At 38.7% G+C, this 57,671-nt stretch carries 54 protein-coding genes and 1 riboswitch (1 of these 55 running past the window's edge); of the genes, 27 read left to right on the top strand and 27 right to left on the bottom strand.

Going from position 1 to position 57,671, the window contains the following annotated elements:
• Nucleotides 1-633 carry the 5' portion of a carbohydrate porin gene (locus AC5YD2_RS00270; RefSeq protein WP_496124391.1) on the bottom strand. The gene continues 630 nt to the left of window position 1, outside the view, so only the first 633 of its 1,263 coding nucleotides appear in the window; it begins with the start codon at nt 631-633; the stop codon falls past the left edge of the window.
• Between the two features lie 425 nt (nt 634-1,058).
• Between AC5YD2_RS00270 and mutM the strand changes: the two genes are divergently transcribed.
• Together mutM and AC5YD2_RS00260 are read left to right on the top strand one after the other, a co-directional pair.
• Complete coding sequence (mutM, locus tag AC5YD2_RS00265) at nt 1,059-1,913, top strand: bifunctional DNA-formamidopyrimidine glycosylase/DNA-(apurinic or apyrimidinic site) lyase (protein ID WP_496124390.1); 855 nt, start codon at nt 1,059-1,061, stop codon at nt 1,911-1,913.
• Nucleotides 1,910-2,191 carry a peptidylprolyl isomerase gene (locus AC5YD2_RS00260; RefSeq protein ID WP_496124389.1) on the top strand — a complete coding sequence of 94 codons (282 nt, stop codon included), beginning with the start codon at nt 1,910-1,912 and terminating at the stop codon, nt 2,189-2,191. The genes mutM and AC5YD2_RS00260 overlap by 4 nt, the downstream gene beginning before the upstream one ends.
• A gap of 112 nt (nt 2,192-2,303) precedes the next feature.
• On the opposite strand, the gene mscL is transcribed toward AC5YD2_RS00260, so the two are convergent.
• Nucleotides 2,304-2,729: a large conductance mechanosensitive channel protein MscL gene (gene mscL, locus AC5YD2_RS00255; protein ID WP_496124388.1), complete on the bottom strand. Its 426-nt coding sequence runs from the start codon at nt 2,727-2,729 to the stop codon at nt 2,304-2,306.
• A 415-nt stretch (nt 2,730-3,144) separates the two neighbouring features.
• On the bottom strand, nt 3,145-4,983 hold the full coding sequence (gene typA, locus AC5YD2_RS00250; RefSeq protein WP_496124387.1) for a translational GTPase TypA: 1,839 nt from the start codon (nt 4,981-4,983) through the stop codon (nt 3,145-3,147).
• 173 nt (nt 4,984-5,156) lie between these two features.
• Between typA and AC5YD2_RS00245 the strand changes: the two genes are divergently transcribed.
• The 4 genes from AC5YD2_RS00245 (at nt 5,157) to AC5YD2_RS00230 (ending at nt 10,584) form a co-directional block, all read left to right on the top strand.
• Complete coding sequence (locus AC5YD2_RS00245) at nt 5,157-6,527, top strand: uracil-xanthine permease family protein (RefSeq protein WP_496124386.1); 1,371 nt, start codon at nt 5,157-5,159, stop codon at nt 6,525-6,527.
• 63 nt (nt 6,528-6,590) lie between these two features.
• Nucleotides 6,591-7,616 carry a methyltransferase gene (locus AC5YD2_RS00240; protein WP_496124385.1) on the top strand — a complete coding sequence of 342 codons (1,026 nt, stop codon included), beginning with the start codon at nt 6,591-6,593 and terminating at the stop codon, nt 7,614-7,616.
• A gap of 9 nt (nt 7,617-7,625) precedes the next feature.
• On the top strand, nt 7,626-9,092 hold the full coding sequence (locus tag AC5YD2_RS00235; RefSeq protein ID WP_496124384.1) for an amino acid permease: 1,467 nt from the start codon (nt 7,626-7,628) through the stop codon (nt 9,090-9,092).
• Between the two features lie 265 nt (nt 9,093-9,357).
• Nucleotides 9,358-10,584 (top strand): RtcB family protein, encoded by a 1,227-nt coding sequence (locus tag AC5YD2_RS00230; RefSeq protein WP_496124599.1) that lies wholly within the window; start codon nt 9,358-9,360, stop codon nt 10,582-10,584.
• Nucleotides 10,585-10,654: 70 nt separating this feature from the next.
• Here AC5YD2_RS00230 and AC5YD2_RS00225 read toward each other — a convergent pair whose 3' ends face one another.
• Nucleotides 10,655-11,116 carry an OmpA family protein gene (locus AC5YD2_RS00225; protein WP_496124383.1) on the bottom strand — a complete coding sequence of 154 codons (462 nt, stop codon included), beginning with the start codon at nt 11,114-11,116 and terminating at the stop codon, nt 10,655-10,657.
• Between the two features lie 167 nt (nt 11,117-11,283).
• The gene (gene omp38 / locus AC5YD2_RS00220) at nt 11,284-12,318 is read right to left on the bottom strand and encodes an outer membrane protein Omp38 (protein WP_496124382.1); all 1,035 of its coding nucleotides are present in this window, start codon (nt 12,316-12,318) and stop codon (nt 11,284-11,286) included.
• Nucleotides 12,319-12,691: 373 nt separating this feature from the next.
• Here omp38 and AC5YD2_RS00215 point away from each other — a divergent pair, with 373 nt between their 5' ends.
• Both AC5YD2_RS00215 and AC5YD2_RS00210 read left to right on the top strand, forming a co-directional pair.
• Nucleotides 12,692-13,222, top strand: coding sequence for a GspH/FimT family pseudopilin (locus AC5YD2_RS00215; RefSeq protein ID WP_496124381.1), 531 nt, complete (start codon nt 12,692-12,694; stop codon nt 13,220-13,222).
• Nucleotides 13,223-13,347: 125 nt separating this feature from the next.
• Complete coding sequence (locus AC5YD2_RS00210) at nt 13,348-14,523, top strand: thiolase family protein (RefSeq protein WP_496124380.1); 1,176 nt, start codon at nt 13,348-13,350, stop codon at nt 14,521-14,523.
• Between the two features lie 513 nt (nt 14,524-15,036).
• Here AC5YD2_RS00210 and AC5YD2_RS00205 read toward each other — a convergent pair.
• From AC5YD2_RS00205 to AC5YD2_RS00165, 9 genes are all read right to left on the bottom strand, one after another.
• Entirely contained in the window at nt 15,037-15,390 is a 354-nt protein-coding gene (locus tag AC5YD2_RS00205) for a DMT family transporter (protein WP_496124379.1), read from the bottom strand.
• Between the two features lie 163 nt (nt 15,391-15,553).
• Nucleotides 15,554-16,540: a diaminopimelate dehydrogenase gene (locus tag AC5YD2_RS00200; protein ID WP_496124378.1), complete on the bottom strand. Its 987-nt coding sequence runs from the start codon at nt 16,538-16,540 to the stop codon at nt 15,554-15,556.
• Between the two features lie 194 nt (nt 16,541-16,734).
• A complete protein-coding gene (locus AC5YD2_RS00195) occupies nt 16,735-17,220 on the bottom strand; it encodes a DUF934 domain-containing protein (protein WP_496124377.1) in 486 nt (161 codons plus the stop codon).
• Nucleotides 17,213-18,856, bottom strand: a complete 1,644-nt coding sequence (locus AC5YD2_RS00190; RefSeq protein ID WP_496124376.1) for a nitrite/sulfite reductase — start codon at nt 18,854-18,856, stop codon at nt 17,213-17,215. The genes AC5YD2_RS00195 and AC5YD2_RS00190 overlap by 8 nt, the downstream gene beginning before the upstream one ends.
• A 191-nt stretch (nt 18,857-19,047) precedes the next feature.
• The gene (locus AC5YD2_RS00185) at nt 19,048-19,602 is read right to left on the bottom strand and encodes a GNAT family N-acetyltransferase (protein ID WP_496124375.1); all 555 of its coding nucleotides are present in this window, start codon (nt 19,600-19,602) and stop codon (nt 19,048-19,050) included.
• Between the two features lie 55 nt (nt 19,603-19,657).
• Complete coding sequence (locus AC5YD2_RS00180) at nt 19,658-20,167, bottom strand: DUF1543 domain-containing protein (protein WP_496124374.1); 510 nt, start codon at nt 20,165-20,167, stop codon at nt 19,658-19,660.
• A gap of 28 nt (nt 20,168-20,195) precedes the next feature.
• On the bottom strand, nt 20,196-20,921 hold the full coding sequence (locus AC5YD2_RS00175; RefSeq protein ID WP_496124373.1) for a CPBP family intramembrane glutamic endopeptidase: 726 nt from the start codon (nt 20,919-20,921) through the stop codon (nt 20,196-20,198).
• Between the two features lie 147 nt (nt 20,922-21,068).
• Complete coding sequence (gene trpB, locus AC5YD2_RS00170) at nt 21,069-22,310, bottom strand: tryptophan synthase subunit beta (protein ID WP_496124372.1); 1,242 nt, start codon at nt 22,308-22,310, stop codon at nt 21,069-21,071.
• Complete coding sequence (locus tag AC5YD2_RS00165; RefSeq protein WP_496124371.1) at nt 22,285-22,935, bottom strand: phosphoribosylanthranilate isomerase; 651 nt, start codon at nt 22,933-22,935, stop codon at nt 22,285-22,287. Before AC5YD2_RS00165 ends, trpB begins: the two co-directional genes overlap by 26 nt.
• A 154-nt stretch (nt 22,936-23,089) precedes the next feature.
• A riboswitch (cobalamin riboswitch) is annotated at nt 23,090-23,326 on the top strand.
• A 37-nt stretch (nt 23,327-23,363) separates the two neighbouring features.
• On the opposite strand from AC5YD2_RS00165, the gene AC5YD2_RS00160 reads away from it, so the two are divergent.
• The 8 genes from AC5YD2_RS00160 (at nt 23,364) to AC5YD2_RS00125 (ending at nt 31,309) form a co-directional block, all read left to right on the top strand.
• Nucleotides 23,364-25,211 (top strand): TonB-dependent receptor plug domain-containing protein, encoded by a 1,848-nt coding sequence (locus AC5YD2_RS00160; RefSeq protein WP_496124370.1) that lies wholly within the window; start codon nt 23,364-23,366, stop codon nt 25,209-25,211.
• A gap of 68 nt (nt 25,212-25,279) precedes the next feature.
• Nucleotides 25,280-25,858, top strand: coding sequence for a cob(I)yrinic acid a,c-diamide adenosyltransferase (locus tag AC5YD2_RS00155; protein ID WP_496124369.1), 579 nt, complete (start codon nt 25,280-25,282; stop codon nt 25,856-25,858).
• 135 nt (nt 25,859-25,993) lie between these two features.
• Complete coding sequence (locus AC5YD2_RS00150) at nt 25,994-26,707, top strand: glycerophosphodiester phosphodiesterase (RefSeq protein WP_496124368.1); 714 nt, start codon at nt 25,994-25,996, stop codon at nt 26,705-26,707.
• A 297-nt stretch (nt 26,708-27,004) separates the two neighbouring features.
• Nucleotides 27,005-28,171, top strand: a complete 1,167-nt coding sequence (locus AC5YD2_RS00145) for an acyl-CoA desaturase (protein ID WP_496124367.1) — start codon at nt 27,005-27,007, stop codon at nt 28,169-28,171.
• Between the two features lie 96 nt (nt 28,172-28,267).
• A complete protein-coding gene (locus AC5YD2_RS00140; protein WP_496124366.1) occupies nt 28,268-28,597 on the top strand; it encodes a DHCW motif cupin fold protein in 330 nt (109 codons plus the stop codon).
• Nucleotides 28,598-28,670: 73 nt separating this feature from the next.
• Nucleotides 28,671-30,116, top strand: a complete 1,446-nt coding sequence (locus AC5YD2_RS00135) for a protein adenylyltransferase SelO (protein WP_496124365.1) — start codon at nt 28,671-28,673, stop codon at nt 30,114-30,116.
• Between the two features lie 206 nt (nt 30,117-30,322).
• Entirely contained in the window at nt 30,323-30,922 is a 600-nt protein-coding gene (locus AC5YD2_RS00130; RefSeq protein ID WP_496124364.1) for a L,D-transpeptidase family protein, read from the top strand.
• A 12-nt stretch (nt 30,923-30,934) separates the two neighbouring features.
• Nucleotides 30,935-31,309 (top strand): MmcQ/YjbR family DNA-binding protein, encoded by a 375-nt coding sequence (locus AC5YD2_RS00125; protein WP_496124363.1) that lies wholly within the window; start codon nt 30,935-30,937, stop codon nt 31,307-31,309.
• Nucleotides 31,310-31,378: 69 nt separating this feature from the next.
• Here the strand turns inward: AC5YD2_RS00125 and AC5YD2_RS00120 are convergent, their stop codons facing one another.
• Entirely contained in the window at nt 31,379-31,909 is a 531-nt protein-coding gene (locus tag AC5YD2_RS00120; protein WP_496124362.1) for an HPP family protein, read from the bottom strand.
• A gap of 88 nt (nt 31,910-31,997) precedes the next feature.
• Here AC5YD2_RS00120 and AC5YD2_RS00115 point away from each other — a divergent pair, with 88 nt between their 5' ends.
• A complete protein-coding gene (locus AC5YD2_RS00115) occupies nt 31,998-32,537 on the top strand; it encodes a TetR/AcrR family transcriptional regulator (RefSeq protein ID WP_496124361.1) in 540 nt (179 codons plus the stop codon).
• A gap of 136 nt (nt 32,538-32,673) precedes the next feature.
• Here the strand turns inward: AC5YD2_RS00115 and AC5YD2_RS00110 are convergent, their stop codons facing one another.
• The 3 genes from AC5YD2_RS00110 to baeS all read right to left on the bottom strand — a co-directional run bounded on the left by AC5YD2_RS00110 (nt 32,674) and on the right by baeS (nt 35,869).
• Nucleotides 32,674-33,333 carry a VOC family protein gene (locus AC5YD2_RS00110; protein WP_496124360.1) on the bottom strand — a complete coding sequence of 220 codons (660 nt, stop codon included), beginning with the start codon at nt 33,331-33,333 and terminating at the stop codon, nt 32,674-32,676.
• A gap of 176 nt (nt 33,334-33,509) precedes the next feature.
• A complete protein-coding gene (locus tag AC5YD2_RS00105) occupies nt 33,510-34,196 on the bottom strand; it encodes a response regulator (RefSeq protein ID WP_496124359.1) in 687 nt (228 codons plus the stop codon).
• 11 nt (nt 34,197-34,207) lie between these two features.
• Nucleotides 34,208-35,869, bottom strand: coding sequence for a sensor histidine kinase efflux regulator BaeS (baeS, locus tag AC5YD2_RS00100; RefSeq protein ID WP_496124358.1), 1,662 nt, complete (start codon nt 35,867-35,869; stop codon nt 34,208-34,210).
• A 135-nt stretch (nt 35,870-36,004) separates the two neighbouring features.
• Between baeS and AC5YD2_RS00095 the strand changes: the two genes are divergently transcribed.
• From AC5YD2_RS00095 to AC5YD2_RS00085, 3 genes are all read left to right on the top strand, one after another.
• Nucleotides 36,005-36,637 (top strand): hypothetical protein, encoded by a 633-nt coding sequence (locus tag AC5YD2_RS00095; RefSeq protein ID WP_496124357.1) that lies wholly within the window; start codon nt 36,005-36,007, stop codon nt 36,635-36,637.
• 287 nt (nt 36,638-36,924) lie between these two features.
• Nucleotides 36,925-38,727: an acyl-CoA dehydrogenase C-terminal domain-containing protein gene (locus tag AC5YD2_RS00090; protein ID WP_496124356.1), complete on the top strand. Its 1,803-nt coding sequence runs from the start codon at nt 36,925-36,927 to the stop codon at nt 38,725-38,727.
• Between the two features lie 226 nt (nt 38,728-38,953).
• Nucleotides 38,954-40,735 (top strand): acyl-CoA dehydrogenase C-terminal domain-containing protein, encoded by a 1,782-nt coding sequence (locus tag AC5YD2_RS00085; RefSeq protein WP_496124355.1) that lies wholly within the window; start codon nt 38,954-38,956, stop codon nt 40,733-40,735.
• A gap of 91 nt (nt 40,736-40,826) precedes the next feature.
• On the opposite strand, the gene AC5YD2_RS00080 is transcribed toward AC5YD2_RS00085, so the two are convergent.
• Nucleotides 40,827-41,015 carry a hypothetical protein gene (locus AC5YD2_RS00080; protein ID WP_496124354.1) on the bottom strand — a complete coding sequence of 63 codons (189 nt, stop codon included), beginning with the start codon at nt 41,013-41,015 and terminating at the stop codon, nt 40,827-40,829.
• A gap of 168 nt (nt 41,016-41,183) precedes the next feature.
• On the opposite strand from AC5YD2_RS00080, the gene AC5YD2_RS00075 reads away from it, so the two are divergent.
• Nucleotides 41,184-41,678 carry a phosphate-starvation-inducible protein PsiE gene (locus AC5YD2_RS00075; RefSeq protein WP_496124353.1) on the top strand — a complete coding sequence of 165 codons (495 nt, stop codon included), beginning with the start codon at nt 41,184-41,186 and terminating at the stop codon, nt 41,676-41,678.
• Nucleotides 41,679-41,847: 169 nt separating this feature from the next.
• On the opposite strand, the gene AC5YD2_RS00070 is transcribed toward AC5YD2_RS00075, so the two are convergent.
• Entirely contained in the window at nt 41,848-42,462 is a 615-nt protein-coding gene (locus AC5YD2_RS00070; protein WP_496124352.1) for an RcnB family protein, read from the bottom strand.
• A 265-nt stretch (nt 42,463-42,727) separates the two neighbouring features.
• On the opposite strand from AC5YD2_RS00070, the gene AC5YD2_RS00065 reads away from it, so the two are divergent.
• A complete protein-coding gene (locus tag AC5YD2_RS00065; RefSeq protein WP_496124351.1) occupies nt 42,728-43,180 on the top strand; it encodes a hypothetical protein in 453 nt (150 codons plus the stop codon).
• A 63-nt stretch (nt 43,181-43,243) separates the two neighbouring features.
• On the opposite strand, the gene AC5YD2_RS00060 is transcribed toward AC5YD2_RS00065, so the two are convergent.
• The 3 genes from AC5YD2_RS00060 to AC5YD2_RS00050 all read right to left on the bottom strand — a co-directional run bounded on the left by AC5YD2_RS00060 (nt 43,244) and on the right by AC5YD2_RS00050 (nt 48,212).
• Nucleotides 43,244-44,707, bottom strand: a complete 1,464-nt coding sequence (locus AC5YD2_RS00060; RefSeq protein ID WP_496124350.1) for a phospholipase D family protein — start codon at nt 44,705-44,707, stop codon at nt 43,244-43,246.
• A gap of 102 nt (nt 44,708-44,809) precedes the next feature.
• Entirely contained in the window at nt 44,810-46,942 is a 2,133-nt protein-coding gene (gene znuD, locus AC5YD2_RS00055) for a zinc piracy TonB-dependent receptor ZnuD (RefSeq protein WP_496124349.1), read from the bottom strand.
• Nucleotides 46,943-47,165: 223 nt separating this feature from the next.
• A complete protein-coding gene (locus AC5YD2_RS00050) occupies nt 47,166-48,212 on the bottom strand; it encodes an O-antigen ligase family protein (protein WP_496124348.1) in 1,047 nt (348 codons plus the stop codon).
• Between the two features lie 345 nt (nt 48,213-48,557).
• Between AC5YD2_RS00050 and AC5YD2_RS00045 the strand changes: the two genes are divergently transcribed.
• From AC5YD2_RS00045 to AC5YD2_RS00030, 4 genes are all read left to right on the top strand, one after another.
• Nucleotides 48,558-49,322 carry a DUF4184 family protein gene (locus AC5YD2_RS00045; protein ID WP_496124347.1) on the top strand — a complete coding sequence of 255 codons (765 nt, stop codon included), beginning with the start codon at nt 48,558-48,560 and terminating at the stop codon, nt 49,320-49,322.
• A 179-nt stretch (nt 49,323-49,501) separates the two neighbouring features.
• Nucleotides 49,502-51,289 carry an aspartate--tRNA ligase gene (gene aspS, locus AC5YD2_RS00040; RefSeq protein ID WP_496124346.1) on the top strand — a complete coding sequence of 596 codons (1,788 nt, stop codon included), beginning with the start codon at nt 49,502-49,504 and terminating at the stop codon, nt 51,287-51,289.
• A gap of 124 nt (nt 51,290-51,413) precedes the next feature.
• Entirely contained in the window at nt 51,414-51,632 is a 219-nt protein-coding gene (locus tag AC5YD2_RS00035) for a hypothetical protein (protein ID WP_496124345.1), read from the top strand.
• A 40-nt stretch (nt 51,633-51,672) separates the two neighbouring features.
• The gene (locus tag AC5YD2_RS00030; RefSeq protein ID WP_496124598.1) at nt 51,673-52,536 is read left to right on the top strand and encodes a lysophospholipid acyltransferase family protein; all 864 of its coding nucleotides are present in this window, start codon (nt 51,673-51,675) and stop codon (nt 52,534-52,536) included.
• A 226-nt stretch (nt 52,537-52,762) separates the two neighbouring features.
• Here AC5YD2_RS00030 and AC5YD2_RS00025 read toward each other — a convergent pair whose 3' ends face one another.
• The 4 genes from AC5YD2_RS00025 to AC5YD2_RS00010 all read right to left on the bottom strand — a co-directional run bounded on the left by AC5YD2_RS00025 (nt 52,763) and on the right by AC5YD2_RS00010 (nt 57,021).
• A complete protein-coding gene (locus AC5YD2_RS00025) occupies nt 52,763-53,527 on the bottom strand; it encodes a glycosyltransferase family 25 protein (protein ID WP_496124344.1) in 765 nt (254 codons plus the stop codon).
• Nucleotides 53,528-53,546: 19 nt separating this feature from the next.
• Nucleotides 53,547-54,524, bottom strand: coding sequence for a glycosyltransferase (locus tag AC5YD2_RS00020; protein WP_496124343.1), 978 nt, complete (start codon nt 54,522-54,524; stop codon nt 53,547-53,549).
• Nucleotides 54,525-54,633: 109 nt separating this feature from the next.
• Nucleotides 54,634-56,247, bottom strand: coding sequence for a glycosyltransferase family 2 protein (locus AC5YD2_RS00015; protein ID WP_496124342.1), 1,614 nt, complete (start codon nt 56,245-56,247; stop codon nt 54,634-54,636).
• A gap of 3 nt (nt 56,248-56,250) precedes the next feature.
• Nucleotides 56,251-57,021 (bottom strand): glycosyltransferase, encoded by a 771-nt coding sequence (locus AC5YD2_RS00010; protein WP_496124341.1) that lies wholly within the window; start codon nt 57,019-57,021, stop codon nt 56,251-56,253.
• Nucleotides 57,022-57,270: 249 nt separating this feature from the next.
• Between AC5YD2_RS00010 and AC5YD2_RS00005 the strand changes: the two genes are divergently transcribed.
• Nucleotides 57,271-57,546 carry a helix-turn-helix domain-containing protein gene (locus AC5YD2_RS00005; RefSeq protein WP_496124340.1) on the top strand — a complete coding sequence of 92 codons (276 nt, stop codon included), beginning with the start codon at nt 57,271-57,273 and terminating at the stop codon, nt 57,544-57,546.
• Nucleotides 57,547-57,671 lie beyond the last annotated feature (125 nt).

Here is a 57,671-nt window from a genome sequence, read left to right as displayed (position 1 = left end):
TGCAAGTTCTGGGTTGAGTTGCTGTTTCACACGTGCTCCCCACTGAGCCACAGGGGTGTTCATCCAAATGTTGCCTTGCCACTTACCCATCTGAGCAGCACAGAATGCAGTACTTGCAAAATCACAAGCCATCACATTAAAGTCCATACCAAGACCCAAGCGTCCCGCTTTAATGCTTAAACCCTGATCTTTAAAATTCTTTTCAATCGAAAGCTCAGTTAAACGGCTGTCTTGGTTACCACGCCCGAAAGTGCCTTGAGCATTTGCCATCTGCGGAGCAAGCGGATCTTGAAGATCACGAACTGAAGTACTCTGACCTTGACGTGCTGTCATCACAGCTCGCACAGTCACTCCATCCCAACCTGCAAGTTTTTCTAAATCAAGTTGTGTGCCTAACCAAAACTGTGCAGAGGTATTTGGACTCTCGCCTGAATCACGACCACCATCCGCAAGATAGGCTGTATCGGTCAAAGCATTGGCTTCAAACTTAATCCCTTGTTGTGCGAGTTCAGTACGCTTTCCATCCCAATCGCCAAATAGATATTGTCCTTTAGGATCGAATGCTTGTTCTGCATGTACTTGCGTCATTGCAACCATCATCAATGGTAAAATAGCGAGATTTAATTTTTTCATTACAATAACCTAAAACAACAACTGGAAAGAGAGAGCGACTTTTGAGTCAGTGCATTGGAGTTAAGCACAATGACTTATCCCAATATTCAGGAGAAAGTTAACGATTTTTTAATGAATCGTCTCAGTAAAATTTTTATTATTAATAAAACTTTTTTTTATGAATTGATTTTTAAGTATAATTTTTTATTTAAATTAAAATATTTTATAATATTAAACAGAGACTTGAGTAAAAAAATAATTCATAGCATCTATACTTCACATTCGAAATATTGAGCTATATCGACCAAAGTTTACAGTTAGATGCATCATTTCATTATCAATTCCAGCCTTTCATAAAGCACTACAATTCTGAACAAATGTTCAAGACTTGTATTCTTCTTTAAACAACCCAATATTAAACCCATTCTATTTTCACATTGATTCACATGCCCGAATTACCCGAAGTCGAAACCACCAAAACCAGTTTGACGCCGTTAATTGATCAAACAGTTCAATCCGTACAGGTTTATCAATCCAGTTTACGATGGCCAATTCCTGACGATATTCAAAAACTTCAAGGTCAAAAGTTGCTGAACTTAACACGTCGTTCAAAGTATATTTTGGCTCAGTTTGAACACGACACCATGCTATGGCACTTGGGAATGTCAGGCAGTTTCAGACTATGTGATTCTCACGATGAATTACGCAAGCATGATCATTTGGTCATTCAGTTTGATGATATTCAGCTTCGCTATCATGATCCTCGTCGTTTTGGCTGTATTCTTTGGCTTGATGAATACTCTCAGACCAAACTCATCGACACGCTTGGCCCTGAACCCCTCAGTGATGCATTTAATGCAGACTATCTCGCTTCAAAATTTAAGAACAAAAATGTGGGTGCCAAAGTGGCGATTATGGACAATCATATTGTTGTCGGTGTGGGGAATATCTATGCCACTGAAAGCCTATTCAATTTAGGTATTCATCCCGCACAACCTGCTTCGAGTTTGAGTCGAGATCAAATTGAAAAATTGGTCATTGAAGTAAAACGGATTCTCAAACAGGCGATAGACTTAGGTGGTTCGACACTACGTGACTATACCAATGCGATGGGTGAAAATGGTTATTTCCAACAAACCTTATTGGCATATGGTCGTTCAGGTGAAATGTGTGTCAACTGCGAAACCACTTTAGAAAACCTAAAACTGGGTCAACGCGCTTCTGTATTCTGTCCACAGTGCCAACCACTCAAAAAGGTTAAAATAGCTGTGAAGAAATCTCCCAAAGGAAGCAAAGCATGAAATCTGCCATCGTTCGACATATTTTGGTTAAAGACAAAGAGTTATGCGAACAACTGAAGAAAAAAATCAAAGCAGGTTCAGACTTTGCAAAGATAGCAAAACAACATTCGACCTGTCCTTCTAGTAAAAAAGGGGGGGAATTGGGCGAGATTAAAAAAGGACAACTCGTCACACCGATTGATAAAGCCGTTTTCACCCTACCTGAGCGTGAACTACATGGCCCAATCAAAAGTCAGTTTGGTTGGCACCTTTTAGAAATTAAATTTCGAATGGATTAATCCTCTACATTTGAAGTCATTTACAATCTCAAATCCTAAACATCTGTTTTGTTAGGTTAGATTTAAGACATAAAAAACGGCGCTAGATGCGCCGTTTTATGGATTAAATCAATTAACCTTTACGTTTTAATTCATCACGAATTTCACGTAATAATGCAATATCCTCAGGGGTTGCTGCTGGTGCTGCTTCTTCAGTTTTACGAACGCGGTTCAACACTTTAACCAATAAGAACACCACCCATGCCAGAATCAGAAAGTTTAAGAAGACGGTTAAGAAACTACCATAGGTTAAAACATTCACACCAGCTTTGGTTAGCTCATCTAGAGACGTTAAATTATTTGGATTATCTCCCAACACAAAGAACTTTTGAGTGAAATCAACACCACCGCCTGTGATCACAGTGATTAAAGGCATAATAATGTCTTTAACCAATGAATCAATGATTTTACCAAAAGCACCACCAATGATGACACCAATAGCTAAATCCATCATATTGCCTTTCACAGCAAATTCTTTAAATTCTTGAACAATGCTCATTAAATACTCCAAATATGTGATTATTTTATTATAGGACGTAGTTTAGATTAATCTACTTTCTACATTTCCGACTAATTTACTCGTTTTTTTTAAAAAACCAATATCCATTTATCAAAATACACAATTAAATGTGCTTTATGTATGCATTTCAATGCATCAAACTACAATTTGACCTCTCTAAATGATCATAACAGCCCAACATTGAATATTTTGCTCTCTAGACACCCAGTTTTTATTGAGCTCTTAAATTCAAATCGTCCAATAGTTTTGTTTGACTGCAAATTTCAATACCTTTCAATTCGTCTGATCTCGTACAAGTTGATCGTAAAAACTCCTAGCCAAAAATTGCAGTCAAAAAAAAACCGCTAACATTCGTTAGCGGTTTTTAAGCAAATGATTCACCTATACAGGGAAATTATTTACCAGAACGGTTACGTTTACGTTCGTTTTCAGTCAAGTAACGCTTACGGATACGGATTGACTTCGGTGTTACTTCAACGAGTTCATCATCTTCAATGAATTCTAGTGCTTGTTCAAGCGTGTATTCGATTGCAGGAACAAGTGTTAGTGCTTCATCAGTACCAGATGCACGTACGTTGGTTAACTGTTTTGCCTTAGTTGGGTTAACAGTCATATCGTCAGAACGTGAGTTAATACCAATGATCATACCTTCGTAAACTTCTAACTGAGGTTTAGCGAATAGACGACCACGGTCTTGCAGTGTAAACAATGCATAGCCCAAGCAAGTCCCTTGAACCATAGAAATCAATACACCGTTTTGACGTTTCGCAACAGTACCTTGTTTCATTGGACCGTAATGCGAGAAGCTAGACGTCATGATCCCTGTACCAGAAGTCATGGTCAAGAATTCAGAACGGAAACCAATTAAGCCACGTGAAGGAACAGTTGCTTCAATACGGATACGGCCTTTACCGTCAACTTCCATATTGGTCATTTCGCCTTTACGGTGACCCATTTGTTCCATAACAGAACCTTGGTGTTGTTCTTCAACGTCAAAGGTTACGTTTTCATATGGTTCTTGTTTAACACCGTCAACTTCTTTCAAGATTACTTGTGGACGAGATACGCCCATTTCGAAACCTTCACGACGCATGTTTTCAATCAGAACTGAAAGGTGAAGTTCACCACGACCAGATACTTTGAAACGGTCTGGAGAATCTGTGTCTTCAACACGTAATGCTACGTTATGGATCAATTCGCGATCTAGACGCTCACGGATATTACGTGAAGTCACGAATTTACCTTCTTTACCCGCAAACGGTGAGTTGTTTACTTGGAAAGTCATGGTTACTGTAGGTTCATCTACAGAAAGCGGTGGAAGTGCTTCAACATTTTTAGGATCACAAATCGTGTCAGAAATGTTAAGCGCATCGATACCTGTAATACATACGATATCACCTGCATTTGCTTCTTCAATATCAACGCGATCTAGACCATGGTAACCCATGATTTTTAAGATACGACCGTTACGTGTTTTACCTTCTTTGTCGATCACAGTCACTTGTGTGTTCAATTTTACTGAACCACGTTGGATACGACCAATACCGATAACACCAACGAAGCTGTTATAGTCAAGTGAAGACACTTGCATTTGGAACGGGCCGTCAACGTCAACTTTTGGTGGCTCAACGATATCAACGATTGTTTGGAACAATGGCGTCATATCTTCAGCTAATTCTTCTGGAGAAGGACCAGCAACACCACGAAGACCAGATGCATAAACGATTGGGAAGTCTAACTGTTCGTCAGAACCACCTAAGTTATCAAACAAATCGAAAACTTGGTCAATGACCCAATCTGGACGCGCGCTTGGCTTGTCTACTTTGTTAATAATAACGATTGGTTTCAAACCACGTGCGAACGCTTTTTGCGTTACGAAACGAGTTTGTGGCATAGGACCTTCTTGAGAATCGACAAGAAGAAGTACGCAGTCAACCATCGACATTACACGTTCAACTTCACCACCGAAGTCAGCATGTCCTGGGGTGTCCACAATGTTAATGCGGTATTCAGTATTCGTACGTGCATCAGTCCACTTAATTGCAGTGTTTTTTGCAAGAATGGTAATACCACGTTCGCTTTCAATAGCGCCCGAATCCATCACACGCTCGATCTCACCCGCGCGATCGCCGAGAGCACCTGATTGCTGCAAAAGTTTGTCTACAAGAGTTGTTTTACCATGATCGACGTGCGCAATAATGGCGATGTTACGGAGAGTTTTAATATCTGACATGTATATTCAATGCGTATTTAATTTGAGGGCAAATTATACAGAAAAAACTCAGCTTTTAGTAGTGACAGTTTATTGACAATGTCGATTTTTTTTGACAAATCTATGACATTTGGTTTTATAAAGCCGTTTATCTCGATTAGAATAGCGCCATCCTGCCAATCCACTGATGATTCATGTCTGATTTAAACACGTCTCCAGAGCAAAAAGATCAGTTAGATCTGGTCTATGGTCTAAATGATCGCCCGAAACCTTTTGTTGCATTTTTAGCCGCATTTCAACACTTACTTGCCATTATCGTCCCTATTGTTACCCCTGGCCTACTGATTTGTTTGGCACTCGGTGTATCAAAAGAAGACACCAACATGATTCTTTCAATGTCATTGGTGATCTCAGGGATTGCAACCTTTCTACAATGTAAACGTGTCGGTCCTTTTGGTGCAGGCCTACTCATTGTACAAGGAACGAGTTTCAACTTTATTGGCCCAATTATTGGTATTGGTTCAGCCATGGTTGCAGCAGGCACGCCTGTTGAATCTGTGATGGCTGCCATTTTTGGTGTGGTGATTGCAGGCTCATTTATTGAAATGGGTGTATCGCAAATTCTTCCTTGGATCAAAAAACTCATTACCCCATTGGTTACAGGTATTGTCGTTTTACTGATTGGATTAACTTTAATTAAAGTCGGTTTAACCAGTATGGGTGGCGGTTATGGTGCGATGAAGGATGGTACGTTTGCGAATGCAGACAACCTCATCATGTCATGTACGGTATTGGCTTTAATTATTATTTTAAATCGCTTCAAAATCGTGTGGATTAAGAGTTCAGCGATTCTGATTGCATTAATAGTCGGTTATGCACTCGCTGGTGTTATGGGATACTTAGATTTCTCGAGCTTAAAAGATGCACCCTTGATTCAAATCCCAAGTCCGATGCACTTTGGTTTAGATTTCTCTTGGAGCTTATTTATTCCAATGGCATTTATCTACCTGGTGACTTCGCTCGAAGCCATCGGTGATGTCACTGCAACCTCTAAACTCTCCAATGAACCTGTTGACGGTCCAAAGTGGATGCAACGAATCAAAGGTGGTGTGTTGGTAAACGGTGCGAACTCATTGCTCGCAGGGCTTTTTAATACGTTTCCAAGTTCTGTATTTGCACAAAACAACGGGGTGATTCAACTTACAGGGATCGCAAGTCGTTATGTAGGTATTTGGGTTGCAGCTCTTTTAGTGATTTTAGGTCTACTTCCTGCGGTCGCTGCTGTCATTCAAGCTGTACCACAAGCTGTACTTGGCGGTGCTGTGATGGTGATGTTTGGCGCAGTCGCTGCATCAGGAATTAACATCCTCTCTGGCGTTAATCTTGACCGCCGTGCTTTGCTCATTATTGCTATTTCTCTAGGTTTAGGCTTAGGTGTTGCTCAAGTTCCTGATATTTTGGCACATATGCCTGAATTGTTCCGCAACATCTTTAGTTCTGGTGTTGCGACAGGTGGTATTGCAGCATTGTTACTCAATATTATTCTTCCAGAGACGAAGAAATAATTTCATTTCAGTTTTAACATTGCCCAGCATTGTCTGGGCAATTTTGTTATATAGAGAGACAAAATGGATCCAAGAAGTGAAGTTGTCATTCGACAACACGAATATCTTTCTGGTCGAGTATTATTGGTGAATGCACCTACAGATGATTTAGTTTCGAATTTAGACAAAGACATCGAACCGATCTTCTGGACGTGGAATTTCAACGAATACCAGTTTTTTCAAAATCAACAAGCCAATGTTCATTTTGGTGTCGACGTACCTGAGCAAGGATTTGATCAAGCAATCATTTTTGTCCCCAAGTCTAAAGAATTATTGAATTATGTTTTACACAATGTCATCAGTCGCTTAGCTGCGGGTGCATTTATATTTTTAGTTGGTGAGAAAAAAGGTGGAGTTGAGCGTGCAGCCAAACAACTACAACCTTATGGTCCTGCACTAAAATTAGACAGCGCACGCCATTGTCAAATGTGGCAGATGACCATTGAAAAAACTGTGACTGCTAAAACGCTTGAAGAATGGGCAATGCAATACACCGTCACTACGCCAAATGGTGAACTGACCATTTGTGCCCTGCCTGGCGTGTTTAGCCAGAAGAGTCTAGATGTGGGTACAGCCGTTCTACTTCCTTATTTATCTCAAGTCACTGCGGGTAAAATTGCTGATTTTGGTTGTGGTGCAGGTGTGATTAGTGCTTATCTTGCCAAGATTAATCCGGAAAATCGTATTTTTGCGATGGATGTCGATGCATTTGCACTCGCTTCAACGCGTATGACATTTGATAAAAATAACCTTTTACCAGAACGACTTGAGATTAAAGCAGTGACTGGTATTGAAGACGCACCTCTATTTTTACACGCAATCGTCAGCAATCCCCCATTCCATCAAGGGATCAAGACAGATTACAATACCAGTGAAAATTTATGTAAAACCGCGCGCCGCCATTTAAAATCAGGTGGTGAACTCTGGTTAGTTGCAAATCGCTTTTTAAATTATCCGATTTTGATCGAACAAAATTTTGGTCAATGTACAATTAAAGCTGATCAACAAGGCTTTAAAGTGTTATTCGCGAACACGCAAAAAAAATCATAAGGAACTTCAATGAGCGAAAACGTTCAAACACAGCAGCTTAAGCGAAAGCTTGGTGCACGCCATCTGAATATGATCGCCATTGGTGGTTCGATCGGTACAGGTTTATTCCTTGCATCTGGTGCAACCATTGCCAATGCAGGGCCAGGTGGTGCTTTACTGGCTTATGCTCTTATCGGTGTCATGATTTATTTCTTGATGACCAGCCTAGGTGAATTAGCAACGCATAATCCAACTTCAGGTGCATTCTTTACCTACGGTACAAAATACGTATCAAATGGTTTTGGTTTTGCGCTTGGTTGGAACTATTGGTATAACTGGGCAATTACCGTTGCATTTGAATTGGTTGCTGTACAGTTCATCATGAAATTTTGGTTTCCTGACATTCCTGGCTTTTATTGGAGTGCAATATTTCTGGCAGTCGTTTTTGGGATTAATGCTTTAACTGTAAAAGGTTTTGGTGAGAGCGAATTTTTCTTCTCGCTGATTAAAGTCCTTGCCATCATCTTATTCATTATCATCGGCATAATCATGATTGTTAAAATTATGATGACCCCAGAAGTGGCCACTTTTGCAAACTGGACCAAGGGTGAAGCACCTTTTGTTGGTGGACTATCAGCGCTCATTGGTGTTGCGATGATTGCAGGATTCTCGTTCCAAGGAACCGAGATGGTGGGTGTCGCGGCTGGTGAATCTAAAGATCCGAAGAAAACCATTCCAATTGCCATCAAGCAAATCTTTTGGCGCATCCTATTGTTCTATATCGTATGTATCTTTATTATCGGCACATTGATTGCTTATGACGATCCACGCCTTTTGCAAGCAGCATCTGATGAAAATATTGCCCTATCACCGTTTACCCTTCTCTATGAACAAGCTGGCTTTGCATTTGCTGCAAGTGTAATGAACGCTGTAATCTTGACTGCGATATTATCTGCTGGTAACTCAGGCATGTACTCATCGACACGTATGTTATTTGACATGGCTCGAAATGGTAGTGCACCTAAAGTATTCTCTAAGTTAGATACACGCGGTGTTCCAATGAATGCCTTGTATGCAACAACGGCAATTGCAGCACTGTGCTTCTTGACGACGTTCATCGGTGAGGAGCAAGTCTTTAACTGGCTTCTTAATATGTCTGGTATGTGTGGCTTTATTGTGTGGCTTGGTATTGCAATATCGCACTATCGCTTCCGTAAAGGTTACTTAGCTCAAGGCTACAAACTTGAAGATCTTGCTTATCGTGCTAAATTCTTCCCATTTGCCCCATGGTTTGCATTTATTCTCTGTGCCATTGTGGTATTAGGTCAGAACTATCAAGCTGTATTAAAAGGTGAATGGTTAGCTGTGCTTTCAACCTATATTGGTATTTTCTTATTCTTTGCAATCTGGATCGGTTACAAATTAAAAAGAAAATCTAAACTGGTCAAATACGACGAAATGGATGTCCTACCCTTAAGTATCGGAAAAGATGATTAACTCATAAAAAACAGCCTTCGGGCTGTTTCTTATTTGACTTTTTATTTTTTGCCGATAATATAGCCAATCACGAAGCAACTCGCTTAGTGAATTTTAAAATATAGAGAGGAGAACGTCATGTACATACTGGAAAATAATTCTTAAAACGATCAGCCGACGTCTACTCACGGACACTGCCTGATCAAAGGTGTCCGAATGCAAAAATACAACCTAGCGCATTCGCTAGGTTTTTTGTATCTAAAATTTATACATGGACATGTAATTCATTACTAATCAAGAGAAATCTTATGGGCATAAAAAAATTTTGAACGCTAAAGCAGAATATGGCGTTCCAGTAAAAATATATACCGATGACATTGACCAAGAAAGTTTAAATCAACTGAATAAAATGTCTCAACTTGAATTTATCCATTCACATATCGCAGTCATGCCAGATGTACATGTCGGAAAAGGTGCAACAGTAGGCAGTGTCATTCCGACCAAAAATGCAATCATTCCTGCAGCAGTTGGAGTTGATATCGGATGTGGCATGAATGCTTTACGCTTAAGCTTAAAAGCCTCGCAACTGCCTGATCAACTCAGTGCATTGAGGAATGCAATTGAGCGTAAAGTCCCCGTCGGTTTTGAAATGCATAAGCAAGTCAAGGCCAAAGCATCCACCTTATCACCTTTAGAGAAGCGATTAAAAACCATTACAGATAAACATCCTGGTCTAAAACGCATGCTACGGAGTTTCGATACCACATGGCATAAACAATTAGGCACACTCGGCGGTGGCAATCATTTTATTGAACTATGTTTGGATGAAAATCAAGATGTTTGGATTATGCTCCATTCAGGCAGTCGTGGTTTAGGCAATGTCATTGGAACCTACTTTATCGAACGTGCCAAAAAAGAAGCTCAACATCGCTTTGGACATGTTCCTGATAAGGACCTAAGCTATTTTGCTGAAGGCTCCTCTAGCTTTGATGACTATGTGGAAGCCGTCGAATGGGCACAAGAATACGCATATGAAAATAGACGAGAAATAATGCGCTTAATTTTAGAAGCAATTCGCCCCTTATTACCTAGCTTCCAAATGACCAAAGAAGCGATCAATTGTCATCATAATTATGTGCAAAAAGAGTTTCACTATGGTGAATACGTTTTTGTCATACGTAAAGGTGCGATTCGTGCAGGGCTTGATGAATATGGCATTATACCTGGCTCAATGGGCGCAGCCTCATTTATTGTCAAAGGGAAAGGCAATCCCGAATCCTTCTGCTCATGTTCGCATGGTGCAGGGCGTAAAATGAGTCGGAGTAAAGCAAAACTACTCTTTAATCAACAAGACTTAATTACTCAAACGGAAGGCGTCGAATGTCGTAAGGATAAAGGTGTTGTGGATGAAATTCCGAGTGCTTATAAAGACATCCATGAAGTGATAGCATGTCAAAATGATTTAATCGAAGTTGTTCACACCTTAAAACAAGTATTGTGTATCAAGGGTTAACACTGCAAAAAACACAGGATAAAAAACCATAACTTAAAGTTATGGTTTTTTATAAATTACTTTTAATTATTTATTGAATTTTTAAAGTCGCACTCACTCGGCGGTTATTTGCACGGCCTTCAGGAGTTGCATTTGTATCAATTGGCTTAGAAGAACCAACACCAAATGCTTTCACCTGATTAGGGTTAACACCATGATTCATGATCAATGTATTACGGATTGAATTGGCACGCTCTAATGAAACACGACGATTCGTCGAAACTTTACCACTGCTATCCGTATGACCTTCCAATTCAAGTACAAAATTTTGATTCTGTGCCAAACTTTTTGCTGCCGTGATCAAATAAATTTGATATTTGGATTCAATTTCACTTGAGTTGGTATCAAAATAAATAGATACGCCATTCTTCAGTTCATTGAGTATTTTTTGTGAAGCGACTTCTTGAGTTTGAATAGTATCATTAACTTTCGTCGTTGAACAACCAACCAATAAACCACTACTAACTATTGCTATTAAAATTAATTTTTGCATTTTTATCATAGGATAGACCCTTATTGTTTAAATTTTTTAAATTCAATTTTAATGGTTTAAATTAGAATAACTCATTTTATATAAATATCCCAGTAGCTAAACCCTCTACTTTTATTAAAAAAAAACGACTCCGAAGAGTCGTTTTTTATCAAGAAAAAGATCTCAAATTATTGAGCTGTTACAGTACGGCTACCAGAAATAGTCGCGAATACACGACGGTTCATAGCACGACCTTCTTTAGTTTTGTTGTCAGCAATCGGTTGATCCCAAGCAAAACCTTGAGTAGACAAACGAGCAGCATCAACGTTGTATTCGCTTACAAGTGCAGACTTAACAGAGTTAGCACGAGCTAAAGATAAACGTTCGTTCAACGCACGTGGACCAGTGTTATCTGTATGACCTTCAATACGAGCAGTCGCATTCGGGTATTCAGATAATTTTTCAGCTACTTTAGCGATTTCTGGTTTGTATTGATCTTTGATGTTTGATTTGTTTGTATCAAAGAACACACGTAATTCCATGTTCAAGTCTTCAACAAGTTGTTTAACAGGTTGTTGAACAGGAGCTGGAGCTGGTTCTACTGGAGCAACTTCTACTACATTAGCAGCAGGTTTCAAGTGACCACCAAGAACTACGTTAAGACCAGCTAAAGCTGTGTAGTTCCAGAAATCTTCATCGATGTTGTAAGTAGCACGAGCTTCAGTACGTAGAGACAAAGCATCGTTTAAGCGCCAAAAAGCACCTACACCTGCATTACCTAAAGTACCTTCGTCATCTTTAAGATCACCGAAAGAGCCATCATATTCGTATTTATAGTGACCAGCACCTAATAATACATATGGCTTAACTTTGCTGTCATAGTTTTTAGTGATCAAATCAGAAGTAGCGTAGAAGTTACCATTGATTTGAGTTTGCTTGTATTCACCAAAGTTAGCAGTATCAGTCTCAATATCACCTTTAACTTGGTTATATTCAGCTTCGAAACCTAACCATGGAGTTAATTCGATACCAAGCGCAGCACCAACGAATAAATCGTCTTGAAGTTCAGCAGCCTCGCCATAAAGATGATCTTCATAGCTATTATTATGCGCAGTGTCTTGGAACGTGTAACCAACCATTAACGGTGTAACAGTTACGCCAGCGTTTGCAGCAGCTAAAGGTGCAGCAACAAGCATAGCAAGTGCGATACGACTCAATTTCATGGATATCCTCCAGAGATAACAATTGTTTTTCAAGCTCAGCCTAAAATTGTATGGCTTCCTGAGATAGGCTTTTTTATACCCCAGTATTTTTTTTAAGCTACTCACGTTGAATCATACAAACACTTGAAGACAATTCCAAGTGCTTGATTACTTTAATCAAGTAAATTATTGACAAAATTACTTACAATTTCCGTTGTAATTCGGTAATTTTTTACTCAATTTGACCTTGAGAATAACTTATCTTTCCATTCTCAGTATTTTAACAGCATTAAGAAATGATAGTAATCATTTTTTATAATGTTGGCTTTAAACCTTTTAAATTTATCAAAAATTTTAAAAATCAGACAATTAATAAACAGAAGAAGTATAACCAATGTATCTAATTTGTAAAGAAAATGCTTTCACACTGATTGAACTTGTTGTAACTATTGCTGTTTTAGCCATTATTATCAGTATTGCCCTACCCTCATACCATACATTTATGGAGCGTCAAGAGCACAATCAGTTAATCTCTTTGATTCGTAACGTTACACAATTATCCAAAAATCTAGCGGTAATACAGCATCAGCGAATTGTCATTTGTTCTTCAGAGAACTTGAACAGTTGTGCTGATAACCAATGGGATAAAGGAATCCTTATTTTTACAGATCAAAACAATAATAAGATATTCGATACAAATGAAATGATTCATCAAAAGCTTAAAACCAACTTCAAGTATGGCAATCTTAAATGGGTTGGCGGTGCTGTAAATGTAAAGACTATAACATTTATGGGAGATACTGGACTACCTCGTGGATCTCAAGGCAGTTTTCATTATTGCAGTTTAAAAACAACTCAAAACAATACTCGCTATGTGGTCAACCAAATGGGACATGTGAGAACTGAGCCCAGTAATAGATGTTGATTAACGTACAATACTGATTAGTCAAAAATACCTAGTGATGCTTCACTCTTCCTAAATTTTCAATATACTGCTTAGGTTATAAAGTTTTGAATACAACATGCAAATACAATAATGGAAGTACAACAATGACTGAAATCGTAATCGTAAATGGCGCTCGTACAGCAATGGGTGGCTTTCAGGGTAGCTTATCTGGACTTACAGCACCTGAGCTTGGTGCAGTAACCATTAAAGAGGCTGTTGCTCGCGCTGGTTTACAACCCACAGACATCGAAGAAGTGATTATGGGCTGTGTACTTCCAGCAGGTTTAAAACAAGGTCCAGCTCGTCAAGCCATGCGTCAAGCAGGCTTACCTGATACTACCGGTGCGGTGACCATTAACAAATTATGTGGTTCGGGCATGAAAGCTGTCATGCAAGCTGCCGATATGATCAAAGCAGGTTCGGCAAACTTTGTCGTTGCTGGTGGCATGGAATCCATGACCAATGCACCTTATGTGTTACCTAAGGCACGTGGTGGTTTCCGCATGGGACATGGTGAGATTAAAGATCATATGTTCCTAGACGGTTTAGAAGATGCTGAAACAGGTCGCCTAATGGGTTCATTTGCACAAGATATGGCGAATACCAAAGGCTACACACGCGAACAGATGGATGCTTTTGCAATCCGTTCTTTAGAGCGTGCTAAAACGGCAATTAATGAAGGTTATTTTGCTGATGAAATCGTTGCTGTGACCGTTTCATCTCGTAATGGTGATGTTGTTGTAGATAAAGATGAACAACCTTTTAATGCCAATATCGATAAAATTCCAAGCTTGCGCCCTGCTTTCGCTAAGGACGGTACCATTACCGCTGCTAATGCGAGTTCAATTTCTGATGGTGCATCTGCTCTAGTTTTAACATCAGCAGAACAAGCGAAAACTAAAGGTTTAGCTCCTCTTGCTAAGATTGTTGCTTACGCATCAAACTCACAACATCCATCTGAATTTACCATTGCACCTGTCGGTGCAATTCAAAAAGTCTTAGATAAGTCTGGTTGGAAAGTCGAAGATGTCGATCTTTGGGAAATCAATGAAGCTTTTGCCATGGTAACCATGTGTCCGATGGATGAATTTGGTCTAGATGCTGAAAAAGTCAATATCAATGGCGGTGCTTGTGCTTTGGGTCACCCAGTGGGCTCAACAGGTTCGCGTATTATTTTAACCTTGATTCATGCCTTGAAACGTACTGGCGGTACAAAAGGGATTGCCGCGCTGTGTATCGGTGGTGGTGAAGCAACTGCTGTGGCGATTGAAATTATATAATTTGAAGCCTGTTTAGAAAATTAAGTTATAAAGTCATGCCCTATGAAAAGCCTTCCGGTCTTGGAAGGCTTTTTTTAATTCTAACTTCTTAAAAAACCACATTCAATTTATTCAGCTATCTTTTCATTAAAATTTGGAGACACAATTGTTAAATTAGCCCAGCTATAGTAATAAAATAGCTCAATCATTATTTTAATCTTTAAGGCAAAGGAAGTTACATTTAAAGTTCATCAAAAAGTTTTGATAAAGCATTGGGCATCTAGCCTTTTTATGCCGATATCTCACTACAGGTAGATATCCTAGATTCAAGCAAACAATTATTATATTTCTATTAAATTCAACCAAAATGAGCAATCAGCAGCTTATAGAATATTTACCGTCTTGTCTCAAAATAGACCAATTGAAATGCGTTTTAAAAACCTTTTGGAATGTAATCAATGGTTTTTTTAGAGATCAATTTGGCATTCAATGGATGCTCGATTGTCAGCTTGAATAAGTCGAAATTGATTTAATCTAAACATCGATATTTGAAAATTGAGCAATAATAATCAGCCCGATGGTGATAAATCCAATACCAATCCACCCTGCAATATCAATATTTTGTCCAAGAAAAGCTTTCGCTAAAAATGCTGTCGCAATCACACCAATCCCAGACCATAAAACATAAAGAATACCGGCCTGCATAAACTTTAAGGCATAGGCTGCACAGGCAAAAGAAACAATATAAAGGATCAACGCAATGCCTTGATCAGCCTTGTTCACTAGACCATTACCCTTCGCCGAATAAAAGGTAGAAAGCACATCGGTTGCTATTGCGATCATTAACCAAATGATTCCTGGATTTATTTTTTCCATTAAAAAAGACATGGTTATTTTCATTGTGACAATCATGGGTGAAGTTTAGCCTGAGTTGCTTTGATTCACTAGCGATCAGTTCCTTCAGATCAATGAATAAGACATACAAAAAGGCGAATGGATGATTCGCCTTTTTTAATAACTTATAATGTTTAATGTTCAAATCACTAGAGGCTTAGAGAAGCTCTTTACGAAGTTGTTCTGGTGATTTCATGGACAATAAACCTGGTGCAACATCAAATGCTGTCTTAGCACCGTATTGACCCATTTGGTTCATACGATGACAAGCACGTGCATAAGCCACTAGAACACTTGCGGTAAATTCAGGGTTGCTATCAAGCTTCAATGAAAACTCAACAACTTGATTGTGCTCAGCACTGCTATTACCACTACGAATCACGAAACCGCCATGAGGCATGCTGTTGTGTTCTTTAGCAAGCGTTTCTTCATCAATAAAGTTCACGGTTGTATTGTAGTCAGCAAAGTAGTCAGGCATGGTGACGATGGCTTGTTCAACGGCTTTCGCATCAGCACCCTCTGCAAGTACGACATAACATTCACGTGTATGCTTATCTTTTGTGCTTAATTGTGGGCGAGAACCGCTACGTACTTTTTCAATTGCATCAGTTGATGGAATGGTATATTGAACGCCTGCTTTGACGCCATCTACACGACGAATCGCATCTGAGTGACCCTGACTCAAACCTTTACCCCAGAATGTGTAAGTTTCACCATCTGGAAGAAGTGCTTCACCGAATAAACGGTTGATTGAGAACATACCAGGATCCCAACCAATCGAAATCATGGCTGTCTTCTTGTTTGCAAGTGCTGGTGCATTTACGGCATCAAAGAATTCAGGAATACGTGCATGCGTATCGAAGCTATCTACAGTATTAAATTGGCTTGCTAGTTCAGGTGTTTGCTTTGGCAAATCATCTTTAGAGCCGCCACATAAAATCAAAACATCAATTTTATCTTGGAACTCTGCAAGCGTATCCATATGAAATACAGAAGTCGTCGCAAAACAAGGGGAAACTGTTTCTGGTGCACGACGAGTAAAAATACCGATGAGCTGTAAATCTGGGTTTTTTTGGATAGACGTTTCAACGCCACGACCAAGGTTGCCGTAGCCGACAATACCAATACGAATCGAATTTTGCATAACCACTGTATCACTGAGTAAATTAAAGGGAATTGAAAGGTAATTCTATGTTGCACCAATAACGATCAACATTGCATTGCTTATATTACAACACATCACATTTATTTAAAGCGAATGAGGTGCATAGATGTAAATGCCAATTGAATACATTAAATAAAAAGCCTGCGTTCAGCAGGCTTTTTATTTTGATCAGTTTAAGCACCTGTTTGATAATTGGCTTTATCAACTGCGGTAGATGCCTGATATGGGTTAGTGAAATCACCTAAACCCGCAGCAGCCTCAACAATATCTTTACCTTCTTTAATCACGAAAGTATCGAAACCTGCGCGCTTCATATAGTTCAACACGTCTTTGAACACATCACCTGTTGCACGAAGTTCACCTTGATAACCTTGGCGACGAAGCAGCGCTGCAAATGAATAACCACGACCATCATTAAAACCTGCAAACTCAATAAAGATTGCATCTAGCTGATCTAATGGAAATTCGTTGGTTTCAGGAGAAGCATCAACAGTTAAGTACAATGCTTTTTTACCTGATACATTTGCAAGTTGATCTAACTGCTCTACTGTTAAAACAACATCACCTTGCGGCAACACACCATCTTCACCAATGATTTGGTAAGTGTTATCAGTCACAGTGCCGTCTTTTGCGAGCACTTGAAGTGCGGTACTAAGCATATGCACGCTCCTTAAACGGTTGAATACCAACACGACGATATGTTTCTACAAACTCTTCACCTTCTTGACGTAAATCAAGATAAGTATTCAAAATCTCTTCTACAACGTCAGGTATACGATCAGCCGCAAAAGATGGCCCTAAAATATCACCAATTGAAGCATCGTGATCTGCATTACCACCTAGTGTAATTTGGTAGAATTCTGCGCCTTTTTTATCGACACCTAAAATACCAATATTACCGACATGGTGATGACCACACGCGTTCATACAACCTGAGATGTTTAGATCTAATTTACCTAAGTTGTAAATCGTATCTAGATCATCAAAACGGCGTGAAATCGCTTCAGAAATTGGAATAGATTTCGCATTTGCCAATGAACAGAAATCCCCACCTGGACAGCAAATGATATCGGTAATAAAACCAATATGTGCGCGTGCCAAGTTATTTGCTTCAAGCGTTTGCCAGACTGCAAACAAATCTTTTTGTGGTACATCGACAAGCGAAATATTTTGTTCATGTGTGGTACGAAGTTCACCGAATGTGTATTGATCTGCAAGATCTGCAATCAAATTCATTTCTTCAGTGGTCATATCACCCGGTGCAATACCTGCACGTTTCAGTGAAATCGTCACAATACGATAGCCTTTAACTTTGTGTGCATTGGTGTTGATATTAAACCATTGTTTGAATTTTGGATGTTCTGCAAACTGAGTAGAGAAATCTTCATCTGCATAATCTTGATAATCAAACGGCGTAAATTCTTCGTCTAATTTTTTCAAAATTTCAGGCTGAATTTTCAAAGTTTGAACTGTATGTACAAATTCTGCTTCAACTTTTTCAGCAAAGACTGCAGGCGTTAAAGCTTTTACTAAAATCTTAATACGTGCTTTGTATTTATTGTCACGGCGACCATGTAAGTTATATACACGAAGTACCGCCTCTAAATACGCAATGAGATCTTCACGTGGTAAGAAGTCACGAATAAAGCTACCAATAATTGGTGTACGACCTAAGCCACCACCCACTTTGATTTTATAGCCCATTTCGCCAGCTTCATTACGAACGATATAAACACCGATGTCGTGGAATGAAGTCGCAGCACGATCTGTTTCTTCAAGTGCAGACACTGCAATTTTGAACTTACGTGGTAGAAATGCGAACTCTGGGTGGAATGTAGACCACTGACGGATTAATTCACAGGTCGGACGTGGATCTGCAATTTCACCAGCAACTACACCTGCATATTGGTCCGTTGTTGTATTACGAATACAGTTCCCTGAGGTTTGAATGGCATGCATTTGTACAGTAGCAAGCTCTGCCAACATATCAGGTACATTTTCTAGCGCAGGCCAGTTAAACTGAATGTTTTGACGTGTCGAAACATGTGCATAACCACGGTCGTACTCTTTTGCCAAAGACGCAATTTTACGTAATTGGTTTGAATTCATTAGACCATAAGGGACAGCGACACGTAACATTGGTGCATAACGTTGTACGTATAAACCATTTTGTAGGCGTAGTGGACGGTATTCATCTTCCGTCAACTTACCTGCTAAATAACGTTCCGTTTGGTCACGGAATTGTGCAACACGTTCGTTGATCAACTGCTGATCAAAATCAGTATATAAATACATGGCGTACGGCTAGTAATTTCTATTATTAAGGCGAACAGAATAGCCTTAATTGATCTATCAAGAAAATGCGTTTTTTACATATTTAATAACTGTTTTATTGATAAGGCTTACAAATCATAATGTTTATTATCAGAATTTAGCTGTTATAAATTATAAAGAAGTAGATATCTGTTTATATTATAAAAGATCAATTAGTACCAATAGCCAAGCAAGTCTAATTTCCCCCCATGATTCCATTTTTTCTCTCCAACTGACTTAACCATTAAACAGTCATCAATCCATTCAGTCTTGAGTCCGAATTGTTTATGTTGATCTACCGTTAACCAAGTGACTGTTTGAGAAGTAAGCAAAAAACCAAACTTTTCATAGAGTGCATATTGTTCTGTAGACAATAGAATAAAATCCACATTTTGATTAAAAGTTAGCAGCCATTTCTCTAAATACATCATGATTGCTCTTGCATAACCTTGTCCACGATAATGCGGCTGAATCGCCAGATCAATAAGACCTAAAACATAGATCGGCTGCTCATTTAAAGTCATAACGCGATAATCCAAGCCCAGTTGCCCAATCAACTCCTTATCACTTTTCAATAAAATCCTTATATGGGGTAATTGTTTAAAATAATGTTTGTTATCAAAATTTTCATCAGGAAAGCTTATTCGAAGGAGATTGATAATTTGGTTTTTAGATAATTGGTCTAGCTGAAGTTCAGGTATACACAGAATTTTGAAATCAATAGTCATTATATTTCTCTAATCAGTAGCGCTTTTAAATTTAATGCACTTACGTATATCAATTTTAAATACCCAAATAAGTATTTTCCCAATAGTTAGCTTCAAACTCACCTTCGACCAATTGCACATAACGTCCATGTACATGATCAATGGCAATACAATCATCGATATCGAGCACGCGATCAGTATGCTGTTTTTGCCAATGTTGAGCGAAATATGCTTTTCCTTTCTGTTTTGCTACCATGGCATTTTGAGCAAGCACTAGTACATAGCGGTGTAGCTCTCCAAATTCTTTAGCATCATAACCACCCAAATTAATCAAATATAATTTTTGTGATGCTTGATTCGGCTGAGCATCAGTAAATTGTAATTGATACTTCTGCCCCTCAAACTCTACGCCTTTGATTTGTGCCCATGCATCAATATGTAAACCCTTTTGCTCACCAAACCATGCATTTTTTAACTGCGGGTAAATGTCTTCCAAAGTATCACCCACTGCTAAAACTACATCATGAACTTCTGTATTGGCACGTGCATGACGCCCACCGAGCATGACAATGAACAAACTAGGCATAATATTTCTCTCCAATGAGCTTTCAATATTAGACAGCATTAACCTTTTGTAAAATGTCCAAAAGGATCAAAGCCCCTAACGATAATACGGCATTATTGACAAAGTGAATGAGGAGCACATGCCAAATATTACGTGTCCACAGGTAAATGATATTCAAAAAAAGCCCTGCTGCCATAAAACTGACTGTAGCGACCAAATTTCCATCAAAATTATGATAGTGAATCAACCCAAACAAAATCGAGTTCATCAAGACTAAAACCACACGCCAGAGCCACGGTTTGACAAATAATTTTTGTAGTAAGGTATAACGAAAAATAATATCTTCTAAAAGTGCAGTAAATAATGGCCCGAAACTGATCATGATTAGACTAATAAAAGCGATCTGACTCGAATCAAATTGATGGCCACTCTCTACTGATGTTGCAGTCGGTAGAAAACTTCGTGTCAGAGAAATGACGACTTGAAGCATTATTCCACCGATAACCACCAATAAGCTGGAGCGCCAAAATGCCTGTTTATATTTTTGCCAATGCTCAACCAACATCGGTTTATACAGCGTACAAACCATGATAAACAATATCCCTCTGAATACTGTATCTCCGATTGCCACATTCACGGAGTGACCAAAAATCTGCTCTAAGAAATATCCATTCAATAAAATCAGTGGAATAATGCATACGGCAAAAGTATCTCTGTATTGCCAATGAATTCGATTTGGAAATTGTTCTGCACGAACCAAATGGGTAAACGTCATTCTTATCAATTTAATCTGTTCTAAATGTGGGGTATTGTCCCGATAGTCTGTTGTTCTTTCTATATGGTTTTTGTGTGTATGATTTAGCCCATAAAAAAGCTCCACGAATGGAGCTTTTAAAAGACGACTCTAAATCTAAGCTTAGATTTACATATCAACCATTTCCACGCCATCAATACGTGCAACGGTCATTAAGTCTTTATCACCACGACCTGAAACCGTCGCAATAATGATCTGATCTTTAGACATCGTTGGCGCAAGTTTGGTTACATACGCCATTGCATGTGAACTTTCAAGCGCAGGAATAATTCCTTCGATATGGGTCAAATCACGGAAGCCTTGAAGTGCTTCGTTGTCATTGATTGGCACATATTCAACACGGTTCATGTCTTTTAAGAAACTATGCTCAGGTCCAACACCTGGATAATCCAAACCTGCTGAAATTGAATGTGTTTCAATGATTTGACCTTGGGCATCAGACATCAAATATGTACGGTTACCATGAAGCACACCGACATGACCTGCATTGAGTGGTGCTGAATGTTTACCACTTTCGATACCATGACCAGCAGCTTCAACACCATACATTTTAACGTCTTGGTCATTCAAGAACGGATAGAACAATCCCATTGCATTAGAACCACCACCGACACATGCAACGAGTGCATCAGGTAAACGCCCTGCTTGCTCTTGGATTTGTTTACGCGCTTCACGTCCAATAATCGATTGGAAATCACGTACCAATTGCGGATACGGATGTGGACCTGCAACAGTACCAATGACATAGTAGGTCGAATCGACATTTGTGACCCAATCACGCATTGCTTCGTTCATAGCATCTTTTAAAGTTTTAGAGCCACTTTCTACAGGCACAACGGTTGCACCCAATAAGCGCATACGATATACGTTCATCGCTTGACGTTTCACGTCTTCTGCGCCCATAAATACAACGCATTCAAGACCCAAACGTGCTGCAATGGTTGCAGTCGCAACGCCGTGCTGACCTGCGCCTGTTTCCGCAATAATACGTTTTTTACCTGAAAGTTTCGCCAAAAGTGCCTGACCAATCGTGTTATTCACTTTATGTGAACCCGTATGATTGAGATCTTCACGCTTTAAGTAAATTTGAGCACCACCGAGTTCTCTTGACCATCGTTCAGCATGATATAAAGGACTTGGACGACCTACATAGTAAGCCAAGTCACGGTCGAATTCTGCCAGAAACTGTTTGTCATCTTTCATGCGAAAATAGAGTTTTTCTAAATCCTCTAAAGCCGCCATAAGAGTCTCTGACACAAAACGTCCGCCATGAATACCGAAATGCCCGTTTTGATCTGGGAATTGGGTATAGTCAACTTGACTGTTATGACTTTGATTTTGCTGATCCACGATGGACTCCTTGCATAAATTTTTCAATGAGTTGTTGGTCTTTTATACCTTTTGCGGACTCTACGCCTCCGCTCACATCCACAGCAAAAGCCTGTGTTGTGTTAATAGCGTCTTCAATATTGTCAGGGTTTAATCCCCCTGCCAAAATGAGGGGAATATCCATTTTGGGGAACTGCGACCAGTCAAATGAATGACCTGTCCCACCTTTCAGTTCCGGGTGCCAAGCATCCAAAAGCATAGCACTTGCGCCCGCTTGTTGATATTGCTCAACTGCCTCAACAATATTTAAATCAGGTTTCACTTGAATGGCTTTGTACCAACGACGCCCTGTTGCTTTTGCAATTCGCTGACATTCTTCAGCAGATTCGTCGCCATGAAACTGTAAAATATCCAAAGGGACTTCTGCTAATGTCGCTTGAATGTGCTCCAATGATGCATTGACAAACAGTCCGACCAATTGAACATAAGCAGGGGCATGTTTGGAAAGCGTTTTTGCTTGTGCGATAGTCACGTTTCGAGGGCTTGGCGGAAAGAACACAAAGCCAATCGCATCCGCGCCTGCTTGAACAACCGACTGTACATCTTGAATACGTGTGATTCCGCAGATTTTGGCACGAGTTCGCATATTTGATCGCTCTGACCTAACTCAATATTAATGTGATTTATGTGGCGTCATAAATACTTAGCCATAGCATTGTAAAGCAATTTTTTTAACTTGAGTAAAGTTCATCCTGATTATTCTTCATGTTCATTGTTTATAAGGCATACAATCATTATACTGCCCGCATCTTGCAACAAGTCTAAGCTTCGCTTTAGGGAAGTTGGTGAAAATCCAACACTGCCCCCGCAACGGTAAAATGAAAAACATTTCTCTTTAAATTTCTCACTCAATTCTGAGAATTTACGCCACTGCATTGAAAAATGTGGGAAGGTGGAAATGTAAGTATTTAGGGTTCAATTGCTGAAAACTAATACCACATTTAAGTCCGGATACCTGCTTGTTGTGTTCTTTAACTCAATCATTCACGTGGGGTGAATGTATGGAGCGAAAACATGTCTTCTCTTTTTAAACCGACAACACTTGTGGGTGCTATCGCGATTGCGATGGGAATTTCTACTTCTTCCTTTGCAGAACAAACAGTTGCTGAAACTAAGCTCAACACATTGGTTGTTACAGCTACTCGTTCTGAACAAGCGATTGAAAAAGTTCCTGCACGTATTTCTATTATTGATCAAAAAATCATTGAACAGTCTCCAATTGCTCAACTTGCAGATTTACTTCGCTCTGAAGCTGCATTAAATGTGGTGCAACTGGGCGGATTTGGACAACAAACCTCTATTTTTATGCGCGGAACGGATTCAGACCATACTTTAGTACTTAGAGACGGCGTAAGACTCAACAATGATGCGAGTGGTTTGGCTTCTCTCAGTTTTTTAGACACGACTGATCTCAAGCAAATTGAAGTGTTAAAAGGTCCTGCCTCTGTTCTATATGGAACGAATGCCATTGGCGGTGTTGTTCAAGTGATCACCAAGACGCCTGAAAAATCAGGTGCTTTTTTAACGGGTGAAATCGGTGAAAATAGCACCTATAAAGCACTGATTGGCGCTGACCTTGTTGATAATGATGCTTATCTGCAAATCCGTGGGCAACGTTTAGAAAGTGATGGCACACCTATTACTGATCTTAAAACCGCGACAGAATCTGCTTATGATCAAAAAGGATTTTCAGCAAAATTCGGCATTGAAAAAGAAAATTATGGTCTAAGCCTTGATCACAATGAAAACCAAGGCAACTCGATATATGAAGCCTTTAGTTGGGTCACTTCAGACTACGAAATGAAATCTCATGACTTCAAAAATACGGTGACCAATCTTAAAGCTTACGCGCAGTTGAATAACAGCTTACGCGCTGATGCGCGCATATCACGTTTCAAAGACAAACTAGAACAGCTAAAGAGCTTTGAAAATACCACCTATACTGCTGATGAATATGAACTAATGTTGAAGCAACAACTGAATGCTCAACAACATTTAACCGTAGGTGCCACCCACAAGACTCTAGAAACTGATACCCAAAAAACAATGGGTTCATTTCATCAAGATTTAGATACCACAGGATATTATCTACAACATCAATATGAGTCTGACCGTGTAAATACTCAGCTCGGGATTCGTGTTGAAGATAATGAAAAATTTGGTTCACACACAGTCGGTCAAATGGGTTTACGTTATCAGTTCCAACCCAACTTTAGTGTTTACGCCAATGTAGGCACAGCCTTCAAAGCCCCCACTGTAAATGACTTATACTATGGCTCATCTGCTAATCCAAATTTAAAGCCTGAAGAAAGTCAGTCCTATGAAATCGGCTTTGATCACCAACTGAATGATCAATTCAAATATGGTGCGTCACTTTATCATACCGATATCGACCACTTGATTGATTATGCCGACACTGCACCTTGGGGATTGGATAATATTTCTAAAGCGCGCATGCAAGGGGCTGAAGCTTTGGCAAAATGGCAAATAGATGATTACTTCTTACAAGCTGGCTACCACTATATTAAAGCGACCAACGAGATCAAGGACACTGACTTACTTCGTCGCCCTCGCCAAACATTGACATTTACAATAGGCTTACAAAATGAAAGCTATGGCTTAAGTACATCATTAATTGCTAAATCGAAAGCGAAAGACTGGTCAACCAGTGAAACCACTTCAGGCTATGCCACGGTAGATCTACACGGTTATTGGAACATCAACCCGAATATTAAGCTGTTTAGTAACATCCAAAACGTAGGCGATGTGAAATACAAGGCTGCGTACGATGGTAGCTTTGACGGAGTTTATTACGTCAATGGTGGTCGACTTGCTTCAACAGGCGTGACATTTAAATACTAGTTTTAACATTTACAAGCTAATGTGAATCACATTAGCTTTTTAAATTGAACGAATGATAAGGACAAATCATGGGACACCGTTTAAGTAAAATTTATACCCGTACAGGCGACTCAGGCACAACAGGTCTAGGCGATGGTTCACGTGTGCCTAAAGATGATCTTCGTATCCATGCACTCGGTGATGTGGACGAGCTGAATTCTTGCATCGGGATTTTACGTTCACAAATTGCTGTGAGTTCTATTGAAGATAAAGCCAAATGGGACAAATCACTCAGCCTGATTCAACACTGGTTATTTGATTTAGGCGGTGAAGTTTGTATTCCTAACTACAACATGGTCTTGCCTATTTCAGTTGAATTTCTCGAAAATGAAATTGATCAAATGAACGAAGCTTTACCGATGCTTAAAGACTTTATATTACCTGCGGGTTCTTTAGCATGTAGCTATGCGCATCAAGCACGTTCAGTCTGTCGCCGTGCAGAACGTAGCTTAATGACTGTTCATGCTCGAGATCAAAATATTCAAGCCACATCACTTCAACTTTTAAACCGTTTATCGGATTGGTTATTTGTTGCCTCGCGGACTTTACAACGTGCTGAAGGTGGTTCTGAAGTGCTCTGGCAGAAGAATATTAACGATACGATTTAATCTTTAATAAAATTTATTCATATATGATCGACTTTGTCGTTATGACAATCGTTATTGATTAAAAATATGATTTAAAACCCTCATATTTCCTTCATAAATCAGCGCTATGATCACCCTGTCAAATCAGGGTGTTGTATGCAAATTATTGGTCATCGTGGTGCGCGTGGGGAAGCACCTGAAAATACCCTCGGTGGATTTCAATATATTCAAAAATTAGGGATTCGCGCCGTTGAGTTTGATGTTCGTCAACTCAAAGACGATGCTTTGATTATCATGCATGATGATGATTTTGTACGCACTTCAGGTCAGCAAAAACATGTATATGAATGTAGCCGTGAAGATCTCCATGCGTACAACCATGCTGTGACGTGGTCAGATTGGAACAATATCGAAGCCACGCCTCTGCTGGATCAGACCCTGACTCTGATTCAAAACTTTGAACATATCGAAGTTGAAGTGAAAGCCGTTAAATCTCAAGCAGATGCTGAGAAAATCACACTGAGCCTAGAACAGCAACTCAAAGGCTTTGAACACTCTGCGGTGATTACCAGCTTTGACCCCAAAATCCATCAAGCTTTAAAAAATCAGCGCTCTCAATTTAAACGTGGTTTGCTCATTGAAACTGACATTCAATATCAAGCCATTGATCAAGCACTTCAACTTGAATGTTGCCAAATCGGTTGGATGAATCAACTTGCAACAGATGAGATCATTCATGCAACACGATCTGCAAATCTAAATGTCAGTGTCTGGACCGTTAATCAACTTGATCGAGCAAAACATTTACGTGATTTAGGGATTCAAGGATTGATCACGGACTACCCCAAAATGATGATGAAATATCTGTAATATATTGAAATTTTTAATTTAATATTAAATTTTACAACTTTATTTGATGTGCTTCATCAGCAACTATTTTCAAAGAACCCTTAACTCACTTTTTACACTGTCTCACGACAAAATCAGTTCCATCTTAAGGAATTTAGCCAATGTTTTATTATGTTACTGTTTAGTACAATACAACTGTACAATAATGCTAGTGAACATTTGTTTGCTCGTGCTAATATCATGAAGTCTTAATCCCTAGTTTTTACATGGATTAAGGTTTCATTTATACCTTCTAAGGTTCTAGGAGTGCTGTTGGAGATGAATGCTCCCCTACCCAAAGCCCCAATTAACTGGATCGCAGTTTTTGCATTGGTGTTTTTACCGATTGTCGCAATCATTGCTATTCCTTTGTATGCGTACCATCACGATTTTAGCGCCGGTGCGTGGATTAGTTTAATTGTACTTCTTGGTTTTAGTAGCCTCGGTATTACTGCTGGCTATCACCGTTTATGGGCACATCGTGCTTATGAAGCAACATTACCTTTAAAAATCATCTTAATGATTATGGGTACATTTGCGGTTCAAAACAGTATTTTGTTCTGGGCTTCTGGTCACCGTACGCATCATCGTCATGTTGATGATGTCGAAAAAGATCCATATTCAATTAATAATGGATTTTGGTACGCGCACATTGGGTGGATGCTTCGCAATTATCCTGCGGCTGAATCAAATTATAAGAATGCTCCCGACCTTCTCGCTGACAAGGTTGTGATGTTCCAAGACAAATACTACATTCCTTTAGTCATTGTAGTGCATGCTGTCATCTTGACCTCTGTGGGTTGGTTAGTGGGTGATATGTGGGGTGTAATGTTATTGGGCGGTTTACTTCGTCTAATCTTGAGCCACCATGTGACATTCTTTATTAACTCGCTCTGTCATATGTGGGGCAAACGTCCTTATACAGATGAAAATACAGCGCGTGACAACTTCGTTCTTGCGATTGCTACATGGGGCGAGGGTTATCACAACTATCACCATATTTTTCAGTACGATTACCGTAATGGGGTGAAATGGTGGCAGTACGATCCTACGAAATGGCTGATTTGGACATGTTCTAAACTTGGTCTTGCAAAGAATTTACGTCGTATTCCAAGCTTCAATATTAAAAAAGCCGAATTGGCCATGAAGTTTAAATATGCAGAACAAGATTTGGCTGTATACGGCTTAAACATGAATGATGACATTAGCACTGTTAAAGCTCGTTTTGCTCAAGAATATGATGCTTTCTCTCAAACCTTAAATGATTGGGCGAAGTTAAAAGAGCAAGAAATTCAAGCGAAGAAAGCTTCCGTTGCTGAAAAGATTCACCAAATGGACAATAAACTTAAAGTAGATTTCCAATTGGTTGAACAACGTCTTTCACATCATCGCCAAACATTAAAATTATTAATGCGCAACTTGAAGAAATCTTCAGTTTCTCATTAATTGAAGATGATTCAATATCTGAAAAATAAAGCTCTTCGGAGCTTTTTTTTATTTTTGCCTCACTTTACTCTTCATCTATAACAATAAGGTAAAACCATGCTCATCGACAATATTCCTTTCTGTACGACTCAATGGTCTGATCTAGAAGAAGTAAAACATTTGGGCGAACAAGGTTATGCCCTTTGGAAAACACAGCAATTTAATAATATTAGAGTCAGGATTGTTGAATATTCGGCAGGTTATTTGGCCGATCATTGGTGCAGAAAAGGTCATATTTTATTTTGCTTAGAAGGTGAACTACTCACTGAACTCAAAGATGGTGGTTCATTTAACTTACTTCCAGGGATGAGTTATCAAGTGTCTGATCATGCTGAGCCTCATCGATCATCTACGATAAATGGTGCAAAACTATTCATTGTTGATTAGTTTACATGAATCACTGAAAAGCAAAATTGAATTTGCTATAGTGAAATCAGCCTCCCTATGATTGTTTACGTTTATGCAATTCAATTCACGTTACCCAACGCTGTCAAATAGACTTTATCATCAGCAACAGCCCATTCCATTGAAAGGTGCTAAAGCAGGTCATTTCAATGCAGATTTGGCTGATCAATTGCAATGGTCTACTGAAGATAAGCAACAATGGGTTAAAATTTGTAGCGGGCAAAAAACCTTTGCTGAATTCACCCCATTGGCGATGGTCTATGCGGGTCATCAATTTGGACAATGGGCGGGGCAACTCGGTGATGGTCGTGGACTCCTCATCGCGCAAATTTTAGATCAAAATAACCAAACCATTGATCTTCATTTAAAAGGTGCAGGATCAACTCCCTACTCTCGTATGGGCGATGGTCGTGCGGTGTTACGCTCTGTGATTCGTGAATACTTAGCGGGTCATGCGCTCAATGCACTGGGTGTCGCTTCGAGTAATGCCGTTGGATTTACCTCATCAGATCAAGGGGTACAACGTGAAAAATTAGAGCGTGGCGCGATGATGTTGCGTACCTCAGATTGCCACATTCGCTTAGGACATTTTGAGTGGATTAATCAATATCAATCCGATTTATTACCAGATTTCACGCAAAAGTGTATCGAATGGCATTATCCAGAATGTTTAGACAGTGAATCCCCTCTCCTGAGTTTTGCAACAAAAGTCATTCAAAATACAGCTGTCATGATTGCCAAATGGCAACTGGTCGGGTTTGCACATGGGGTAATGAATACCGATAATTTAAATATCACAGGTTCTACTTTAGACTTTGGTCCTTACGGTTTTATGGAACGCTTCCGCCCGAATTGGATTAACAACCATTCGGATCACCATGGTCGTTATACCTACCAACAACAACCGAGTATTGGACATTGGAACTTATGGCAATGGCTGAATAACTTAGTGCCTTTATGTCCTCAAAGTATGTCAAAAGAAGAATGGAAAGAGCAATTGGCTCAATGTTTAGAACATTATGAACCGACATTCTTAGAACATTATAAAATGGGCTTAAGTCAAAAAATGGGACTACCTAGCTTCCATAAAGACAGTTTTGATTGTGCCATGGCATTCCTGAGAATCCTACAGACTGAGCAACTGGATTACACCCAGAGCTTTATTCGCTTACAACAAAAAGACTATGAAGCCATTCAAGATGATTGTTTGGATCGACGTCAATTTGAAGCATTTTTGACTCAATATGAAATGATTCGAGATGGTCAAAATATTGAAGAACTTGATGCAATCATGCAGACCGTAAATCCACGCTACATTTTGCGTAATCATATGATGCAAAAAGCCATTGAGCTGGCTGAAGGCAATGACTTCTCAGAAGTAGAGCGCTTATTTAACTTGCTGAAGCAACCTTTCACTCATCAGCCAGAACTTGAAAAAGCTGACGATCTAGCACCCCTTCCAGCGGATGTGCCCGATGTGATGGTGAGTTGCTCTTCATAAGCAAAATACACATTTTAATCAGCATATGATTTTTATTCTGTGGATATCGTACACTTTATCCACAGATCAGTTTTTGATTAAAGACCTTAAATTGAGTATAAATGGTGTTGGGATTAACGAATCTTTCTGAACACTGTTTTAAATTAGAATAATTTTAAATCAGAACAACTGAATACTTATAAATACCACTTAGAATTATAAAACTCATGACTTTAACCAAATCCGTTATTTTGATCGGGGCGCTGATTGCCATTTTCATTGGTGGTTATGTTGCTTATGCAAAATATAATCAATATCTGCCAAGTACCGATGTCATTCATGCTAAACCTTTAGATCAGAACAGCATTGATCAAATCCGTTCGAATACACCCATCAATGAAGTTCATGTTTACAAGGCGCGTCGTATTTTAGAATTGAAGCATAATGATCAAGTGATTAAGACCTATCATATGCGTTTAGGCTTTGCACCAATAGGACATAAAGTTCAAGAAGGTGATGGCAAAACCCCTGAGGGACGCTATTTGATTGATTGGCGAAATCCGCAAAGTGCGTTTTATAAGTCTCTGCATATCTCTTATCCCAATGAAAAGGATAGAGCCAAGGCAGCAGCTTTAGGTGTTTCACCTGGTGGTGACATCATGATTCATGGTTCTGCAACCACCTCACAAGTGAATAAACTGCCCTCTCTTATGGATTATTTTCCACGTAATGATTGGACTTGGGGTTGTGTTGCCGTTAAAAATACTGATATGGATGAAATCTGGTTATTGGTCGATAACGGCACACCGATTCAGATATTTCCTTAGATTGAGAATTTTATGACGCTTGATTTACATCACATTGCCTCGACATATGCCAATCAACTAACGGCATCTGAATGTTCTCAACCGTTCATGCCTGAATGCGATGTCTATAAAGTGATGAATAAAATTTATCTCATGACATTTACATTGAATGAGATTGCAGTCATTAACCTCAAAGTTGATCCAACGCATGGAGAAATGCTTCGCGACATTTATCCTTTTATCCGTACTGGATACCATATGAATAAAAGACATTGGATTTCAATCTATGAGGATCAAACCATAGAGCGTGATCTGATCAAGGAATTGATTCAAATTTCATATGATTTGGTGGTTTCAGGATTAAACAAAGCGGATCGACAACGAATTGAGATTCTAAAAAGTAGTTAAACTGATCGTGCTTAAAATCTGCCTAAAGGACATGGATTGCCTCTACTTAAGCAAATAAGATCGCAATGTCTATTTCGTTTTTTTTAGACCTAAACCATATAAAGGCCATTTTTTTTCTGAGTTGAAATTATTCACAACATAGGCGATCAGCACCAGAGCAATCGAACCTAAAAGCACAGGGAAAATGAGAAAACTCCAGTCATAGGTCATTTGCTTTGCTGTGAGTAAAATGACGAGCGGATTTGCGCCCGCAGGTGGATGAACGCACTTTAACATCTGCATCAAAGCAATAGCACAGCCTACCGACAAAGCTATGGACAGATGAGAGATCGTAAAGAAATACACAAAAATTAAGCCAACTAAAGCTGAAATAAAATGTCCAAAAATGATATTTCTAGGTTGAGCTAAAGGTGATTGTGATACTGCATAGAGTAATACACAAGTCGCGCCGAAAGGTGCCATGATGTATAAGTGACCTGTCCAATGTCCTAAACTTAACAGCATAAAAATGCTCAGGCTGCCACCGAGCAGACTTCTCAACACTTCACTCGCTGTAGGAAAAGCGGCTAATTTTTCTTTACCTTCTAAAATTGAAAACATGAAAAGACCTTTTGACGCTATTGTTTTTCAATCATCATAACGATAAAATCAAAAATAGTACAGATCTGTACTATTCAGGAGTTGTTTAATGTCTAAATCAGCTATAAAGATTTTAAATACCGCAGAAAAACTATTTAATGAACAGAGCTTCGGGGCTGTGGGCGTCGATCTAATTCGAGATGAATCAGGCTGTTCTAAGACCACCTTGTATACCTACTATAAAAATAAAAATCATTTAGTCGAATCTGTACTGAAAGCTCGAGATGAAAAATTCAAGCAAAGCTTATTTGACTATATTGGAATGGCAGAAGGTATTGATGCACTGAATAAAATATTTGAGTGGCATATTGAATGGTTTAGACAGGATGATTTCAAAGGTTGTCTATTTGTGCGAGCTGTTGCTGAATCCAATTCGACTGAAAAAAAACTGATTCAAATTGCTCAACAGCATAAACAATGGATTAAAGATCTTATTGCACAGCATTGTAAAATAGCAGATAGAGAAGACATGTCCAATTTTATGTATACAATCATTGAAGGATTAATGAGCCGATTTCTTGTAGATGGATTTGACTTTAGCATCGCAGAAAATATAAAAAATAAATTAAATACTTTATTAAATCGTTAAGTAAAATATCATTATTATTCTATCTCGGTTCCTGATGGATAGATTTTGATAATGCAGTTGGTCATATTAAAATCTTTAAAGCTAACTTCAACCTATTGTAGTTTTAGAATGTTTAAGTACTTACTAAATTTTTGAATTAATATATGAAAATAAGAGGTAGCGTCGGTCTAAAGTCATAAGCACATCCTTGTTTTGCATTATCAAAGATAATTTCCATAAGATGTTCCTCTCCATCAACAACCTTAAGTCTACTAATTTCTTGGTGCTCAAATAGGGTAAAGTTTTTCTCTAAATTTGGTACTGTCACCTGAATAGCTGTAACTTCAGATACCTTTTTCATATGCCTTAAAGGCTCTCTATTTGTGTAGGAATTACTGTCTGGTCTTGAACCAAAAGCAATAAAAAACCACATAGGTTCAGACAGCATCGTATTTTTAGCAATTTCTATGAATAAATCAGAAGGTAAGTACGCAGGCTTATAATGCCAACTCGTAAATTTGGGCGAGCTCTCCATGGGAATTTCTGGTCTAAAACAAATTCCAAAAGGTGAAACATCCTTATTCTTAGGTCTTAGTCTTTCATAAAGCCTCGTCGGTGCTGTGATTTTATTTTTGACTTCTTCTAAGTTTTCTACCCAAAGTAATTCTATGAAAAAGTTTCTAAAAAAGAATCTACGATTTCTCGTCCCTTGACCCAAATGTCTATTTGAAGAACCCTCTCTTAAACCAAATTTCTTCAGAATTTCAGCTTCAGGTGCACCATATTCCGTGCATATAAATATATGGTCTATTTCCATTTTAGATCACCCAATATCCATCTTATCATTATAAAACAAATACTTATTATAATTATGCATTAATATAACTAAACTAACTGATTGATTGAGCTTGGTATACAGCATGAACAGTTGAACGACACAATCACTCAAAACAAAAAGCGGATCATCTTCGACCCGCTTTCAATTCAGTTCAATCAATCCTCTGGATACTCAAAGCGATACCCTACACCATAGACCGCCTGAACCCACTCATGACGGTTTCCTGTTTCAGCAGCATCTGAAATCTTACGGCGTAAATTTTTAATGTGACTATCAATCACGCGATCCGCAACTTCAAAACTGTCAGGATTAATATGATCCAGTAATTGAGCACGTGAATACACTTGACCGACATGCTCTAAAAACAGCTCTAAAAGACGAAACTCTGTTGGTGTCAAATTTAACGACTTTTGTTGATACCAAACACGTTGTTGACCTTTGTCCATGCGGAATAAATTATTATCTTCAGGTTCAGCCTTACGATCTAAACGGCGTAAAACAGCTTGAACACGTGCGACCAACTCTTTAGGACTAAAAGGTTTACACAAATAGTCATCTGCACCCATGTTCAAACCAAGTATACGATCAATTTCCTCAGTACGGGCTGTCACCATAATAATCGGTAAATCTGACTGTTCTCGAACTTTACGGCAAATCGTGAGACCATCCATACGAGGAACCATTAGATCCAAAATCATCAAACTTGGTTTACGTTGCTGGAAACTCTCATAAGCTTCTTGACCATCATGAAACATGCTGACTTCAAAGCCAGCCGCTTCTAGATAATCTCGCACCAATTGTGCAAGTTCAACTTCATCTTCAACCAGCATTACATGCTTCATATCTTTTCCCTTTATGCTTTGGTTTGTTTTGGAAAGGTCAATTTGCATCGCAAACCACCCAATGGCGAATGATCAAAACTTAATTTACCGCTTAAGCCTTGCGCAATTTTACCCGATAAAGCCAGTCCAAGCCCTGTACCACCTGTACTTCTCGTACGTGAATCATCCACTCGATAGAATCTTTCACCTAAATGATTCAATTGCTCGTCAGTCATCCCTAAAGGACTATCGTCTACAATCACTGACCATGAATTTTCATCTTCTAGCGTATGAATCTGAACCTCGCCACCCGCTTCAGTATAACGAATACTATTGCTCAGCAAATTAACTATAATTTGTTTAAAACGATCTACATCTAATTGTAAATCTGTACCTTGACCCTGTATTGAAATATTCAAATTGGCTTGTTCAAACTTCGGTTTAAAGTTTTCAACTTCTTGTAAGATGACTGACCAAGGATCAACTTCAGTAAAATAGAATTTGAGCTGTTGTGCTTCTGCCTGAGCCAAATCTGCCAAATCCTGTGTGAGTTTTTTCAAGCTTGATACTTGAGCGAGCATTGAAGCAAAATGTTCAGGTGTGGGCTTGCGAATCCCATCTTGCATCGCTTCAATTTGCGCTTGCAACACAGCCAAGGGCGTTTTCAACTCATGCGATGTATCTGCAACCCATTGACGACGTGAATTTTCATGCCGTTCAAGAATAACGGCTAGTTGATTGATTTCATTTGATAAATCACCTAATTCATCATTGCGATTCACTTTCATCTGATGCTGATAATTGCCTTTGGTCAGTTCACGCGTCGCATCCAAAAGTCGTCGAATTGGCTTTCTAAAATAAGTCGCTAATAATAATGCAGCAACCAAGCTGGTGATTAAGGTCAGGATATAAATCAGAAATAAATAGCGTTTCTGATTACTAAAGAAATTAATGCTGAGTGCATCATCTTGATCCAAAACAGGTCTTAATCCTAAATAGCCCACAGTAGTACCATCCACCATAATTGGACGATAGGACACTGGGTTTTCTGAAGGCTCACCCAATATAAATTGTTGTTTAGCATCATATAAAGACAAACGTGAACTTAACCCCAAATGATCTGCCATCGAAATAAAAAGCTTCTTGCCGTGCTGTTGTTCTGAAGTGCGTATACTTGAATTCACTGTGTTGTTATTTTTATTTTGCTCTGACGATCTAAACTGATTTTGATTCGAACTCAGTGGGAACTTTAAGCCTTCAAAAGGTTGATACTGCGAAGGTAAATTGTCTTCTAAAACCTTAAGGTCATCTGAGTTCATGCTTTGTGGACGTTGTGAATCGAGTTCACGCATCAATGTATGTTCTTTAAAATAGCGCTGTTGCAATGCAATATCATATTGACGGCGTAACCACCAACGTGACAGTCGGTCATAATCATCGGCAGCAGCCTCACCTTCAATTTGCAAAATTTGCGCTTGAACTGCATTCCCCCAATCTTGATATACGCCATAAACGCCAGCCAAATTATCAATCAGGTAGTCGAGTTTTTGCATCTCAACATCTGCCACGTATTTGGTAAAGTTTTTCTGCATGGTCCAATGCAATACACCTAGACTCACGGTAGTAATTAACAACGTCGTTAATAATACGGTCAGGAATAAGCGCAGTGCGATTGGAACTCGGCGTATATTCAAATTGGATCTCTCATTTTTCTTCGCATTTCAGTATTGTATAGAACAGTCACTCAAAAAACTCTTCATTGTTTCTTCATCATTATTACTTATTCTTTATCCAATGAATCAACACTTGCACCCAAGGGGATAATCATAATGAAAGCAATGAACAAAGTTGTACTCGTTTCAGCGAGCCTATTGAGCATGGGCATATTAACCGCATGCCAAACAACAACTGCGACAGCACCTCAAGACACTAAACAATTTAAAAAACATCATGAAAATCGCATGTCACCTGAAATGCGTGAGAAGCATCAAGCGCGTATGGCTGAACGCAAAGCATTCTTTGAACAAGCACAGAAAGCTTGCGAAGGCAAAAATGCAGGTCAAACTGTACAAGTCAAAGTGGGTGAAAAAACGATAGATGGTACCTGTGTCATCCAATTCAAAGTAGATCGTAAAGACGCTAAACAAGCACGTGGTGACTTCCGCGGTATGCGTGATGAACATCGTCCAATGCGTGGTGATGTTAAAGGTCCTATGGCTAAAGGCGAATTTAAGCGTGGTGAACCGCTTACTGATGCTAAACGTGCGGAACTTACTCAACAATATGCACACCGTTTAGCAAAGCGCCAAGCACAGCAACAAGCCATTGCACAAGCTTGTGTTGGTCAAACGCATGGTAAAGCCGTTCAAGTTAAAATGGGTGAAAAGACAATGAATGGTCAGTGCCATGTACGCTTCCAACCTAAAATGCCTCAGAAGGCTCAAGCGATAAAAACTGCATAATTTGAATAAGTTATAAAAAGACACTGCGGTGTCTTTTTTTATGGACATATTTTTTTACGTATCTGACAATTTGTTTCACTTTATATGATATAAAAAGCTATATACTCAAAGCACTTAGCATTTTTTTTGATTTTTTCTTTGACTTTACAGTCACGTAGAAACAATCTTTAAATCTTGTACAGCGCCATAAGATATTGCACGATGTAGTAGAACAAAAGGTGTCGGTGATGACACTACTTTTTTATTAAGATTATAAATCTGGTTTAACCAGTATTGAGGAACAAGCTATGCCACAATACAAAGCGCCATTACGTGATATGCAATTCGTTTTGCATGAATTATTAAATGCTGAACAGCACTATGCAGCCCTTCCTGCATTTCAAGAAAACGTAAGCCGCGAGTTGGTTGATCAATACTTAGAAGCTGCTGCCGATTTTTGTGAAAACGAATTATCTCCATTGAACCAAGTCGGCGACCGTGAAGGTTGTACTTGGAAAGATGGCGTAGTCACGACTCCAACTGGTTTTAAAGATGCATATAAAAAATATGTAGAGCTTGGCTTCCCTTCACTTGCTGCCGAAGAACAATATGGTGGTCAAGGTTTACCAAATTCTTTAGGTATCATCATTTCTGAAATGATCGGTTCTTCAAACTGGGCTTGGGGTATGTACCCTGGTCTTTCGCACGGTGCAGTACGTACGATCGAACATCACGGTACAGATGAGCAAAAACAAACTTATTTAACCAAGCTTGTTTCAGGTGAGTGGACAGGTACCATGTGTTTGACAGAATCTCATGCAGGTTCTGACCTTGGGATTATCCGCACTAAAGCTGAACCGAATGCTGATGGTAGCTTCGCAATTTCTGGTGAGAAAATTTTCATCTCTGCGGGTGAGCACGATATGGCGGATAACATTATCCACATCGTTCTTGCGCGTCTTCCAGGCGCTCCAAAAGGTACCAAAGGTATTTCACTGTTTATCGTACCAAAATTCAACCTGACTGCTGACGGTGAAGTTGGCGAGCGTAACGCGGTTCGTTGTGGTTCAATCGAACACAAAATGGGGATTCACGGTAATGCGACCTGTGTGATTAACTTTGATCGTGCTACAGGTTACCTGATTGGACCTGAAAACCGTGGTCTAAATGCCATGTTTACCTTTATGAATACCGCACGTATTGGTACTGCTGTTCAAGGTCTTTCTGCTTCTGAATCATCTTTCCAAGGTGCTTTGGCTTATGCAAAAGACCGTTTAGCAATGCGTTCACTTTCTGGCCCTAAAGCACCAGAAAAAGAGGCTGATCCAATTATCGTCCACCCTGCTGTTCGTAATATGCTTTTAACGCAAAAAGCATTTGCTGAAGGCGGTCGTGCCCTAGTTTATGATCTAGCGCATTATGCAGACATCGTTGAACAAGCTGCGACTGAAGAAGAGCGTAAATTCGCTGACAACATCTTGTCATTGCTTACACCAATCGCAAAAGCATTCTTAACCGAAGCAGGTTCTGAAGCTGCGAAACACGGCGTACAAGTCTTTGGTGGACACGGCTTTATTTCAGAACATGGTATGGAGCAAATTGTACGTGATACACGTATTGCTTGCTTATACGAAGGGACAACTGAAATTCAAGCACTGGATTTGTTAGGTCGTAAAGTCCTACAAACTCAAGGTGCGATGCTCAAAGATTTCACTAAAATCATTCACAAATTCAATGAAGCAAACAAAGACAATGCAGCAATGAAAGAATTCGTTGAACCATTGGCCGCATTGAACAAAGAATGGGGCGACTTAACGATGCAAATCGGTATGCGCGCAATGCAAAACCCTGATGAAGTTGGCGCTGCTGCGGTAGACTATCTATACTTCTCGGGTTATGTAACGCTCGCTTACCAATGGGCGCGTATGGCGCTTGTGGCGCAGCAGAAACTTGCTGAAGGCACAACTGAAGTCGATTTCTACAATGCAAAAGTGAAAACTGCACAATTTTACTTCAAGAAAATTTTACCACGCGTTCGTTCACATGTAGATGTGATCAGCGGTGGCTTAGAGCCGTTGATGAGCTTAGATGCAGAACATTTTGCATTCTAAAATCATATGTCAAAATGAATAATAAGAAAAAGGACGGTCAATGATTTGGCAGTCCTTTTTCTTTATGATCTTTCCAAGATCGTTGTCTCGTTTAAATGATGCTTATCAATTTAAGTTGATCAATAATAAATTCAAAATCTTAACCTTTAGTCGTCTAACAAGACTTGCTATGCTTCGGTAGACTCTAAATATTCAAAACAGATTAAACAAAAAAAGGTGATCAAAAATGCCAATCTATAATGCGCCTCTTGCCGACATGAAATTCATCTTAAATGATGTATTTAAAGCTGAACAATTTTGGCAATCGAATGAAAATCTTGCACACGTCGATGCTGCAACAGCAGAAGCCATTCTAGAAGAAATGGCAAAGTTTGCTCAAAACGTGACGCTTCCGCTGAACCGTACTGGCGATGAAGAAGGTGCAACCTATAGTAATGGTGCTGTCACCACGCCTGCTGGCTTTAAACAAGCATTCCAACAATATGCAGAAGGCGGTTGGATTGGTTTAGGTGCCGATGAAGAATGGGGCGGTCAAGCCATGCCAAAAATGCTGACTGTGCTTGCAGATGAAATGTTATTTGCAACCAACCCATCCTTCATGCTCTATCCATTGCTTTCTGTCGGTGCTGGTATGGCTTTAAACAGCTATGCATCTCAAGAACAAAAAGAAACCTATTTACCGAAAATTTATTCAGGTGAATGGTCAGGTACCATGTGCTTAACAGAACCACATGCAGGTACTGACTTAGGCATTATTAAGACCAAAGCTGAGCCAAATGCTGATGGTACTTATAACATCACGGGTACTAAAATCTTCATCACGGGTGGTGATCACGATCTTGCTGAAAACATCATTCACTTAGTGCTCGCGAAAACTCCTGATGCACCTGCAGGCTCACGTGGTATCTCTTTGTTCATCGTTCCTAAATTCATTGTCAATCCAGATGGCTCTTTGGGTGAACGCAATACCGCGGGTCCAGGTTCAATCGAACACAAAATGGGGATTAAAGCCTCTGCAACGTGTGTCATGAACTTCGATGCTGCGAAAGGCTACTTAGTTGGTAAGGAAAATGAAGGCTTAGCCGCGATGTTCGTCATGATGAACTACGAGCGTTTATCAATGGGAATCCAAGGCTTAGGTGCATCTGAATACGCTTATCAAAATGCTGCACAATATGCGACAGATCGTTTACAAGGTCGTAGCGCAACAGGTGTTCAATCGCCTGAGAAACCAGCTGACAGCATTCTTGTGCATGGTGATGTACGCCGCATGTTGTTAAATGTTCGTGCAAATAATGAAGCCTCTCGTGCATTTGCCGTCTATGTGGGTCAGCAGTTAGACATTACTAAGTTTTCAACAGATCCTGAAGCTGTAGCCAAAGCCAATAATCGTGTTGCTCTACTGACACCGATTGCGAAAGCCTATTTAACCGATACCGCATTTAATGCAACGCTTGATGCACAAATGGTCTTTGGTGGTCATGGCTATATCCGTGAATGGGGTATGGAACAATGTATCCGCGATCTACGTATTTCTCAAATTTATGAAGGCACCAACGGCGTTCAATCTCAAGATTTGATCGGTCGTAAAACCATTAAATGTAATGGTGAATTCATTGCAGAATACATTGCGGAAATTCGTGATTTTGCCAATGAAATGAGCGCTGAACTGAATTTCATTAAAGATGCCACATTGGATGCTGCGACTGAACTTGAATCGATCACGCAAACAGTATTAGAGCGTGCACGTGAGAATGGCGATTATGCAAATGCGGCAGCTGTAGATTATCTACATGCAGTCGGCTTACTCAGCTTCTCTTATATGTTTGCTAAAATCGCAACAGCTGCAAATGAAAAACAAGGCGAGTTCTATCAAAACAAAGTGTCTTTGGCTGCTTACTTCATTCAGCGCATCTTGCCAGAATTGCATACGCGTTTAGCTCGTATTAAAGCAAGCTCTGAAACGGTGATGAATTTCAGTGCAGATTACTTCACGAATCAGTCTTAATTCACGAATCAGTCTTCAAGTGCTGATTTCTTCAATATCAATCTAAATCAAAAAGCGCCTGAATTCAGGCGCTTTTTTAACTTTATTACCGCTATTGCTTTTGCACAATAAGGCTTGGTGCATCTTTATTTAATTTCACGATTTTGATCTGCCCTGAAGATTCCAGAGACTCACATAAAGCAATGATTTTTTTCATCTCATCGGCCTGAATCCCAGAACCAAGAATGAGCTTTTTGCCTTGTTGAAGTGTGTCAATTTTTGTTTGAATTTTATCTAACATAATTTTCCCTTCGTCGTTAAATGACTCTAAATACAGTACATCAGTTTTGCATAAAAAAAATACAAAAAATTAAATTTTTCATTCATTTAAGTATCTTTTTGTAGTCATGCGCATGAAATTTGCATGCTATAAAATTAGCAAATTGACCAATACAGGAAGATATGAAAAATGAATAAAGAACCCCGATTTGAAAAATTAGAGTCCCTCCTCGATCGCTTTGGAAATATCGCTGTAGAAAGTTTCCACTACGTTGCACTCTTCATTATCGGCTGTATGGTGATCTGGTCAGCAGGGCATACCGTTTTGGATATCTTAACCGTCAAACAATACGCCACTATTGATGATATTTTATTGTTATTCATCTATTTGGAATTGGGTGCGATGGTTGGTATTTATTTCAAAACCAATCACATGCCGGTGCGTTTCTTGATTTATATTGCAATCACAGCCCTGACTCGTCTATTAATTTCAGACATTCAACATGATCATAAAGCCGATATGGATTTGGTAATTATTACAGGGTCTATTCTAATCATGGCTGTTGCAATATTGGTGGTTCGTTACGCATCTTGGACTTTCCCATCTGTCATCCGTGATAAACATTCTGAGAAACCACTTCCAGAAGGTCAAACCCCTCGTCCTGAAGATGATGAATTGGCATAAGTGAATTTTCACTGCTCTTAATGCATCATTAAAAATCAACGATTGAGGTTGAATTAATCAACTATCATCAGTCATCCAGCATGATGCTCAAGGGAACATGAATATTTTGAATATCGTCCAAATACACCAATTTGAGCCAAAGCGTTACAAAGGAATAATGGATTCTCCATTAGCGATGATTTGGCACTTGCAAATAACGTCCATTTTGGAAAATCCAATGCATCCCTATATTGGGTGCAGGCAAATTGTAGCGCTGCCAATCCGAGATTAAGGTATAACTTGAACTTTCAATGGAGCCATTGCCATTTACAAAACCATGGCTTTCAGTTCGGTATTCCGTTTGTGTTGGAAACGGATGGTTGTAAATAATCGTCACACCATTTTGCTGTGGATAGACTGGATCAGGACGATTTTGTGGATAACTATGGTTTGGATAATTATTGTTTGCATAATTATTGTTTGCATAACCATGTGGGTGTCCGTGAGGCGGGCGAGATGGGCGCTGATTACCATAAGGCCGAATTGGATAATATTGTTGTGGTAACGGCGTACCATACGCATCAGCATAACCTTTATACGTGGTATAGCCGTAGCGCGAATATTGATTTGACGGATGTGCAAATTGATTCGGAGACTGATGGTATTGAGCAGGTGCTTGTCGTTGAGCCAAACCCGTTTGCCCAATATGAGGTGTTGCCCACACTTCAGCTGTCATGATTAAACCCGTCGCGAGGCAAGCCACTTTTAAACGTACAGTAATATTCAAAAAATCAACCTGTTTCATGGCTTTACCTCTGCTGTACTCTGTCTGCGGTACTCTGTCTACGATACGATTTCAGCGATGCAATAGATCAAAGCTAAACGAATCTTTTTTCTAAACGATCATTCACTTCGCTTTAAGATAATATAAAATTATAGATAGAGTATGGATGAATTTTGGATAAAAAACACTCAAATGTAGTATTTAAGACATTTTAATCGTTTTGCCTACTTCAGTCCTGAGATCCATCTGCTAATATGATTTTTTTTAAATTGCTGGATTCGAAATCGTGTCAGATTTGAGTTTTGATCGTTTACATCAGTTTTTTTGCAAAGTTCCTAGTGTAAAAGAATCACTTATTGATGCTTATGGCACGGATGGAAAAGAAGCATGGTGGTTTAAATTTCAAATTAATGTTGATCATCCATTGGCATGGCAAACCGTTCAAGAATTAGGGCATGTACTCAATTACATTTCTAAAAATGAACGCCTACCGACACAGTTTTTACCTGTATCTCCGCCGCCGTATATGAATGGCGAAGCAAAACAATTTCTGTCTTGGGTGATTCAATGCAACCATCCTGATTTTCCACCGGATGTGGTCTGCGATTGGCTTGAGGCGCGTTTACCTCAACCTGTAGAGGATGAAACGAAATGGAAGATCCAAACGGATATTAAAGAATTGGACAATATGACTGATAAGGATTTGGATCAAATCATTCCACCGAATCCAGTTCCTTAATCCATACTTCTCATTCCCTCTCCTTTTAGGAGAGGGTTAGGGAGAGATTAAATTTTAGCTTCATTAAAAAGTCGACAGACCGCTCCACTCCATCAAGCGATACAGTCCATATTTCAGCTTAGATTCATCGGCATATTGCGCATAATCTACGCTCATATTTTTACCATCCAGATTAGACCACGCTGTATTGAAATACTTTTGAGCATCTTTAAACACATCTGCTGAAGCATTCCCAACCACACGAATATTGGTCTCTAAGTTGTAGTTCTTAAGATTACGTGCAGTAAAGTTTGCAGACCCTAAAATCATCTCAGACTGCTGAGCATTTGATTTTATGATCATTTTACTATGGCATTGCTCACCTTGCGTATTGCACCAACGGACTTGCACACCCGCATCATTCAATTCTGATGCGACTTGTCGATTAGGAATCCCATTTTTCTCACGACCAAAAGCATCTTTGTTCGGATCAAGTAAAACCTTCACATTCACGCCACGCTGTTTCGCTGAAATCAATCCTTTTACGATATTTCGCTCGGACAAATAGAACATGGCGAGATCAATATTTTCGCCAGATTTCGCTGTTTCAATCAATTTCAAAGTTGCATCTAGAATGGCTTTTTCTGTGAGCACCTGAGCCTGAGGGAATTGTTTTGCCTCTTCAAACTCTCCTACAATGACCACAGGAATATCACCTTTCGACATACGCCCCACTGTTTGCTCCGTTTTGAGCACATCAATGGCTGTATTGCCTGTGACCATTACAGCAACATTCGAATGATGCGAGCTACCATCATGCGGATTCATTGAGGTGACCAATGTTTTCCACCCTTCAAGCGTATCCACCACCACAGTTTTTCGATGGTTGGCTTTGAAGTTAAATAATGAAAGATAACTTCGAATGGTGATTTTTTCATCACCAAAAGGATTGGGCAGCCATCCCTTTTCAGCATTATTCGAAATGCCCTGACAACAGAGATACCAAAAACCTGACCACATTGGATTCGAAGCACGTAGTGGCGTTAAATCCGTTTCAATGACTTCAATTCCTGCCTGACGTAACTGTCGATAATGCTCTGGTGCAATCCCACCATAGACAGAATTGATCGGATCGGTAATCACCTTAATTTCGATCTGTGGCGTGATGCGTTTTTTAACGATCAAAGCCTCGGTTAAATTCTGAGTCAATTTGTCATGTGGAATTTTCGATGAACCCACTTCATCATTGAATAAGAACATATCCAACACAATGGTCGTCTGTGCTTCATCAATCAGTTTGAGAATTTGATTAAAAATTTGATGCTCTTGTTGTTGCTTGCCTTGTGCATCCAAATAAGTTTGATCCGCCAAAAACTGAACTTTGGCATGGCGTAACTTACCCGTGTAATCCAAGCCCTCAGGTAAAGGTTTATAGATATGATAAATCGCAGAGGATAAATAGCCGAGCGCCACCATTCCTAGAATGAGGGCAAAGTACTGTCGACCTGACCAATTCAATTTTTGATGAATTCGCTGAAAAATACGCATAACAAAAAACCTAGTCCGATAGGGTCAGACTAGGTTTTATTGTTTTATTTTTCAAGAGAATTTCTGTTTAAACCACCTGCAATTCTCATAATCTATTTTGGATTAAAAACCAAAATCAATGCCGACACTAAAGTTACGACCCATTTGTGGAATGTTCGATAAGAACGATGCATGTGAATAGACTTGATCATCAAGTAAGTTATTGGCATTTAAGAACACGCGGTAATCATTACGAGCATTGATTTGACCTGCATACGACACACCGACATTGACCATATTATAACCTTGAGTCTCTGTTTCATAACTGGCAATCTTGTCTTGATTAAACACATGATAATACTCAGCCGAACCTGACCAACCATCTGCAAAATCTGCTTCAAATTTTGTGCCTAAACGCCCACTTGGGATACGTGGTGCATTTTCACTTTCAATTTTTCCACGTACATAATCACCAAAGATACTCATTTTATATTGGTCATTAAATGCATAACCTACCTGTGCTTCAGCACCATAAAATTTAGCTTTATCTTGCGTATACCCTACGCCTCTTAAATTACTATTGGGTAACTGAGCAATCGTTGCCCCATAAATATAATCATCAAACCAGTTATGATAAATATGAGCATGATAATCGAGTTGATCACCTTCATAATGCAGTCCAAGCTCAATATTATTTGAAGTTTCTTTATCGAGTTGATCATTACCTAATTCATAGGTATTGGTGGCAAAATGCAAGCCATCTGCATAGAGCTCTTGAGCAAGTGGTAACCGCTGTTGATGAGATCCCACAATTGATAATTTATAGTTTGGCGCAAACTCCCAATTGGCTGCGGCAGAAGCAGAAACTGCTGTTCCCGAATAATCCTGTTGTGAAGAGTCGACATCAATTTTTTGATGGTCCACGCGCGCACCCAACTCCATATGCACATCACCGATTTGTTTGTGCTCTAATGCAAACAGGCTATATTTCTGTGTGTTGGTATCTGCCATAAATACATCATGGCTATGACCAGCATGATCGTGGTCAGCATGGTCATGCCCTTCATGATCTACGTCTTCATGTGCATGACCTTCTGGCGCAGATAATTTAATTTTTTGTTGTGAGATTTGGGTGCCGATGACACCTTCCCAACCCGCAACAGGCACATGTACCAACTCTAAACGACCATCATAGCCCTTGCTCTTAAAATTACTCACGACTTCGCTTTCCTCAAGCTCATCATGTTCATAATCGGTAAAACTTGCATGAGCCCGAAGTTTCTCGAAACCTTTAAAAGGTTGATTCAGTTCAGTGCGTAAATCATAACGTTCTGACTTTAAATCGACCCATGGCCCTGCTGCTGATTCATGTTCATGCTCTGCATCAGGTTTTGGACAGTGGAAATGATCCCCATGCAATTCGCAACCATGTGATTCATGACTATGCCCGGGCAAACCATATTGATCCTGACGATTACTATAAGATAAGCCTACAAATCCACGATCATGAATCCAAGAACCACCCACATTGACCGTTTGACCTTCGGCAAAGGTATTACCGACTCTTCTTTCTTTTTCAAAATGTGAGTGATCATCATGAGCATGCTCAACGAAGTAATTTGGAGCAATATAGTCATTGGCTTTGTGCTTAGAACCCTCAACGCGCAATGCAAAATTTTCACCAACCCCTGTTGTTGCTCCAACACTTGCTAACTTCTGATCATTACCAGAGTTATAACGAAGACCTGCTGAACCTTCTAGACCATTTTCTGGCATTTGAGTTGGAATTTTTTGATCCGTCACGTTGACCAAACCACCTACATTGCCTGCACTATAAAGTAGGGTTGATGGCCCACGAATGACTTCTACTTGTTTAGCTAAAATCGGATCAACCGTCACAGCATGGTCAGGCGACAATGTTGATACATCCGCTGTTTCTGAAGCATGTTGCAATACTTTGACACGCGGTCCATCTTGACCACGAATCACAGGACGACTCGCGCCAGTACCAAACTGATTTGAATAAACACTTAACTCGTCTGCCAAAGCATCGCCAATGGTTGTGGCACGCTGTTTCAAATCTAATTCATCAATCACATGATCAGCAACAGAAAAATCTGCTGCAGACTGAACCAATGGATGTGCCTGTAATTGAATGGTTTCTAGTTGTGTTGTTTGTTTAATTTCATCTGCAAAAACTGTAGGTGCGATGATTGAAAATATTGAAATGGTAATTAAGTTCTTATGGAAAGACATGTGTTGGCCCGAAACACTGATTTTTGAATATTGTTATAGTATAACATTTCAATGATTTTGCAATCACAAATTATTTGGATTGCTTAAAATGCTCAAATGCTCAAATGCTCAAATGCTCAAATGCTCAAATGCTCAAATGCTCAAATGCTCAAATGCTCAAATGCTCAATCATTTAAACATTCAAGCATGAAAAATTTAAATAGGACCTTAAAAAGAAAAGCTTTCACATCTTTTTCATTTCATTTTCTTTGTTCAATTCTCGAATGATGATGAAGCTCATTAATGAAGCCGTAATCAAATAAAAAATATAAGTAGTATTTTTAAAAAATAAATAATACTCACTCAAACCACAAAACATGTAATAACTCACAAATATAAAGCCAGATACAGCTAAATTTTTGATCATTGGGTCAGAGCAAAAACACTTCCGAATAAAAAATAAAAGAGCAGAAAAAAAGGTCAAAAATAAGGCCAATATTCCAGCTAAGCCATTTGCAGCAAGTTCGTGAAAGTAAATGCTATGTTGATGTTGAAAACAAACGGGAAGCTTTGCTTGCGAATATAATTTACAGTTTTCCACCTCAATTTGACTCATTCCAACTCCAAAAAATGGATTGGTTTTAAACATGTCTATTGAGTTATCCCACAAATATAAGCGTATACCAGAACTATTTTCATAATTCTCTTTAACAATATTTTGAGTATCTTCTTTTAAATGTTGAACTCGCTCTTGAATCGGTGAAGAAGGCAATGAAAAATTAACAGCAACAAATGCTAAAAATAAAGAAAGCATGAATAAAACTTTACGCATCTGACTTCGATAATAGATCATCGTCAAAGTTACCAGCGCAAGTGGTATCCCTACCCATGTTCCACGGGAGCCATGTAAAATGAGCAAAAAGATCGTAGAAATACTGATCAGAAGATAAATATATACCAATTTACCTTTTTGCATAAATGCAAAACACATTGCTGATAATGCAAGAGAAATAAAGGTGATGTCATAACTAATGACAGGATTAAAATAATTGGTAAAATTACCACGATTAAAATCTAAGGCTATTCCCCAATATAAAAGGTAGCCACATAAAAATATTGATACAACATTAAGAATCTTGGCCAAATGCTGTGGATTGAATCCGATAAAACGATAAATCGTAGGTAAAGCTATGAATGGTAAAAACCAAAGATACTGGTTGATCAAATACTTATAAGTTCGATATAAGGTTTCTGGAATAAGCTCAAATCGATTAAGAACATGATAATTCAAAGTGATGATCACAAAGCTTGATATACAGAAAACGATCAGTGATAGATTTGGTTTTACTATTTTTTTTTTGTAAACGCAAAAGAAGAATATACAAAGTAAAACAATGGAAACATTCCAGTGTCGAAATGAATGATTAAATATATGATGAAAAATAACGATTAAAAACAATAATGAAACCAGTAAAATTCCTTGAGCTTTTTTCAACTGATAGATACTGTCTTGTATTGGGTTCATTTTGTGACTAGATAAATTTTTGATGATTTATTTTAAAGAAAACTAAACGATAATCTAGATCACTACACAAAGATTATTGTTCAAAATTGCATAAATAGATATATTCATTCAATGCCTTTTACTATATCACATGCCGTTCTTGCCCCACCTATTTCAAAACTGACTGGGCATCATCTTCCAATTTCAGCTATCGCGATTGGGTGTATGGTGCCGGATTTGGTTCGCTTATTTACTTCCGAAGACATCCATAGCACTCACTTATGGAGTGCATGGTTTTATCCTAATTTATTTATAGGGCTGGGATTTTGCTTGCTTTGGTATTTTATTTTTAGACCTGCATGTTTTAAATTTGTCGGTATAGATAAACCTCTCCGTATTCATTCTATCCAAAGTGCAGTTAAATTTGCCCTTTGTGTCATTCTTGCTTTAAGTATTGGAACGGCTACACATCTCATTTGGGATGGTCTTACCCATGTTGACTTTCGAACATTTGCATTTGAAGACTTTCTCAGTCAAAGCATAAGCATGTTTAATCAGACTTATCCTATGCATCGTGTTTTACAGATCGGGACTTCTGCCATTGCATTACCTATTCTTGGGATCATGGCTCATCATTATTATCAGCAACATCGTCAATCCAAACAAGTTAGCCCAAAGATTAAATTTTATGCCTTCAGTTTATTTACGATTTCTCTCTTTGCTGGACTCTTTGCCTATATCAGTTTTGCTCAACCTCTAGGGCCTCAACCTTGGCAAAATGATCTGTATTGGTTTATAGGGAAATCCATTAATCATTTTTTTAGCGTTTTTCTGCTTGTATTTGGATGTGGTTGTCTTATTTTTCAATTTTTAGATCACCATGATTTTTTTGAGTAGTGGATTATATTTCTGAAATATCACAGCGTATTTTAAATTAGTCCCCTAAAAACCTTCGCTTTAGATATCTAGTCCTTGTTCCGCCTTTGCCAAAGAGGCATAATTCATCTTTCGAATAAAGGCGATACGCTGTTTACGTAGACGCTTACTTTAACCCATATAGTTGGATTTTTAACGCTATGATGCGAACTCATTACTGCGGTTCTTTAACCGAAGCTCAAATTGACCAAACCGTTACATTATGCGGTTGGGTTCACCGTCGCCGTGACCACGGTGGTGTTATCTTCCTAGACATGCGTGACCGTGATGGTCTAGTACAAGTGGTCATCGATCCAGATACCCCTGAAGCATTCGCAACTGCAGACAAAGTACGTTCAGAATTCGTATTAAAAATCACTGGCCGCGTACGTCGTCGTTACGAAGGCACAGAAAATGCAAATATGGTGAGTGGTCAAATCGAAGTTTTAGGCAAAGAAATTGAAGTTCTTGCTCAATCTGAAACTCCACCATTCCCATTGAATGATGACAATACTAATATTTCAGAAGAAATTCGTTTGAAATACCGTTTCTTGGACATCCGTCGTCCAGAAATGTTAGACCGTTTACGTTTCCGTTCTAAACTTACAAACCTTATTCGTAACTACTTCGAAGACAATGGTTTCTTAGATGTAGAAACACCGATTTTGACACGCGCAACGCCAGAAGGCGCACGTGACTATTTAGTCCCAAGCCGTGTATCAAATGGTAGCTTCTACGCACTTCCACAATCTCCTCAATTGTTTAAACAGTTGTTGATGGTGGGTGGTATTGATCGTTATTACCAAATCGCTAAATGTTTCCGTGATGAAGACTTACGTGCTGACCGTCAGCCAGAATTCACACAAATCGACGTTGAAACATCGTTCATGAGTGACGATGACATTATGGATTTAATGGAAACTTTAACGGTTAAGATGTTCAAAGAACTTCTTAATGTTGATTTCGATAAGTTCCCACGTATGACCTACAACGATGCGATGCGTGACTATGCATCTGACAAACCAGATATGCGTATTCCACTTAAACTGGTTGACGTTGCAGATTTAATGCAAGACGTTGAGTTTAAAGTATTCGCAGGCCCTGCTAAAGATCCGAAAGGTCGTATCGTCGCTTTACGTGTACCAGGTGCGGGTTCATTGCCACGTAGTGCAATTGATGAATACACCAAATTTGTTGGCATCTATGGTGCACGTGGTTTAGCGTACATCAAAGTCAATGAAATCGAAAAAGGTATCGAAGGTCTTCAATCGCCAATCGTTAAATTTATCGAGCCAATCGTGCTTGATCTATTAAAACGTGTTGGTGCAGAAAATGGCGACATCGTATTCTTTGGTGCAGATAAAGCCAAAGTTGTAAATGATGCGATGGGTGCACTTCGTGTGAAAATCGGTCATGACATGAAGCTTGCGACTTGCGAGTGGGCACCACTTTGGGTGGTTGATTTCCCAATGTTTGAAGAAACTGATGATGGCAAATGGACGTCTGTTCACCATCCATTCACACTTCCAAAATCTAGCGTTGAAGAAGTGAAGAACAACCCAGGTGCAGCCTTGTCTGTGGCTTACGATATGGTACTCAATGGTACTGAAATCGGTGGTGGTTCGCTTCGTATTCATAACCTAGAAATGCAAAAAGCAATTTTTGAAGCACTAGGCATTAATGAGGAAGAAGCTGAAGAGAAATTTAGCTTCTTGCTTAACGCTCTACGTTATGGTGCGCCTCCGCACGGTGGTTTGGCATTTGGTCTTGACCGTCTTGTGATGCTCATGACTGGCGGTGCTTCAATTCGTGATGTAATTGCATTCCCGAAAACTAAAACTGCTGAATGTCCATTGACTCAGGCGCCTGCACCAGTTGAATCAAATCAATTGCGTGATTTGGGGATTCGTTTACGCGAAAAACCAAAGGCTGAAACTAAAGAAGCATAATGCTTTAAAGATTAAGCATAAAAGCCCTACATCATGTGGGGCTTTTTTATTAATCCACATAACAAAATTGAGATAAATTCTCATCAATGGCATAATGGTTTCACTCAGTTTTAGGTGTTTCCACATGGCTATGCGTCCAGATGTTCGTCGTCATACAATTATTATTATTGTGTTTTGTATCATCCAATGGGCATTCATGCGCTACATTCTGAATGAAGAGTTATTTAATTTAACGACATATCAACGTATTGTGTTTTTTAGCACCAGTAGCTTTATTGCCGCTTTTGGATCTATCGCTGCATTAATTTATATGGTCCTTAAAGGTAACTCTGATTCTCAGTAATCTTGCCTTCCAACTATTCTAGAGCAGTGACTTCTGAGTGATCTATTTATCCTTAAAAATGGTGTCTAAACTTCCAATGACAGCAATTCAATCCTTTGCTAAAGTTATTGGAAGAATTTTATTTAAAACAAATTCATCATTAAGAAAAACCACAGAAAAAAATTTAGCGCTTGCGTATCCTGAACTCACAGCTGATGAAAGAGACATTCTCACGCAGAAAAGCGTGCAAAGTCAGTGTATGACTTATGCTGAATCAATCAAGATATGGGGTTCTAGCACTGATTACGCGCTTTCTTTAATCTCTAAAATACATGGTGAGAAAATATTCATCGAAGCAATTAATGCTCAAAAAGGCGTGATTGTTGTTGTCCCTCATTTTGGTACATGGGAGTTATTGAATGTATGGTTAAATCAACATTCATCACCCGTGATCATGTATAAACCCAATAAAAATGAAGATATAGATCGCTTTATGTTAGAAGCCAGACAACGTTTGAATGCCAGACTTGTTCCTACGGATGAATCCGGTGTGCGTGCAATTTTCAAACACTTAAAATCTGGCGGATTAACTGTCATTTTACCCGATCACGTCCCTAAAGAGTCCGGTGGAATATATTCCATGTTCTATGGGCAAAATGCTTTATCTTCAACATTGGTTTCTAAGTTAGCTTCAAAAACTCAATGTGCAGTTCTTGGACTGACTTGTTTACGTCTAGAAGATTCTGAACGTTTTGAAATTTATGTATCAGAACTTTCTGATCATATTTCATCTAAAGACTTACAACTTTCGGTGGATACTCTAAATAAAGAATTGGAGCAAATAATCAATACGGCTCCAGCACAATATATTTGGGGTTATAAAAGGTTTAGAAAGTTGATCGATAATAAAAATGCATACCAATAAAATGTTTGCATAATTAGCGGATTTAAACATGTTGCGATACAGCAATTAAAGCTATTCGGCTCAATGCTTTTCATACACAATTATGTATAAACTTTCAATATTCCACGGCATAAATAATCAATACAGAATAGACTGTTTTCTTGATTTATTAAAATAAGGTCTATTCTTAGCTCTTGGACTATAAGATAAATTCAAACCAATAAACCAAGTAATGACTACTATTACATTATTTGAAAGGAATCGTTTTAGCGAAAAAAAGGACTCTTAACTGGAAAAGTAAACGTCTAAGCTCTCGAGCAATTTTTTGATTTAACTTCAATTTTAACTTCGGTGCCTCAAACTGAACTCTACTACTTTCTAAGAAACTATCAAACAAGACTTGTTCATTTAAAACTTTGTCTTGGATACATATTGCAGGCACCAATTGATAAATTTGAAATGAGTTATCTTCAATAGGAGTTAAAAATAAATACCAATCAATCGGAACAATTTTCTTAGAATTCTGTATATAACGAATCAGTAAATCTACCGCATCCACAGACAAAATATATCCAGCCGCACCAAAATGTTTAAAGTTTAATTTTTGTAGTTTTCTATCTAATACATTAAATGTTGGGCCTCCAACAAAAACTTTCTCTAAAAAAGTTTCCAGTTTAATCACCTTAAACTCTTCAGTAATCCAATCTGATGATTTTAAAAAGTGTGTTGCTTGATCCGATAAAAAAATATCATCCTCAAAAATAGCAAAAAACTTTTGGTTTTCACTTTTCGCTTTTTGCCAGACAGCAATATGACTAATAAAACATGCTAACTCTACCGGGCTTAAATGTGTTAAATCACACATTGGAAAAAGATTTTCTGCAATTTGTTGTGCCTGATCTGGTGTAATCGCATCAAAAAAATTAAATTCAATATTATTTTTTGAAAACTCATGCTCAATATGTTGTCTACGGTCTGATGCATTTTTTAGACTTATAACATAATTTTGCATTTAAAATTCCTAATAACATTTATTGAAACCAAGATTGATTTTCAGCAACTTCTTTCAAGAACGGTTTTTCAACATTAATCTTGGCACCAGATATTGCCAATTGATAATACTTCAAATATTGATTTGCCATTTCAAAAGCATTGAAATGATTTATAACGTGCTGGTGACAAACCAATGGATCATAGCTATTTTCCAAAATAGCGTTCTTTAGTACTTTGGCGCTATTGCTTAGTCTACCACATTGCTCAGGCACTATTTCTGGAATTGCACCATATGGAGTCGCAAATATAGGACAACCGAAATACATACTCTCAATAATAGCCAATCCAAATGGTTCATGCCATTTCACTGGGAAAATGAGTCCTTTTGATCTTTGTAATAAAGAGATTTTTTCCTCCCCTCCCACCATCCCATGAAATTTAATTCTTGGAGAAAAAGTTAAACGTAACCCACGTTTAAAATTAAAACGATCTCCACCTAAAACATGTAAGGGAACTTTGGCAGTTTTAGCTAAATGTATTGCCCCTTTGACATTTTTTAAACGCCAAGCAGCTTTACCTAGGAAATGATAATAATCTCGTTTTATATTCCAATCGACTTCGCCATAGTTTCTCCAATCTAAACCGTTATATACAAAGCTTTTAGATCCATGCCTTTCTGCATGATTTTTAGAAACAAAAATAGTATTTAAATCTAATGGGGAATTTAACTGAGCATTTCCATGTTCCGTCACGACATAAGGTGTATCAAGCTGCATATCCTTCGGCTGAAACTGAAAATGAACAATATCTGTACCTAAAGGAATTTGTTGATTCCAAGTCAGCGAAGGATTAATAAATAGCACTTGAGCAAAATCACAGGTAGATCCGACAGGCACAAGAAAAACTACTTCATGCCCCAACTCGACTAAAGTTTTAGCCAAGTCCCAAATGACGCGTTCAGTTCCACCATACGCATAAACAGGGATTGGAGATTGATTTACAATTAATATTTTCATTTCATTAAATCATTTAAAGTATCGGTAAAATCATCATCAGCAATATAAAACAATCTAGATTTCTAGTATTTACACCACAATGTTTTATTAAAAAACAGAAATTAAGATTTTATTTTTGATGATTCTTTTCCCATAGCATTAAATACTTGTCTAAGGTATATCCCATAGATGCCATTGCTAAGATACATCCATATGCACCACCTACGATATCCCCACGTATTATATATTCTCGAATAAATGAGAAGATAGAACGTAAAATAAGGGCGGCTAAACCTACTTTTTTACCCTGTTTAAATTTATCACTTGCCCAATCATGGCTATAGCGAATATTTTTAAGTAAAAAGTGGTGCAAATCATCATTGGTTAAATGAGGTAAATATCCATTCAAACGTACCGATGGAACATTCTTTTGATCCAAAGATTCATGAACTTCTAATGATGAATATTTAAAGTCTTGATTCGAATATAATCGAGCAAGTTTGTCGGTATACCAATAACGCTTTTGAACTTCAACACCACAAAATAAGTTGACACGTGCTACTGTAAAAACCTTATCCCTTTGCACAGGTTGTTTCAGCACTTTAACAATGGACTCTCTAAGCTGTTGATCTAAACGCTCATCAGGGTCTAATACCAACACATAATCTTTTGTTGCATAGCTTTGTGCCAATTGTCTTTGTTTACCAAAACCTTGCCAATCCGTATTAACAAACCACTTGGCTCCGTAGCTTTCTGCTATCTGTCGCGTATTATCTCTACTGCCAGAATCAAGTATGATAATTTCATCCACAAGGTCGTGAACTGTATCTAAACATGCGGCTAAATGTCTTGACTCATTTTTTGCAATCATGACCAAAGAAACTGTTGATCTTCTATCTCCCAAATCAATCGTTTTAATCAGGTCTTGATCTTGTAAAGATTTTTGAAAAGTTTGCTCTGCAGTATTATTTTTTAAGTCATATAAAATTGCATACTTATTAAATGTATATTGCGTAAAGAGTAAAGCATAGACAAAGCCATATTTTCCCATTAAGAAACGGCCATCTAAGAAGTATTGCTTAAAGAACGCCCATATCGTATGAAAAAATACACTCAATATGCTGGCAGACTTACCACGTTGATGACGATCTATCGCCCAAGCTTTCGCATACGCTAAACGCTTATCCAACCAAAATTGAGGGGTGTCTGCCGTTTGATGCAACATAAAACCAGATAGAACTTGAGTTTCAGCTTGTTTTAAATCAACAGACTCATGTACTAAATTATCGTTATATTGGAAATGTTTTGGATATAAGCGCCAGTGTGCTTTGATAGGCCATAATGGATTATCAATTTTATGACCCAAAATACAATCAATTCGTTTTATACCAAATAAGGTATTTTCAGGTCTGGTTTTGATTGCCTCTAGAATGCTATTTTTTAATCCTTCAGTAATGACTTCATCCGCATCTAAAGCCAGTATCCAATCACCTGTTGCGTAGCTTTGTGCAATTTGTCGTTGCTTACCAAAACCCGGCCACTCATTATTGACATACCATTTTCCACCAGCGGCTTCTACCAATACTTGGCTTTGGTCTGTACTTCCCGAATCTAAAACAACCAATTCATCAATCCAACCGGCCAATGCAGGTAAAGATTGCTCTAAATTTTTTGCTTCGTTTTTTACCATAATGACCACACTCAAACGATATGGTCGTTGTTCTTGATTAAGCAAGTGATTCATAAATTACTGCCAAGCATCCTTAATCCACTGAGATGGCAACACATAGCGATACCATTTACCACCACCCCCATTTACCGCATCGGGTGGATTAATTTCACCATGGAAAATAATAATTTTCGCACCCTCAGGTTTTACAGGTGGTTTAAAAAATGCCATCGGAATTTTTTGTAGACAGTGATATTTATAGCTTTTGCACCAACTTTCAGGCCAATAGGTTTGCTTAGCATGTTTATCGACGTACCAAGACAAATAAGCTTGTTCATTACGAAATTTTTGACGAATCTCATCAAAGTTTTCACGAAAATATGGCAGGAGTCCAGGAAAAGCACCCAATTTAAAACGATAAACAGAACTATTTCCTGTAATTCGCCAAGGTCTCTTCCAGTCGTGAATAATTAAAAAATCACCCGGATAGGTAAAGAATTCATCGATATTATCAACAATAACCACATCTAAATCTAAAAACAGAGCATTCCCTTTTAAACCATATAAGTCAGGTTCAAAGGTAGAAAGCTTGTTCCAACCCCGTTCAGGTGCACCCTCAGGTAAAGCCAAAGATGGAATTGGAAAACATTCAACCTCAGGATCAATACCCTCGGTACGATCAGTCAAACACACCATTTTAAAATCAACAGTAGTGTGACGTTTAACCATGTTATACAGACGATTTACGTAGTCGGAACCATACTTGGTCCCCCACTTCATACACAGCACGATATTTTGATTGTGCTGTTCTGTCGTATTTAATACGTGATCATTTTCTTGCAAAGACATGCTTAAACTACTCATCCTCATTATGCTTCGCATCATAGCATATCTATGAATTAAAGCAGAATTCGCCACTTAAAAACTCAGTTCAAACACTGTAAATAAATTGTAATTTTAAAGTCATTATTCAGAAGTATTCAAACTTAAAATCAGCTTTAAATTCATCATTTATGAAACCTCTTAGATTCTCAAATGAACCTTATAGCTAAGAATCCAATATGAGCTACAATAGGAAAAACACTAAGATTTAGGATCATGCCAAAAACATATTCTGTCGATCTACGCGAAAAAGTTATGCAGTTTTATAAAGAATCACAGCATAAATCCAAAACGTGTGAACTGTTTAATATTGCAAGAACCACCCTAGATGATTGGATCCTACTCGAACAGCAGACTGGTCAGCTTAAACAGCCTAAACCTCAAAATGCAGGACGCCCTTCGAGGATTCGAGATCTTCAAGCCTTTGAGCACTTCGTAAAAAATACACCTTTTACTCAGGCGAAAGATCTTGTCTCTCTGTTTGAACAATAATTCGGTTATACCGTTGGTTATCATGTCATTTTAAAAGCCCTTAATAAGATGGGATGGACGCGTAAAAAAAGAGTTTTCTTTACAGACAAGCCTGTAAATTAAGTCGTGCTGTATTTGAATGGTTC

Source organism: Acinetobacter sp. CY73, from assembly GCF_059515865.1.
Note: the sequence above shows the minus strand (reverse complement) of the source record. Positions and strands in the feature narration are given on the sequence as shown.

Bases quoted from the DNA above. Each gene is read 5' to 3' on its own strand.
- mutM (WP_496124390.1), top strand. From the start codon at position 1,059: ATGCCCGAATTACCCGAAGTCGAAACCACCAAAACCAGTTTGACGCCG.
- AC5YD2_RS00260 (WP_496124389.1), top strand. From the start codon at position 1,910: ATGAAATCTGCCATCGTTCGACATATTTTGGTTAAAGACAAAGAGTTA.
- mscL (WP_496124388.1), bottom strand. From the start codon at position 2,729: ATGAGCATTGTTCAAGAATTTAAAGAATTTGCTGTGAAAGGCAATATG.
- typA (WP_496124387.1), bottom strand. From the start codon at position 4,983: ATGTCAGATATTAAAACTCTCCGTAACATCGCCATTATTGCGCACGTC.
- AC5YD2_RS00245 (WP_496124386.1), top strand. From the start codon at position 5,157: ATGTCTGATTTAAACACGTCTCCAGAGCAAAAAGATCAGTTAGATCTG.
- AC5YD2_RS00240 (WP_496124385.1), top strand. From the start codon at position 6,591: ATGGATCCAAGAAGTGAAGTTGTCATTCGACAACACGAATATCTTTCT.
- AC5YD2_RS00235 (WP_496124384.1), top strand. From the start codon at position 7,626: ATGAGCGAAAACGTTCAAACACAGCAGCTTAAGCGAAAGCTTGGTGCA.
- AC5YD2_RS00225 (WP_496124383.1), bottom strand. From the start codon at position 11,116: ATGCAAAAATTAATTTTAATAGCAATAGTTAGTAGTGGTTTATTGGTT.
- omp38 (WP_496124382.1), bottom strand. From the start codon at position 12,318: ATGAAATTGAGTCGTATCGCACTTGCTATGCTTGTTGCTGCACCTTTA.
- AC5YD2_RS00215 (WP_496124381.1), top strand. From the start codon at position 12,692: ATGTATCTAATTTGTAAAGAAAATGCTTTCACACTGATTGAACTTGTT.
- AC5YD2_RS00210 (WP_496124380.1), top strand. From the start codon at position 13,348: ATGACTGAAATCGTAATCGTAAATGGCGCTCGTACAGCAATGGGTGGC.
- AC5YD2_RS00205 (WP_496124379.1), bottom strand. From the start codon at position 15,390: ATGTCTTTTTTAATGGAAAAAATAAATCCAGGAATCATTTGGTTAATG.
- AC5YD2_RS00200 (WP_496124378.1), bottom strand. From the start codon at position 16,540: ATGCAAAATTCGATTCGTATTGGTATTGTCGGCTACGGCAACCTTGGT.
- AC5YD2_RS00195 (WP_496124377.1), bottom strand. From the start codon at position 17,220: ATGCTTAGTACCGCACTTCAAGTGCTCGCAAAAGACGGCACTGTGACT.
- AC5YD2_RS00190 (WP_496124376.1), bottom strand. From the start codon at position 18,856: ATGTATTTATATACTGATTTTGATCAGCAGTTGATCAACGAACGTGTT.
- AC5YD2_RS00185 (WP_496124375.1), bottom strand. From the start codon at position 19,602: ATGACTATTGATTTCAAAATTCTGTGTATACCTGAACTTCAGCTAGAC.
- AC5YD2_RS00180 (WP_496124374.1), bottom strand. From the start codon at position 20,167: ATGCCTAGTTTGTTCATTGTCATGCTCGGTGGGCGTCATGCACGTGCC.
- AC5YD2_RS00175 (WP_496124373.1), bottom strand. From the start codon at position 20,921: ATGACGTTTACCCATTTGGTTCGTGCAGAACAATTTCCAAATCGAATT.
- AC5YD2_RS00165 (WP_496124371.1), bottom strand. From the start codon at position 22,935: ATGCGAACTCGTGCCAAAATCTGCGGAATCACACGTATTCAAGATGTA.
- AC5YD2_RS00160 (WP_496124370.1), top strand. From the start codon at position 23,364: ATGTCTTCTCTTTTTAAACCGACAACACTTGTGGGTGCTATCGCGATT.
- AC5YD2_RS00155 (WP_496124369.1), top strand. From the start codon at position 25,280: ATGGGACACCGTTTAAGTAAAATTTATACCCGTACAGGCGACTCAGGC.
- AC5YD2_RS00150 (WP_496124368.1), top strand. From the start codon at position 25,994: ATGCAAATTATTGGTCATCGTGGTGCGCGTGGGGAAGCACCTGAAAAT.
- AC5YD2_RS00145 (WP_496124367.1), top strand. From the start codon at position 27,005: ATGAATGCTCCCCTACCCAAAGCCCCAATTAACTGGATCGCAGTTTTT.
- AC5YD2_RS00140 (WP_496124366.1), top strand. From the start codon at position 28,268: ATGCTCATCGACAATATTCCTTTCTGTACGACTCAATGGTCTGATCTA.
- AC5YD2_RS00135 (WP_496124365.1), top strand. From the start codon at position 28,671: ATGCAATTCAATTCACGTTACCCAACGCTGTCAAATAGACTTTATCAT.
- AC5YD2_RS00130 (WP_496124364.1), top strand. From the start codon at position 30,323: ATGACTTTAACCAAATCCGTTATTTTGATCGGGGCGCTGATTGCCATT.
- AC5YD2_RS00125 (WP_496124363.1), top strand. From the start codon at position 30,935: ATGACGCTTGATTTACATCACATTGCCTCGACATATGCCAATCAACTA.
- AC5YD2_RS00120 (WP_496124362.1), bottom strand. From the start codon at position 31,909: ATGTTTTCAATTTTAGAAGGTAAAGAAAAATTAGCCGCTTTTCCTACA.
- AC5YD2_RS00115 (WP_496124361.1), top strand. From the start codon at position 31,998: ATGTCTAAATCAGCTATAAAGATTTTAAATACCGCAGAAAAACTATTT.
- AC5YD2_RS00110 (WP_496124360.1), bottom strand. From the start codon at position 33,333: ATGGAAATAGACCATATATTTATATGCACGGAATATGGTGCACCTGAA.
- AC5YD2_RS00105 (WP_496124359.1), bottom strand. From the start codon at position 34,196: ATGAAGCATGTAATGCTGGTTGAAGATGAAGTTGAACTTGCACAATTG.
- AC5YD2_RS00095 (WP_496124357.1), top strand. From the start codon at position 36,005: ATGAAAGCAATGAACAAAGTTGTACTCGTTTCAGCGAGCCTATTGAGC.
- AC5YD2_RS00090 (WP_496124356.1), top strand. From the start codon at position 36,925: ATGCCACAATACAAAGCGCCATTACGTGATATGCAATTCGTTTTGCAT.
- AC5YD2_RS00085 (WP_496124355.1), top strand. From the start codon at position 38,954: ATGCCAATCTATAATGCGCCTCTTGCCGACATGAAATTCATCTTAAAT.
- AC5YD2_RS00080 (WP_496124354.1), bottom strand. From the start codon at position 41,015: ATGTTAGATAAAATTCAAACAAAAATTGACACACTTCAACAAGGCAAA.
- AC5YD2_RS00075 (WP_496124353.1), top strand. From the start codon at position 41,184: ATGAATAAAGAACCCCGATTTGAAAAATTAGAGTCCCTCCTCGATCGC.
- AC5YD2_RS00070 (WP_496124352.1), bottom strand. From the start codon at position 42,462: ATGAAACAGGTTGATTTTTTGAATATTACTGTACGTTTAAAAGTGGCT.
- AC5YD2_RS00060 (WP_496124350.1), bottom strand. From the start codon at position 44,707: ATGCGTATTTTTCAGCGAATTCATCAAAAATTGAATTGGTCAGGTCGA.
- znuD (WP_496124349.1), bottom strand. From the start codon at position 46,942: ATGTCTTTCCATAAGAACTTAATTACCATTTCAATATTTTCAATCATC.
- AC5YD2_RS00045 (WP_496124347.1), top strand. From the start codon at position 48,558: ATGCCTTTTACTATATCACATGCCGTTCTTGCCCCACCTATTTCAAAA.
- aspS (WP_496124346.1), top strand. From the start codon at position 49,502: ATGATGCGAACTCATTACTGCGGTTCTTTAACCGAAGCTCAAATTGAC.
- AC5YD2_RS00035 (WP_496124345.1), top strand. From the start codon at position 51,414: ATGGCTATGCGTCCAGATGTTCGTCGTCATACAATTATTATTATTGTG.
- AC5YD2_RS00025 (WP_496124344.1), bottom strand. From the start codon at position 53,527: ATGCAAAATTATGTTATAAGTCTAAAAAATGCATCAGACCGTAGACAA.
- AC5YD2_RS00020 (WP_496124343.1), bottom strand. From the start codon at position 54,524: ATGAAAATATTAATTGTAAATCAATCTCCAATCCCTGTTTATGCGTAT.
- AC5YD2_RS00015 (WP_496124342.1), bottom strand. From the start codon at position 56,247: ATGAATCACTTGCTTAATCAAGAACAACGACCATATCGTTTGAGTGTG.
- AC5YD2_RS00010 (WP_496124341.1), bottom strand. From the start codon at position 57,021: ATGTCTTTGCAAGAAAATGATCACGTATTAAATACGACAGAACAGCAC.
- AC5YD2_RS00005 (WP_496124340.1), top strand. From the start codon at position 57,271: ATGCCAAAAACATATTCTGTCGATCTACGCGAAAAAGTTATGCAGTTT.